Source organism: Heyndrickxia acidiproducens DSM 23148 (genome assembly GCF_000374345.1).
Classification (GTDB): domain Bacteria; phylum Bacillota; class Bacilli; order Bacillales; family Bacillaceae_C; genus Weizmannia; species Weizmannia acidiproducens.
The window spans coordinates 57,672-115,342 of sequence record NZ_KB893976.1; the positions used below are offsets into that span (position 1 = coordinate 57,672).

A 57,671-nucleotide genomic window follows, 5' to 3' on the forward strand; every position below is an offset into this window, starting at 1 on the left:
TGCAACAATGAAGCCGTTCTTAAGCCGTGACCAGTATAAATTGTATAAGCTGATATGGGAAAGGTTTACAGCCAGCCAAATGGCCCAGGCACTATTGGATACGATGAGTGTTAATCTATCGAACGGGCCGGTACTTTTCCGTGCAACCGGATCAAAAATCCGTTTCCCCGGCTTCATGAAGGTATATGTCGAAGGTTCGGATGACCAGCAGGAGGAAAGCGAACGTTTTTTGCCTGATTTAAAAGAAGGGGATGCAGTTTTATCGGAAACAATAGAACCAAAACAGCACTTCACACAGCCGCCGCCGCGGTATACCGAAGCAAGACTTGTTAAAACACTGGAAGAGCTCGGGATCGGCAGGCCGTCGACATATGCCCCGACGCTTGATACGATTCAAAAACGCGGTTATGTGGCCCTTGAAAACAAACGCTTTGTCCCAACAGAACTTGGGGAAATCGTAATGGAACTGATTGTCGAATTTTTCCCGGAAATCATTGATGTCGAATTTACCGCTGAAATGGAAAAGGACCTGGATAATATTGAGGAGGGTAAAGTTGCCTGGGTAAATATAATCGACCAATTTTATCAAGATTTTGAGGAAAATTTAAAGAAAGCAGAAACCGAAATGGAAAAAGTAGAAATAAAAGATGAGCCTGCCGGCGAGGATTGCGAGTTGTGCGGGAGCCCGATGGTTTATAAAATGGGCCGTTACGGAAAATTCATGGCTTGCAGCAACTTCCCGGAATGCCGGAATACAAAACCGATCATCAAAAAAATCGGCGTCAAATGCCCGAAATGCGAAAAAGGCGAAATTATTGAAAGACGGACAAAGAAAAAACGCATCTTTTTCGGCTGCGACCGCTATCCGGAATGCGACTTCCTTTCCTGGGATAAGCCAATTGAGAGAAAATGCCCGAAATGCGATCATATGCTGGTAGAGAAAAAGCTGAAAAAAGGAACGCAAATCCAATGCGTAAACTGCGATTACACAGAAAAATCGGTTGAGTAACCGGGGAACCTTTTCCTGCGCATTCTATATCTATCCTTCAGGGGGGCGGATGCAGTCAGTTCGCCCCCTTTATGCGGCATTAAAATAAACAGCTGAAAGCAAATCACACAAAACATTTAAAATTAAAACTTTTGCGAAGAAAAATAAACAAATGCTTTTACTTCTTTTGACAACTAGTGTAAAATGCTAGAGGATAGATCTGACAAAAAACGACAAGATCTTCGAAAGCTTTTGGGAAAGCAAAAGCAGTGAATGCTGGTGCAGGTTTTTCAAAAGCGGCGGTTAAGCAGGCGGACGAAATGCAAGGAGAAGGGCTTTTTTTGCAGTCAAGTTAAGATTTTTAAACAATTGTAAAAAACTATTCGAAAATTTATGAAAAATATATAATATTCATTGCAATCGGGATATCAATTGTGGTATGATTTAATAGCCCTTGTGAGGTGTTAAACAGATGAATGTTGAGCTGTCCGGCAGGCTGAGGTCTTTTCTGGAATACATGCAGATAGAAAAGAACTATTCTGAGTACACGATCCAATTTTACCGCCAGGATCTTGAAGATTTCTTTGCGTTTATGTCTGAACAGGGAATATCCTCGCTGGCACAAGTTGAATACTTGGATGGAAGGCTTTTTTTAACGAAACTTTATGAGCAACACTACAGCAGGGCGAGCGCAGCAAGAAAAATTTCAAGCATCCGCAGTTTTTTTAAATTCTTAATGCGGGAAAAACTTGTAGGCGAGAATCCATTTGCACTTTTGTCACAACCGAAAAAACATAAGCGATTACCCAAATTTTTCTACGAAGAAGAAATGGAGCAGCTGTTTTCGGCATGCGAAGGGGAGGACGATTTATCCATCCGCAATAAAGCACTGCTGGAAACGCTGTATGCGACCGGAATCCGCGTGAGTGAATGTGTTCAAATCAAAATGAAAGATATTGATTTTGATTTTGAAACCATTCATGTGACTGGAAAAGGCAGAAAAGAGCGGATTGTTTTATTCGGCCATTTTGCAGGCGATGCGATCAACAAATATATGGAAAAGTCCCGCCCGGCTTTAACCGGGAATGCGAAAGCACATCCTTATTTATTTGTGAATGCCCGCGGAGGCCCGCTTACGAGCCGCGGTGTCCGGTACATTCTCAATGAAATCATCAAAAAGGCATCTTTGACGGGAAAAATACACCCGCATATGCTCAGGCATACCTTCGCCACCCATTTACTAAATCACGGGGCAGACTTGCGTACAGTCCAGGAACTATTGGGGCATGAAAACTTGTCTTCCACGCAGGTTTATATGCATGTCACAAAAGAGCATTTACGCAAGACATACATGTCGTTTCATCCACGAGCCTAGCAAATGCCTTTTCAGCTTTATGATTACATAGGAGGTGCTTCAAATGGGTGATTTTCACGCGACTACAATTTTTGCAATCCGGCATAATGGAAAAAGTGCGATGGCAGGTGATGGGCAGGTGACGCTCGGCAATTCTGTAGTCATGAAAAATACAGCCAAAAAAGTCCGCAGGCTTTTTAATGGAAAAGTATTGGCTGGCTTTGCCGGCTCTGTTGCGGATGCCTTCACTTTATTCGAAATGTTTGAGGGAAAGCTTCAGGAATATAACGGGAATTTAACGCGGGCCGCAGTTGAACTGGCCAAAATGTGGAGGAGCGATAAAGTTCTCCGTAAGCTGGAAGCCATGTTGATTGTCATGGATGAACAAAATCTGCTGCTTGTGTCAGGAACCGGAGAAGTCATTGAACCCGATGACGGCATTCTCGCAATCGGTTCCGGCGGCAACTATGCGTTATCCGCAGGCCGCGCATTAAAGCGCTTTGCTGCAGAGGACCTCACCGCAAAAGAAATCGCAAAAGCTTCTCTTGAAATCGCATCGGAAATCTGCGTGTTTACCAACTCGAATATCATTGTCGAAGAGCTTTAATTTAGGAAAACCTATGCAAGGAAAGGCAAAAAACCGGCATAATTTCCATAAAGGAGTGAGCGGCTTGGCGTATTCGTTAAAAAATGCAAAAAGTTTAACACCAAGGCAAATTGTTGAGCGTTTGGACCAATATATTGTGGGCCAGAAAGAGGCAAAAAGGGCAGTTGCGGTGGCATTGCGGAACCGTTACCGCAGAAGTTTGCTCTCTGAGAAAATGCGGGAAGAAATTATCCCTAAAAATATTTTAATGATCGGCCCGACCGGCGTCGGCAAGACGGAAATCGCAAGAAGAATGGCGAAACTGGTTGGTGCCCCGTTTGTTAAAATTGAGGCAACTAAATTTACGGAAGTCGGATATGTCGGCCGCGATGTCGAATCAATGGTGCGCGATTTAGTGGAGACTTCAGTACGGCTTGTCAAAGAAAGCAAAATGATTGAGGTCAAAGAGCAGGCTGAAAAAAATGCAAATGCCCGCCTCGTGGATTTGCTTGTCCCATCCAAAAAAAAGCAAACCAATTTTAAAAATCCTTTTGAAATGATTTTCGGCGGAAATGTGGAAGAGCAAAATCCACAAAGCGATGAAGCCGAAGAAGAATTTTCAAAAAAAGAACAGAAGCAGCGCATTAAAACCAGGCTTTTAAACGGGGAGCTTGAAGACGAACTTGTCACCGTCGAAGTGGAAGAACAGGCGCCATCCATGTTCGACATGCTCCAGGGTTCCGGCATGGAACAAATGGGCGTCAATGTCCAGGATGCGCTTGGCAGCCTGATTCCGAAAAAGACAAAAAAACGCAAGCTTCCGGTTAAAGAAGCCAGAAAAGTACTGACCCAGGATGAAGCCCAAAAACTAATTGATATGGATGAAGTGACGCAAGAAGCAATTTATCGGGCGGAACAGACGGGCATCATTTTCATTGATGAGATTGACAAAATTGCCTCTAAAGGCGGCAATGCTTCTTCCCAGGATGTATCCAGGGAAGGCGTCCAGCGCGATATTCTGCCGATTGTGGAAGGATCAACGGTTGTAACGAAATATGGTTCAATTAAGACTGATTATATTTTGTTTATCGCAGCAGGCGCCTTCCATACGGCAAAACCGTCGGATCTCATTCCGGAGCTGCAGGGGCGTTTCCCGATCCGCGTTGAACTCGGCAAACTGACGGTAGAAGACTTTGTTAAGATTTTAGTGGAACCTGATAATGCTTTAATCAAACAATATATTGCATTGTTGGAAACAGAAGGTATAGAAATAGAATTTTCTGACGAGGCTATTACCAGAATTGCTGAAATTGCTTATGATGTGAACCAGAACACGGATAATATCGGTGCAAGGAGACTGCATACGATTATGGAGAAACTGCTTGAAGACTTGTCGTTTGAAGCGCCGGATATTCATTTGGGAAAAGTGTCCATTACCCCTCAATATGTGGATGAAAAGCTGCAGGTCATCTCCCAGAATAAAGACCTGAGCCAGTTTATTTTATAACCGTTTTGAAGAGCTCATGAAGGGTAGTGTAAATTAAGGTTCCGGCCGTTTACCGGTGTCATCTCCATTATTGCAAAAGAAGTAATTCAATTATGATAATGAATCGATCTAGGAGGAATTAAAATGAGTTTATTAGATAAAACAAGGAAAATTAATTCAATGCTGCAAAATGCTGCCGGACGCCCGGTTAATTTTAAGGAAATGGCAGAAACATTAAGCGATGTCATTGAAGCAAATGTATATGTTGTCAGCCGCCGCGGAAAATTGCTGGGCGTTGCAACCAACCAGCAAATTGAGAATGAGCGCACAAAGAAAATATTTGAAGACCGCCAATTCCCGGAAGAATATACAAAAAGCTTATTCAATATTAATGAAACATCTTCAAACCTGACCATCGAAAGCGAATATACCGCTTTTCCGGTTGAAAACAAAGATTTATTTGAAAATGGCTTAACAACCATTGTTCCGATTGTCGGAGGAGGAGAAAGAATCGGCACGTTAATTCTTGCCCGCCTCGAAGAACAATTTAACGACGAAGATTTGGTATTGGCTGAATACGGTGCAACGGTTGTCGGCATGGAAATTCTTCGCGAAAAAACAGACGAAATTGAAGAAGAAGCAAGAAGCAAAGCAGTTGTCCAAATGGCAATCAGTTCACTGTCTTACAGCGAATTGGAAGCAATCGAACACATTTTTGAAGAATTGAACGGAAAAGAAGGCCTGCTCGTCGCATCTAAAATTGCAGACCGCGTCGGGATTACACGTTCCGTAATCGTCAATGCCCTCCGTAAATTGGAAAGCGCCGGCGTCATTGAATCCCGCTCTCTCGGCATGAAGGGTACTTATATTAAAGTGCTTAACAATAAATTCCTGGTTGAGCTGGAAAAAGTCAGGTCAAACTAATATGTTTCAATAAACAAGGGATACACTTCCAAGGTGTATCCCTTTCCATTACTTCGATGATTGTACCACTATTGTACCACCCCGGCATTTCCCCTCAATTGATGTTGTTTTCTGTTGTGATCTGTCGAAAATATAAGGTCCGGCCCTGTTTCACCTTGATATTTTATTTATTGATGTGAATGTATGATTATACAAAACGGCTAATGGAGAATAAGCCGTTTGTCATATGCCATAAGGCTGAAGATAATCAATTATCGGACAAAGTTCCATTATATCCCATGGTATATTATGCTTTTAAACCAAAAGTCCTATTTTGGGGTATTGTATATCATTTTTCATTAAATTTATAAATATGTTCATTTACAGCCAGAAAGGAAACCATTAAAATATTACTTAGTTAACATTTTTGTCGTAAAAAAGAAAAAAACGTCATATTTTTGTTAGAAGGTGTCATTTATGCAATTATATTCCAGTACATTTTCTTCACTGGAAAACGCGCTGCAGTATGCTTCGCTGAGGCAGAAAACCATTTCCAATAACATCGCCAATGCCGATACACCCAACTATAAGGCGCGGGATGTGCGTTTCAAAAATCTCCTCCAGGATTCGGTTCAAACCGAAAAAACCGATCCGCGGCATTTTGATTTAAGCGGAACGGATGGCAGTGGCTCAAGCATTGTTACGAAGCCGGGCGTTACCTACAATAATAACGGCAACAGCGTAGATATAGACACGGAAATGTCGAATCTTGCCAGCAACCAAATTTATTACGAATCACTCATACAGCTCGAAAGCGGCAAACTTTCATCGCTGCTGAATGTCGTGAAAGGGGGCAACTAAGATGTCCATGTTCTCCGGCATGAATATATCTTCATCGGCACTATCTGCCCAGCGTTTAAGGATGGACGTTATTTCATCCAATATCGCCAACGCCGATACAACCAGAGATACACTGGTGAACGGCAAATGGCAGCCGTATCGGAGAAAAGAAGTCGTATTATCAGCCGGCAACGGTTCTTTTTCTTCCATGCTCAGCTCCCGGCTGGGGTCAATCTCGGCCGGTAATGGTGTACAAGCGGCAGGGATTGTCGAAGATCAAGCAAATTTTAAAAAGGAATACAGCCCGGACGATCCTGACGCGGACGCGGCTGGTTATGTCACAAAGCCAAACGTTGATATTTTAACTGAAATGACGGATATGATCAGTGCCACCCGTTCCTATGAAGCAAATGTAACGGCATTAAATGCTTCAAAGGCCATGCTGATGAAAACACTTGAAATCGGCCAATCATAATAACCGGCCGTTATTCATTAGAAGGGGAGTGACTTAACATGGCAGTTCAAAATATCGCTTCAGCTGCTTCCAATATTTTTAGCAGCCCGTCTCAAAAAAAAGCGGGCGGATCAAATTCTGGTGCGGCTTCTGCCACATTTTCGGATCTGTTAAAGCAGTCAATTGACAGTGTTAACCAACAGCAAAATCATGCTGATATGCTGATTACAAAATTGGCGAATGGTGAAAATGTGGACCTTCATCAAGTAATGATTGCGGCGCAAAAAGCCAAAATTTCGATGCAGGCTGCACTTGAAGTGAGAAACAAAGCGGTCGAAGGCTACCAGGAAATGATGAGAATGCAAGTTTAACAGGAAACTGATCTGCAAAAAATGGGCTTTAAAGCTCCAATCGGCAGCAGGAAAGCAGGCCTGGCGAAATCATTTTGAACCTGTACTGAAATCCACCATCCATTTTCGGAACAAGGAGAGCAGATTTTGTACGCGGTATTGTTCTATGTATAAAACAAAGTGAAACCTTTTATCCCGGGGGATAATGATGAATGAAAAGTTGAAACGATCTCTCCAAAGTTTAAAAGACTTTTGGAACAGAAAAAGCAAAAAGCAAAAAACGCTGGGGATATCCTCTGTTATTCTGATTGTTTTAGTGGCAGCTGCCGGAACATATTTTGCGACGAGAACAAAATATGTTCCGCTGTACAGCGGTTTGGATGTAACTGAAACGGGCTCCATAAAAGAAGAACTGGATAACGAAGGGGTTGACTCCAAAGTAACCGATGGCGGTAAGACCATCGAAGTGCCGGAAGACCAGGTAGATAACTTAAAAGTAACTTTAGCTGCAAAAGGGCTGCCGAAAACCGGAAGCATTGATTATTCCTTTTTCAGCAAAAATGCCAGTTTCGGCATGACAGACAATGAATTTAATGTTGTCAAACTGGATGCAATGCAAACCGAGCTGGAAAATCTCATCGAGCAGATGGATGGCGTGGAGAAAGCCAAGGTGATGATCAACCTGCCAAACCAGGGCGTATTTGTCACTGACAGCAAGGCCGAAGCCTCTGCATCTGTGGTATTAACATTAAAATCCGGCTATGATCTCGATCAAAGCCAGATTAAGGCTGTTTACAATCTCATCTCAAAAAGTGTGCCAAATCTTCCTACTAATAATATCGTCATCATGAACCAGAATTTTGAGTATTACGACTTAAATTCTGCAAGTTCTTCATCAAATGCTTATACACAGCAGCAGTCAATTAAAAAACAAATTGAACGCGATATCCAGCAGCAGGTTCAGACGATGCTTTCGACATTGATGGGCACCGGAAAAGCGGTTGTAACGGTTACGGCAGATATCGATTTTACCCGGGAAACACGGGAAGAAAAATTGGTTGAGCCAGTTGACAAAACCAATATGAAAGGCATCGAAATCAGCGCCAAAAAAATTCAGGAAACGTATAAGGGAACCGGAGCAGCAAGCGGGACAACATCTTCTTCAAGCAGCTCTGATTCACTTGGTTCATCCTATATTTCCGGCACCAATGGAGATGGCACATATTCGAAAACATCCAACACCATTAATTATGAGGTCAACCGGATAAAACGGAAGATTGTCGAAAGCCCTTATAAAATCAGGGATCTTGGCGTTGAAGTCATGGTAGAGCCGCCGGACAGGACCAAACGTTCATCGCTGCCACCATCCCGGCTGAAAGATATCAGGACGATGCTTGCGACGATTGTGCGCACGTCGATCGACAAAAGCAGCGGTACAAGCCTGACGAACCGTTCCATCGCAAATAAAATTGCTGTGTCAGTTCAGCCGTTTGCTGCCAATGCACCGCAAAAATCAGAAAAGGATACGTCCATTCCGTGGTGGGCTTACGCAATGGGAGCCGCTCTCCTGCTCATCATTGGAACACTTTCATTCTTTATGATCCGGAACAGAAGAAGAGCCAAAAGAGACGCGGAAGCCTTTGAAGAAGAAATGGCTGCTGGACCGGAACAACCGGTCTATATCCCGGAAGTGCCGGATGTAAATGCTGAAAAAGAAACAGAAGCGGTTAAAAGACAACGGCAGCTTGAAAAACTAGCAAAAGAGAAACCGGATGAATTTGCCAAATTGTTGCGGTCATGGCTTTCTGAAGAATAGGGGGTGTTTTAATGGCGAACAGGGAAAAAACTTTAACCGGAAAAGAAAAAGCGGCCATTCTCTTAATTTCGCTCGGCCCGGATGTATCGGCCTCTGTTTATAAGCATTTAACAGAAGAAGAGATTGAAAAACTGACGCTTGAAATTTCCGGCGTGCGGAAAGTGGATAGTGAAACAAAAGAAGAGATTCTTAATGAGTTTCATCATATCGCCCTTGCCCAGGACTATATCTCCCAGGGCGGCATCGGCTATGCGAAAACAATTCTTGAAAAGGCGCTTGGGCCGGAAGAGGCAGCTTCCATTATTAACCGTTTAACATCATCCTTGCAGGTGCGCCCGTTTGATTTTGCCCGTAAAGCTGACCCGGCACAAATCTTAAATTTTATTCAGGATGAACATCCGCAAACGATCGCATTAATTTTATCGTATCTTGATCCGCAAAAGGCCGGCCAGATTTTGTCCGAGCTCCCGGCCGAGGTACAGGGGGATATTGCACGGAGAATTGCATTAATGGAAGGAACATCTCCTGAAATGATCAGCGAAGTTGAGGCGATCCTTGAAAGAAAGCTTTCAGCCACTGTTACCCAGGACTACACGCAAACGGGCGGCATCGAATCTGTAGTCGAGGTGCTAAACGGCGTTGACCGTTCTACAGAAAAAACAATTTTGGATTCATTAGAACTAAAAGATCCTGAACTTGCTGAAGAAATTAAAAAGAGAATGTTTGTTTTTGAAGATATTGTTACATTGGACAACCGTTCCATTCAGCGCGTGATCCGGGAATGTGAAAATGAAGACTTGCTGCTTTCTATGAAAGTCTCAAGCGAAGAAGTCAAAGAAGTCATTTTCCGCAATATGTCGAGCCGGATGGCCGAAACCATCAAGGAAGAAATGGAATACAAGGGCCCTGTCCGTTTGCGGGAAGTGGAAGATGCGCAGTCCCGAATTGTATCGATTATCCGCAGGCTGGAAGATTCTGGTGAGATCATCATTGCCAGAAACGGGGGGGACGATATCATTGTCTAATATCATTAAAACCCGGTGGAACGAAAATCCGGCTCCCGGGCGGAAAGTCATCGGCATTCGCACCCTGCCCGCCTTTCACAGCCGGGAAGAGGGGCTTAGTGAAGAAGAACAGGCAGCCAGGCAGCAGCTCCTATCCAAGTACAGCCGGGAAGCAGCACGTTTGATCACGAACAGCAAAAATGAAGCGGAAGCGATCCGCAAACAAATCGATGAAGAAAGAAGGAACTGGTCAACCGAGAAAGACCGCCTCAGTGCTGAAGCCAGCCGGCAGGGATTCGAGGCGGGCTATGCGGACGGCCGCGAGCAGGGGTTAAAAGAGTTCCGGGAAAAACTGCAGCAGGCCGCAGCCATTATTGACCGTTCCAAACAAGAATTCAAAGCGCATCTTGAACGGTCTGAAAAAGATATTCTCAATCTTGCCATGAAAGCGGCGGAAAAAATTTTGCATGAAGCCCTGGCACTGGCTCCTGAGAAACTGCTGCCGGTTGTAAAATCAGTTTTAAAAGAAGCGCTTGAAAGCAAAGAAGTCAATCTGCATATCCATCCGGACCAGTATCTCCTTGTGATGGAAAATAAAGAAGAACTGGATGCGATTTTTCCTAATGATACAAAGTGCTATATATACCCGGATGAGTCGCTTCATCCTCTCCAAGTGTATATTGAGACAGACAGCGGCCGGATTGATGCGAGCATTGACAGCCAACTTTCCGAACTCAAAGCCAAACTGCTTGAATATATGGAGAGTGATGAAAATTGAAGGCGGCACAGCTATTATCCTGTATACCCGAAATCGATACCTTTAAACATTACGGAAAAGTAAAAAGGGTAATTGGGTTATTAATAGAATCCCAGGGCCCGGATAGTTCAGTCGGCGATGTTTGTTTTATCCATGTGGACAACAAGAAAACAAATAAAACCATTCTGGCGGAAGTAGCCGGCTTCCGGGATGGCAATGTCATTTTAATGCCCTACACCAATATCCAGGATATTTCACCTGGTAGTTTAGTAGAAGCAACAGGCAGGCCGATGCAAATAAAAGCAGGTCTGGCGCTGCTTGGCAAGGCCATTGATTCTTTAGGGAACCCGCTTGATTTAACGCCGCTTCCGTCTGGTTTAAAATCCATTCCGATCGACCGTACGCCCCCGAACCCGCTTAAACGCCCGCCAATCAGGGAACCGATTGAACTCGGTGTCCGTGCGATTGACAGTTTGCTGACAGTGGGCATGGGGCAGCGGATCGGGATTTTTGCTGGCAGCGGTGTCGGCAAAAGTACCCTGCTGGGCATGATCGCCCGGAATACCAATGCGGATTTAAACGTTATTGCGCTAATTGGGGAACGCGGCAGGGAGGTAAAAGAATTCATTGAACACAATCTTGGGCCTGAGGGTTTAAAAAAATCAATTGTCGTGGTGGCTACCTCCGACCAGCCCGCATTGATGCGCATTAAAGGTGCCTATACAGCAACGGCAATCGCAGAATATTTCCGCGACCGCGGTTTAAATGTCATGTTTATGATGGACTCGGTTACCCGGGTTGCCATGGCCCAGCGTGAAGTCGGTCTGGCAACGGGCGAGCCGCCGGCCACTAAAGGGTATACGCCATCCGTTTTTGCGATGCTGCCAAAATTGCTGGAAAGAACCGGAACAAACGAATTTGGCACGATTACAGGAATTTATACGGTGCTGGTCGACGGTGATGATATGAACGAACCGATCGCCGATACCGTCCGCGGAATATTGGACGGGCACTTTGTATTGGACCGGGATCTTGCCAATAAAGGCCAGTATCCGGCGATCAACATCCTAAAAAGCGTCAGCCGCCTGATGGGCCAGCTGGCAGATGAAGCGCACAAAAAAGCGGCCGGGAAAATCCGCGACCAGTTGAGCACCTATTTGAATTCAGAGGATTTGATTAATATCGGCGCTTATAAACCGGGTGCTTCAAAAGAAATTGACGAGGCAATAGAACGCTATCCAAAAATCATTTCATTTATAAAACAAAGCACAGAACAGAAATGGAGCATTGAGGAAAGCATTCAGGCTTTGATTAAATTGGCGGAAACGGGTGATTGGGTATGAATTATCATTATAAATTTGAAAAAATTTTAGATGTCAAAGAAAGAGAGAAAGATGCAGCCCTCTCAACCTATCAACATGCTTTGCAGGCGTTTGAAGACACGGCCCGGGAACTCTATGCATTACTGAAAAAGAAAGAAGACTTGGAAGCCTATCAGGCCGCTAAAATTTCAACAGGGCTGTCCGTCCGGGAAATTCGGCATTATCAGCGGTTTATCGCAGATATAGAGAAATCTATCCATTACTACCAACAGCTTGTTATGAAAGCCCGTAACAGAATGAACTGGCAACAGCAAAAATTACAGGAGAAAAATATTGAAGTGAAAAAGTTTGAAAAAATAAAGGATAAAGATTACAGCCGCTTTCTCGAAAAATTAAAATTAGATGAAGAAAAACAAACGGATGAAATCTCCACACAAACATTCTTTCGGCACATTCGAAATTAGGTGATCACATGGCAAAAAAAGCAGATGAACAAGAAGAAACGGAAATGGAAGAAGAAACCGGCCGGGGCGGCAAACTGCAGTGGTTTTGCTATGTTGTTCTGATTCCATTGCTTTTTGCAATTGCGATGGCACTGATTGTGGCAACTTTTTCCGGCATTAATGTCATCGGCAAAGCCGCCTCCGTTGAACACAAAATCACGAATTTATTTGCAGGAGATGACAAAGAGCCGCAAAAACAATCGGATCCGGCCTACTCATCCAAGCAATATTCCGGACAGATTACGAAATTGGAAAAGCAACTTGATGAAAGAGACAAGGAAATCGATAAGCTTCAATCCCAGCTGGACAGCAGCCGGCAGAAAAATTTAAAAACCGAGCAGCAGGTAAAGGATTTGCAGGCCCAGTTAAAAAAGGCGCAGCAATCACAGGCGGCGAACAAGAAAAAGATAAAGGAGATCGCCAGTACATACGAAAATATGTCGCCGGATAACGCAGCATCGATACTTGTCAAAATGAGCGATACAGAGGCCACCCAAATCCTCTCGCAATTAAGTTCTGATACGCTTGCAAGTGTTTTAGAAAAGATGAGTGCGGAAAATGCAGCAAAATACACTAAACTGCTTACCAATAAAGGCACATGACCCATTTTGCCTGACTTGAAAGGAGGTGAAAAATGTGAATGTCAGTATGATCCCGGCAACTGTACCATTGCAGGGTGCCGGACGGGTGCCGGAAACAGTAAGCGGGCAAAGCACTTCCGATTTTTCAAATGTGCTTCGTGTCCTCTCCATGCAAAAAAGTACCGGTAAAGAAGAAATTGCCGGAAAGGAACAGGTGGATCTCGCAGTTTTCCAACAGATATTGCAGTGGCTGTCTGTGCCTGGTGCCGGGCAGGTGGAGGATGCAGGATCCTGCGAATTTTCGGGCTGCACAGATACAGACGGAGCGGGAGAAGCTGCAGCCGGCTTACTGGATGAAATATCGGCGATCATCAGCCCGTATGATGCAAGCAGCAGAAAATTGGTACTGGAAACGAAGAAAGCAATAGAAAACCATGATGATACCGGTACAGCTGCCATGAATGTAATCATGTTGTTGGGGATGGTGCCGGTTGAATCGCTGCCCAAGCTGAATCAGTCCGGTTTAGACAGCTTGCTGAAAGAGGCGAACGCTATTTGGGACAATGTGAATGCAGCGGACGGAACAGGTTTGAAATGGATGAAGATGGCAGAGCAAATGAACAAGTTGTCCACGAAAATTGAAAAATTTCTAAAAAACATGCCAAATCAAAACAGCACTTCAAGCGTCCAAAATCAGCCGAACAGTCAAAACGGCCTCACGATACAAGAAAAGGCTGAGGTTCTGCAAAAATCTTATTTGAACGCACTTGGGGATGAGGTGCTGCCAAAGGCTGTTCCAAACAAAAGCATGAAGCACCCCGCAAATTCCAACTTTGGCATGAATCGATTCATGGTTACTATGAGAGAATCTGATCCGCCTGCCGGAAGATTGCAAACCGGCTTACCATCATCTGAAAGCCAGGCAGCAGGGATGAATCCTGGGGAAAGTCCGGACAATGTGACCAGCGTAAAAGATGCCCGATTCCTTGTTGCCGGGAGCGAAAATGAAGTTTCTGTAAAATCAGCCGGGGAAGCGGCGGCAAAGCCGCCTGACCACGACCTAAAACAGATCGGCAATCATAAGGCAGCAGCGGAACGCTCAGAAGCCCCGGTAAAAATAACCGGGAAAACGACGGCAAATTCGTCCCGTGGCCAGGATCCAACGGGCAACAGGGCAGCAGGGACAGATGCGCTGGAAACTCCAGCCAAAACGCCCGGAGCAACTCCAGCCATGCTCCCGGAGCAACTGCCAAATCAAATTGAAAAAACGCCAGCCCGAACCAATACAGGCGAAACTTCCGGTATGGCATCAGAAGAAAAAGCAACGCCGGCGGATGAAAATAGCTGCAAACCAGCGGGGAATTCCGAAACCGGGATGGGTGCCGATAAAGCTTCCAGTCCGGCAGCCAGTAGCCATAATGGCCCTTTAGTGCGGGCAGCCAAAACCAGAAGCGGTTATCCGATCATTGGAGACACCAGCGGGCAAGTTTCTCATGATCCTTCCGAAAAAAATCAGGATCCTTCGATAAAGGAAAATGGCGGAAGCGGGAAGCCGGGTCAAGATCAGAGCTCAGTTCAACTGAAAGGCTTTGCATTAGATAAACATGATACAAATCAAAAAGTAAATCGCAGTTATGATCTTAATGAGAAGCCGTCAATTGACCCGAATGTCCAGGTATCACATCATCAAATGGCAAAAACAGAACAGTTTACGCTCTATACCGGCGCAGATGAAAACCCGGTTTCATACCGGCAGTTCATTTCGGACTTTGCAGCCATTCTGCATAGGGCCAGTTATTCGAACCGGCTGGGATCAAGCAGGCTGATGATACGCCTGCGCCCTGAAAACATGGGGTCGCTGCAGGTCGAATTAACTGAGCAAAACGGGCAGCTGACGGCAAAGATCATCACCAACACGAGTGCGGCAAAAGATTTGCTGGACTCGCACTTGCAGCAGTTAAAGCAGGCATTTGCGGGCCAGCATATTGATTTGGGCCAAATGAATGTGATTTATAAAGATATGCCGCAACAGACAAGTGATATGCAGCAGCCGCAGAACCAGGAAAAACGGCAGCAGCAGGAAAATAAAAAGAAAGAACAAAACGGTACAGATCATTTTTCATCCTTTCTAAAAGATCAATTATTTGAAACGGAAGCGTAGGTGGAAAATTTGACTTCTATAGATCCCAGTGATCCCAATCTGCTATTCAGCAGCGCCACCGGCAGTTCGGCAAACAGCAGGCCAACAACGGGAAGCAAAACATTGGATGAAGACGCGTTTTTAAAGATATTAATCGCCCAGCTTGAAAATCAGGATCCGACAAACCCGATGGATGATTCCCAATTTATCGCGCAAATGGCCCAGTTTTCATCGCTGGAACAGATGACAAACATGGGGAATGAGATAAAAAGCCTCGTAAAAGCACAGCAGCAGAACCGGCAAATCTCTTTAACGCAGTATATCGGCAAAGAAGTGTCCTGGAATCAGACAACAGCGGCAGATGATGGAACAAAAACTACCACTTCCGGAACGGGCGTTATTACTGGCGTTATCTTTGGCGATGACAATTCAGTTACTTTTACATTAACTGACGGAACTCAAGTGGGCGCAACTGATATTACTGCCATCAAAAGCGGCATAGATTCCAGTTCGGCCCTTATTCAGGCCAGTTATTTAATCGGGAAAAATGTCACTTATACAAACGGTGGCGGTGTTGAAGGATCGGCTGCAGTAAGCGCGGCTTCTATGCATGGCGGTTCTGCAGTGTTGACGCTGGACAATGGAGAGAAAATCTCAACCGATCAAATATTGAAAATTGCTGGCTAGGGGAGTGTAATGGAGTGAACAATATCCGGCATCCGTTTCCCATGCAGCAGCTCACACCCGTTCGTTCACTCAATCGGACAAAGCAAAACAGTAAGGAAACGCTCCAGCCTGATGGGTTCTCTGCCTATTTGCAAAATGCGCTGACAGACACAGCAGACGCTAAGGCTTTGAAAATCAGCAAGCATGCCGGCGAGAGGCTGCAGGAGCGCGGAATTCAACTGGATTCTTCCACGTGGGAGGAAATAGGAGAGAAGGTGAGCGAAGCCAGGCAAAAAGGCTTAAATGAAATGCTTGTATTAGTAAAAGATGCTGCATTGATCGTCAGTGCTAAAAATTCGACCGTCATTACAGCAATGGACCGCCATGAAGCGGGCGCCCGGATTTTCAGCAATATTAACGGCGCCATCATCATGGAATCTTAGGCAGGACCCAATACGGAAGCCCGGGCTGCGGAATGACAGAAACAGCCCAATACAATAGAGAGGGGAAATAAAATGTTACGTTCATTATATTCAGGTGTCAGCGGCATGAAAAACTTCCAAACCAAACTCGATACAATCGGCAACAATATTGCAAATGTGAATACATACGGTTTCAAAAAAAGCCGTGTCACTTTTAAGGATACCATCAGCCAGACACTCGCAGGGGCGACGGCAGGTTCGAATCCCGGTATGGGCGGTACGAATGCAAAACAGATCGGGCTTGGGTCAACAACTGGTTCGATTGATATCATTGACACCCAAGGCAGCCCCGAATCAACAGGGCGTATGCTTGATTTGGAGATTAATGGAGACGGATATTTTGCTCTCCAAGGGAAGGATACCCAAACAACATATTATACGCGTGCCGGCAATTTTTATTTAGACGATGACGGCTACATTGTAAACTCGGATGGTTACAAGTTACTGAATTCCGATGGAGAAACCATGAACATTAATTCTTCAGAGGTTACCGGCTTTAGCATTGCTTCAGACGGAACCATTAATTTAACCGATGCAGAAGGAGCTAATCCTGAAAATCCGGGAAGAGTTGGCGTTGTCACTTTTCCAAACCCGGCAGGCTTAACCAAAGCGGGTGGGAACTTATACTTGGATAGTGTTAGTTCAGGAGCCCCAAACAATAATAATAGAATTCCCGGAACAGGAAGTAATGGTTCAATTGAATCCGGCTTTTTGGAAATGTCCAACGTTGACTTATCCGAAGAACTTACCAACATGATTGTGGCTGAACGCGGATTCCAGGCGAACACCCGGATTATTACGACATCAGATGAAATACTCCAGGAACTGGTTAATCTAAAACGATAGGAGGCAAGGGCCTGAGTTTTTAAAAAGGCCCTAAAATCACTTGATCCTTGTAACGAGACTGAACGGCAAGACATTTATGCTGAACGCCCTCTATATTGAAACGGTAGAAAGTGTGCCTGACACAAGGATTACATTAACAAACGGGCACAGTTATATCGTAAAAGAAACGAGTAAAGAGATTGAACAAAAAATAACGGCGTTTTACCGTTCAGTTTCTTTATTTGGCAGGAACCTGGAAGCGGGGGGCAAACATGAAAAATAAAATGGTACAAACCATGCTGATTATGATTTCGGTCATTTTACTCGCAGGTGTGATTACGTTAATTGTCATTTACAAAACGGACCAATCGTCAGCAGCAAAGCCGCCAAGCATTGATGACGTCGTGGATTCGTCGGTAGATATCGACCAGATGACGACCAACCTGAAAGATAACCATATCGTTCAGATTGCAATAAAAATAGAAGGCAGCGACAAAAAGGCAAAAGAAGAACTGACCAAACGGGATTTTCAAATCAAAGATATGATGATTGACGAACTATCAAATATGACAATGGCAGATTTGCAGGGTGACGAAGGCAAGACAAAATTTAAAACAGATTTGAAAGAACGCTTAAATAAAATCATGCAGGACGGAACAGTCGTAAATGTGTATATCACCTCTTATGTTATCCAATAAGAATCACAGTTCTGTTTATTCATCTAAAAAGGGGGTGATTCCGTTTGCCGGAAGAGATTTTATCGCAGTCTGAGATTGATGCCTTGTTGTCTGCATTGTCGACAGGTGAAATGAATGCGGAAGAAATCAAAAAAGAAGAAGATACGCAAAAAATTAAAGTGTATGATTTCAAGCGGGCATTGCGCTTTTCAAAAGACCAGATTCGAAGCCTGACAAGAATACACGAAAACTTCGCGCGTATCCTGACCACATTTTTTTCCGCACAATTGCGGACCTATGTTCAGATTACGGTGGCATCGGCGGATCAGATTCCCTATGAAGAATTTATCCGCTCCATTCCTAAATTAACGATTCTAACGGTTTATGAAGTCCCTCCGCTTGAGGGGAATATCATCATGGAGATTAATCCGAATATCGCTTATTCGATGATGGACCGTGTACTTGGCGGGTACGGGGACAGCATGAATAAAATTGATAAATTGACAGAAATTGAAAAGAAAATCATGACAAGAATTTTTGAACAAATGATTGACCAGTTGAGGGAAGCATGGAGCGAAATTACAGATATCAACCCCTGCTTAACGGAATTGGAAGTCAATCCGCAATTTCTGCAGATGATCTCTCCAAACGAAACCGTTGTAGTGATATCGCTCAACATGACAATCGGCGAGACAAGCGGCATGATTAATTTATGCCTGCCCCAGGTTGTACTGGATCCAATCATTCCGAAATTATCCGGCCATTACTGGATGCAGCAGACAAATAAGCAGGCCGATCCGGAAAACGTAAAATTGCTGGAAGAGGGCATAAAAGATGCGAAAGTTCCGCTTGCTGTCGAATTGGGATCAACCAGCATCAAAATTGAAGAATTCCTTCATCTGGAACTTGGCGATGTCATCCGGTTGAATCAGACGATTGCAGAACCCATGGTCGTGAAGATCGATAAAATACCGAAATTTCTCGGGCAGCCCGGGAAATCCGGTACAAAGATGGCTGTCCAGATCATGGACATGATTGTGGAAGGGGATGAAGAAAAGTATGAGTGATGATATGCTATCGCAAGAGGAAATTGATGCCCTTCTAAATGGCACCGCCAACGAGGGAGAAAAGCCGGATTCAAGTACGCTGAATGTGGAAGATTATTTGGACTCGATGGAAAAGGATGCACTGGGTGAAATCGGGAACATTTCATTTGGGAGTTCGGCAACGGCTTTATCTACATTGCTGTCCCATAAAGTGGAGATAACGACACCCGAAGTCGGGATTGTGCGGCATGATAAATTGGCGGATGAGTTTCCGCATCCGTATGTAGCGATTCAAGTAAAATACACGGAAGGCTTTTCAGGCATCAATGTGCTCGTGATCAAACAGTCGGATGCCGCAATTATTGCCGATTTAATGCTCGGGGGAACAGGCGAAAACCCAAGTTCAGATCTCGATGAAATTCATTTAAGTGCGGTTCAGGAGGCGATGAACCAAATGATGGGTTCTGCGGCCACATCAATGTCCGCCGTATTCAATAAACGGATTGACATTTCGCCGCCAACTGTATCATTATTGAATATTTTGGAAGGAGAAGGAACGGATTCCCTGCCAAATCAGGAGCTTCTTGTCAAAGTCTCGTTCCGGCTCATGATTCATAACTTAATAGATTCGCAAATTATGCAATTGCTGCCGCTGCAATTTGCCAAAAGTCTTGTGGCTGATTTGATCCACCAGGACGGAGACACACAAGGCGCGCATCATCCTGCTTCCGAAAGCGAAAGAACTGAAGCGGACACGCCCGCCCGGCAAACTGAGGAGAGCAGTACGGAAAACGAGCAGGGACAAGTTCCGCCCAAACAGGAAACTTACCAAAATGTGCAGCCGGCCGTCTTTACCAGCTTCGAGGATACACAACCGCATATTGGAACCAAGAATCTCGATATGCTGCTTGATATTCCGCTTCAAGTTACGGTTGAGTTGGGAAGGACATCCAAAACGGTAAGGGATATTCTTGAAATGGGGCCGGGTTCGATTATTGAATTGGACAAGCTCGCCGGGGAACCTGTGGATATTCTTGTAAACCATCAATTGATTGCGATCGGCGAAGTCGTTGTCATCGACGAAAACTTCGGCGTTCGTGTAACTGACATTGTCAGCCAAAAAGACAGGCTCAAAAAATTAAATTAATATTGGGGGAAGATGGTATGGCAAATACAATTTTGGTTGTGGACGATGCAGCATTTATGCGCATGATGATTAAAGATATTTTGACGAAAAACGGCTATGAGGTCGTTGCTGAAGCCTCAGACGGCGCCCAGGCAGTTGAAAAATACCGTGAACACCGCCCGGACCTGGTAACGATGGATATCACCATGCCGGAAGTGGATGGCATCAGTGCTTTAAAGCAAATTAAACAGATTGACAGCAGCGCAAGGGTGATCATGTGCTCGGCGATGGGGCAGCAGGCGATGGTGATTGACGCGATCCAGGCCGGCGCCAAGGATTTTATTGTCAAACCATTTCAGGCGGACCGCGTCATTGAAGCCATCAAGAAATCATTAAGTTAAACCTGCTAAGAAGGTGACAACAGTTTGCAAAGCCAATTCAAAAAGGGAATTTCAATTTTCAGCATCCTGATCTTTTTGATTTACGGGCATTATACTGTGGGTTATGCCCAGGCAGCTTCTTTTAACGGAAATGTAAAAGAATGCATGGAAAACCCGAAAAAATGCGAAAATCAGAAGCAGGGAGAAGATCGTTCCACAAAGCAAACAGAGGGTAAGTCTGTTGTGCAGGGCAGTTCGGTTGTAACGATAGGGGATATTGTGAAAATGATATTCGCACTTATCTTTGTGATCGCACTCTTATATTTTTTATTAAAATTTATCAATAAAAGAAGCCGTTCTTACCAAAACAACAGGCTGATCCAGAATTTCGGCGGTACGCCTTTGGGCGGAAACAAGTCGCTGCAGATTGTAAAAGCAGGAAAAAGAATTCTTATCCTGGGCGTGGGCGAAGACATCCATTTAGTCAAAGAAATAGCGGACGAGGAAGAGGTCCGGGATTTTGTCGACCAGTACAATCAAAAACTCGAACAAACAATGGAGCCAAGAGATTGGGTGTCAAAAGCAGTGAATGTATGGAAAAAACGGCATCAGAATCAACAAGCGGCTTCATCTTTCGGCAAATTGCTGAAAACGCAAATCAATACGATGAAAAAAGACAGAAGCATGGTGATGAAAGAACTGGAACAGAAGGGGAAGCAAAGAGATGAATGAATTTATGAATCTTTTAAGCAACGGATCGGCGGATACTGTATCAACCTCTGTAAAACTCCTTTTGTTCCTGACTGTGCTTTCGCTCGCGCCCAGCATCCTGATTCTTCTGACATCTTTTACACGGATCGTCATCGTGCTTTCATTTGTACGGACATCGCTCGGTACGCAGCAGGCGCCGCCCAACCAGGTGCTGGTCGGCCTTGCGCTGTTTTTAACTTTTTTCATTATGGCCCCGACTTTTCAACAGGTGAATAAAGAGGCGCTCACCCCTTTGTTCAACGATAAGATTACACTCGATGAAGCTTATGACAAAGCACAGGTGCCTTTTAAGGAATTCATGGCAAAACAGACGAGGCAAAAAGATTTGCAGCTTTTTTTGGATTATGCGAAGGAAAAGCAACCGAAATCGGTGCAGGATATACCGATTACAACACTGGTCCCGGCTTTTGCAATCAGTGAGCTGAAGACCGCTTTTGAAATCGGGTTTATGATTTTTATCCCGTTTTTGGTGATTGATATGGTGGTTTCCAGTGTACTCATGTCGATGGGAATGATGATGCTGCCGCCGGTGACCATCTCACTTCCTTTTAAAATCTTGTTATTTGTATTAGTAGACGGCTGGTATTTGGTCGTAAAATCATTGCTTGAAAGTTTTTAAAGAAGGTGAACAGAATGAGTCAGGAAATGGTGATTTCTTTGGCGGAAAAGGGCGTCATGGTGACATTGCTGGTATGCGGGCCGCTGCTGGCAATTGCACTGGTTGTCGGGTTGGTTGTCAGTATATTCCAGGCCGCGACGCAAATACAGGAGCAAACGCTCGCTTTTATCCCGAAAATTGTTGCGGTGCTGCTCGGGCTCATATTTTTCGGGCCGTGGATGCTTGGCCACATGCTTTCATATACGAAAGACATTTTAATGAATCTGACACAGTATATAGGTTAAAACATGGATCAGCTCATTCCTTCTTTCAGTATCTTTTTGTTGGTCTTAATCCGGGTCACCACTTTTTTCATTATGATGCCATTATTTTCGCACCGGTCAGTGCCGGCCGTGTTCCGGATCGGGCTTGGTTTTTTCCTGGCGCTGATGATTACTTATACGCTTCGTGTCCAGCCTTTTCCCATTGGCGGCGCCTATTTTTTGCTGTTAATCAAAGAGGCGCTGATCGGTTTGGTCATTGGATTTGCCGCTGCTTTTCTCATGTCTGCGATCCAGATCGCCGGCTCATTCATTGATTTTCAGATGGGCTTTTCAATGGCAAATGTGCTTGACCCGCAGACGGGGGTACAAAGCCCGCTGACCGGCCAGTATTTATACAGCTTTGCGCTTTTATTGCTGCTAACGTTAAACGGCCATCACATTATGTTAGACGGCATTTATTACAGCTATAAATTTATTCCGCTGGATCAGGCATGGATTCCGCTTGGTTCAAGCAATCTTGCAAAATATCTTGCAACGCTGACCGGCCGGGTTTTTCTTGTAGCATTTCAGATGTCCGTCCCGGTTGTTGGGGTTCTTTTTCTTGTCGATGTGGCACTTGGGCTAATTGCCAGAACGGTGCCGCAGCTGAATATTTTTGTCATTGGATTCCCGGTAAAAACGGCTGTTGGCTTTATTGTAATGGCCATCACAATGGGCGCCATCTTCATTGTTGCCCGGCATTTATTTGAAGCCATGTTTTATACCATGCGCAGTATGATGGAATTACTGGGGGGATCCGGATGACCTATCTCTCATTGAATCTGCAGTATTTTGCCGGGGAAAAAACGGAAAAAGCAACACCGAAGAAACGACGGGATACCCGCAAAAAAGGGCAGACGGCAAAAAGCCAGGATATCAATACAGCCATCGTTTTACTGGCCGTGTTTCTGTTTTTATATTTTGGTGCCGGTACGATCGGCAAACCGATGTCGCAGCTGGTGCATACGTCATTAACGGAATATATGCTTCAGGATGTAACCGAACAAAGCATTCATAAAATTTTTATAGAAATTGTCAAACAAATGGCTTCCATGCTGGTTCCGGTTATGGCGGTAGCGTTCATTGCCGGTATTGTGGCAAATCTGGCCCAGACCGGTTTCATTTTTACCGGGGAAGGACTAAAGCCAAGCCTTGGAAAATTAAACCCGCTTACAGGAATAAAAAGAATTCTTTCGATCAGGGCGCTTGTAGAATTGTTAAAGTCCGAATTGAAAATGATGCTGATCGGTGTTGTGGCTTTCTCGGTGCTGTGGACCAATATTTCGGATATTTTAAATCTGCCATTTAAAAGTGCTGCGGCTTCACTGCAGGTGGTCGGGCATTTGACACTGTCCATCGGCCTTGCTTCATCCATCGCCCTGTTTGCGCTTGCGATCCTAGATTATTTATACCAGCGCTTTGATTTTGAAAAAAATATCCGGATGTCAAAACAGGATATTAAGGATGAATTCAAAAACACGGAGGGCGATCCCTTCATTAAATCTAAAATCCGGCAGAAGCAAAAGGAAATGGCAATGAAACGCATGATGCAGGAAGTGCCGGATGCCGACGTTGTCATCACCAACCCGACCCATTATGCGATCTGTTTAAAATATGATGAGACAAAAAGTGATGCGCCGCTTGTGATTGCAAAGGGTGCGGACTATCTCGCCCAAAAAATCAAAGAGATTGCGAGGGAAAACGATATCGTCATGATGGAAAACCGTCCGCTGGCAAGAGCGCTTTATGCCCAGGTTGAAGTCGGGGATGTGATACCCGAGCAGTTTTTCAAAGCGGTTGCCGAAATTTTAGCTTATGTATATAAAATGAAACACAAAATTTAACTTTTTAAAGCAAGTTAGGAGAGAAAAACGTATGGCTGCAAGAGAACTCCCCGTTATCGCCGGGGTCATATTGATCATCGCGATGTTAATTATTCCGTTTCCGACATGGCTGTTAAGCTTTCTTATCATCTGCAATATTTCTCTTGCCTTGCTTGTGCTGTTGATCTCCATGAATATGAAAGAGCCGCTGCAATTTTCAGTGTTCCCATCTTTGCTGCTGCTGCTCACTTTATTCCGGCTCGGACTGAACATCTCTACGACGCGTTCGATTCTTTCGAAAGGAAATGCCGGTGGGGTCATCGAAACATTTGGCTCATTCGTTGTTGGCGGCAATATCGTTGTCGGACTGGTTGTCTTTTTGATATTAATCATTATTCAATTCATTGTCATAACAAAAGGCGCTGAGCGGGTTGCAGAAGTGGCAGCGCGTTTTACGCTGGATGCGATGCCCGGAAAACAAATGAGTATTGATGCAGACTTGAATGCCGGTATGATATCCGACCAGGAAGCCCGCATAAGGAGGGAAAAAGTAAGCAGGGAAGCGGACTTTTACGGGGCGATGGATGGTGCCAGCAAATTTGTAAAAGGGGACGCGATTGCGAGTATTGTCATCGTGATCATCAACTTAATTTTCGGGATTATTATCGGCATGACGCAAATGGGCCTGGCCATAAGTGATGCGGCGAGCCAATTTTCCCTGATGACAGTCGGCGACGGGATCGTCAGCCAGGTTCCTGCCCTGTTAATTTCAACGGCAACCGGTATTATGGTGACAAGAGCGGCTTCAGATGGCAATCTCGGCCAGGATGTCATGGCCCAGCTGCTTTCTTACCCCATGATGCTCTATATGGCCGGCGGGACCATATTTTTACTCGGGCTGTTTACACCGATTCATGATCTTCTTACGATTCCTGTTTCAGCAGCGCTGGCGATCGGCGGTTACCAGCTTCAACAAGTGCCGAAGAAAGCGGACAAGGCAGGGGATGTGGCAGAGGAAGAAATCCAGCCTGAAGAAATGAAAAGCCCGGAAAGTGTGATGAGCCTGCTTGATATCGACCCGATTGAGTTTGAGTTTGGCTATGGGCTTATTCCGCTGGTGGAAACGAGCCAGGGCGGCGATTTACTCGACCGGATTGTGATGATTCGCAGGCAGCTGGCAATAGAACTGGGGATTGTCATTCCGGTCGTACGGATTCGGGATAATATTCAGCTGCAGCCAAATGAATACCGGTTAAAAATAAAAGGAAATGAGCTGGCAAGAGGGGAACTTCTTTTAGACCATTTTCTGGCGATGACACCCGGTGAAGATGACGGCGCCATTAACGGGATAGCTACGGTTGAACCGGCATTCGGGCTGCCTGCGAAATGGATAACAGAAGAGCAAAAGGAGCAGGCGGAAATGATGGGGTATACCGTCGTTGATCCGCCAACCGTTGTTTCGACACATATAACGGAAACAATACGCTCCAATGCGTACGAACTTCTGGGCAGACAGGAAACAAAAGGCTTGATCGACCATTTAAAAGAATCCAATCCGGTACTGGTCGAAGAAGTCACGCCGAACCCGTTATCTGTCGGGGAAATTCAAAAGGTTCTTTCAAACCTGTTAAAAGAACATGTTTCCATACGCAACTTGCCGGCCATTTTTGAAACCCTGGCCGACTATGGTAAATTATCAACAGATACTGATTTACTGACAGAATATGTCAGGCAGAGTCTGGCACGGCAAATTACGGAACAATATACCACTGCCGGCGACAATTTAAAAGTGATTACGGTCTCGGGAAAAGTGGAAAAGCTGATTGCCGACAGCATCCAGCAAACTGAACATGGCAACTATTTATCACTGGATCCCGCTATCTCGCAAAAAATCATCGAGTCCGTTACAGAACAGGTGGACAAGGTTTCCATGACCGGAAGCGCTCCGGTGCTTTTATGTTCGCCTGCTGTCCGGATGTATTTGCGGCAAATGACAGAACGATACTTCCCGCAAGTGCCGGTGCTTTCCTATAACGAGCTGGAAGCAAATGTTGAGGTACAAAGTATAGGGTTGGTGAACATTGAATGAAGATCAAAAAATTTTTAGCGCCCAATATGCCGGAAGCAATGAAACAGATCCGCCTTGAACTGGGGGACCAGGCTGTCATTTTGAATTCAAAAGTCATCCAGCGCAAAGGCTTTCTCGGGTTTATGAAAAAAAGGAATATTGAAGTCATTGCTGCAGTTGATCCTGAACCTGGAAAACCGCGACAAAGAGAGATCACGCCGGCAAAAATCGAATATGAAAAAGCAAAAGAGATCCGTACTGATTCCCGGGTTGAACCGGCTGAAGCAAACAAAAAACAAGCAGCTCGGGAAACGGAAAGCCTGCACAGGGAACTGGCAGAGTTAAAAAGAGCAGTACTGGAAATTTCCGGGTTTTCGAGTGCTGCTTTCCAAAAGTACCCGCTTAAGATCCAGAAGTTTCTGAGCCGTTGTACGGAACAGGAATTGGATAAAGCGTTCGTTTTATCGATTGGCGAGTGCCTGTTGGAGCAATGGAAAGCCCATGGCAAAGAGCCGTCAGAAGGCGATGTCCTGGATTGGGGCAAAGCGGTGATCAGAAAGAAACTGAGCCGCTTTGCCTGCGGAGAAATCCAAAGTAAATATGTCAATTTAATCGGCCCGACCGGAGTGGGGAAAACAACGACACTTGCGAAAATGGCGGCGGGCGCCGTATTGGATAAAAAAGAAAAAATTGCATTTATTACGACGGATACATACCGGATTGCGGCGGTCGAACAGCTCAAAACCTATGCCAATTTGTTAAATGTCCCGTTTGAAGTCATTTACAAATTATCGGATTTCCATAAAGCAATTGAAAAGTTTGCCGGTTTTGACCGCATTTATATTGATACCGCAGGACGGAATTACCGTGAAATCCAGTATATCCGGGAACTAAAAGGATTGATTGATTTCAATGAAAATATGGAAACATTCCTGGCTTTATCCATGACCATGAAAGAAAAAGATATGGCGGCCGTTATGGAAAGCTTTCAGGGCATCCGGATTGACCGTTTTATTTTTACGAAGCTGGATGAAACGGGAACTTATGGGGCCGGTGTGAATCTCATGGAAAAATACGGAACAGGCTGCGCTTATGTGACAAACGGACAGGACGTCCCGGATGATATTATTGAGGCATCACCGGATACATTTATTCAATATTTATTTGGGGAAAATGGCAATGAAAGACCAAGCTGAATCATTACGCGCGCAATTAAAGAAACAGCACGGGCGGCCTGCCAAAACGTTTGCTGTTGTAAGCGGAAAGGGTGGTGTCGGGAAATCAAATATTTCGGTCAATATGGCTGCGGCACTTGCAAAACAGGGTTCCAAAGTACTGTTATTCGATATGGATATCGGTATGGGAAATATTCATGTGCTGCTCGGGCTTGATGCTCCGTACACCATTTCGGATTTTATTCACCGCGGGATGGGGCTCTCGCAAATATTATGCAAGGGGCCGGATAATATTTCCTATATTTCGGCGGGGAATGGTTTTAATGAAGTAATCCGGATGGAAGATGCGGCAGTCGGAAAGCTCATAAACGAAATAGAATGGCTTCAATATGACTATGATTATATGATTTTCGACATGGGGGCAGGTGCGGCGGCGTCCAGCCTGCAAATTATGCTTTCGGTTGATGACATCTTTGTTGTGACAACACCGGAGCCGACAGCCATAACGGACGCCTATTCGATGATAAAATATATATGCATGCAACAATTTGATTCGCCGCTCTATTTAATTTGCAACCGGGCAGAAAAAGAGAAAGAAGGGCTGGTGACTTTAAGCCGCCTGCGGTTTACCATTAAAAAATTTCTTGGTAAAGAAGCCGAAATCCTTGGCGTTGTCCCGGAAGATTCCAATGTAAAAAAAGCTGTCTTAAGGCAAATGCCGTTTTATCTTGAATATCCGCATACATCTGCCGCAAAAAAGATAGATGCCCTGTTGCAAAGCTACATCACCGGCTATGATTCAAAACGCACCGGTGGCGTACCGCTGTTTGTGCGTAAACTGCGGGGGCTTTGGCAAAAAAACAGCTGAACAGCCTTGGCTGAAAGAAAGCTTTCTGCTATCAAACGGAACCCGGGGAAGCTTTGAATCGGAGCCAGGATCTTAAAAAGGTGTGAGGCGTTTGTTGTTAAAAATGGGGAGGCAAGCTTTGTGAATACGCATCGTAATCAAAAACGACATGTTTCACCTGAAACCCCGGTATATCACCCGGCCGGGGAAGGCCCGGACCAGCAGCCGGCATCCAAAAGGCGGTCAGCAAGAAAAAAACTTGTATGCATCGGGACGTCAACAGGCGGGCCGCGTGCACTGCAAACCGTACTGGCATCCTTACCGGAGGGTTTGCCGGCGCCTGTTCTGGTCGTCCAGCATATGCCGCCGGGCTTTACAAGGCAACTTGCAAACCGTCTGAATTCAATTTGCCGGATTACGGTAAAAGAGGCGGAAGACGGAGAAATTGTGCAAAAAGGCACCGCCTATATCGCACCTGGAGACTTTCACATGAAGGTAAGGGAACAGGCCGGGCAAATGGTGATACAGCTGGAACAATCCCCTACAGTAAGCGGGCACAGGCCGGCAGTCGATCAAACATTTGAATCGATCAGCCGTCTGAAACATTACGATAAAGTGGCGGTTGTGATGACCGGGATGGGTTCTGATGGAACAAAAGGTCTGATTCATTTAAAAAATGAAGGAAATGTCAAGGTCATTGCCGAATCAAAAGAAAGCTGCATTGTTTACGGGATGCCGAGAAGTGCAATTGCTGCGAATCTCGTGGATGAGATCAAGCATCTCAATGACATTGCAGATGCAATTATAGACTATATCAGTGATTAGGATGTGGTATTGATGGAGATGAGCCAGTACTTAGAAATATTTATTGAAGAAAGCAAGGAACATATCCAATCCTTAAATGAAAATTTACTGTTGTTGGAACAAAATCCCCATGATCTCGCCATTGTCAATGAAATTTTCCGGTCCGCCCATACTTTGAAGGGCATGTCCGCGACCATGGGCTATGAGGATTTGGCAAATTTAACGCACAAAATGGAAAATGTCCTTGATGCCATCCGCAATGAAAAGCTCCTCGTTACGCCTGACACGATAGATATTATTTTTACTGCGGTTGACCAGCTGGAGTCCATGGTGGATTCAATTTCGGACGGCGGAGATGGAAAATTGGACGTACGTGACACCATCGCACAATTACATACACTTGAAAACGGCGGAAAGACGCCCCCGGCACACCGGGAGGTATCTGCCGCTGCTGCTGTTACGGATCAACAGGAAGCGGAAAACACCGGTGCCGGCCAATATGATGAGTATGAACAGACCGTTATCATTCAATCCGCCGAACAAGGCTACCATTGTTATGCGATTACGATCCGGCTCCGTCCGGATTGCCTGCTGAAGGCAGCACGTGTTTTTATGGTGTTCGAGATTCTTGAAAAAAGCGGTGAAGTCATCCATTCCAATCCACCGGTTGACCAGCTTGAAGATGAACAATTTGAGTTTGAATTTACAGTCACCCTGGTGTCAAAAGAGACTAGCGAAGAGATTAAACAAAAGATTTTAAAAGTTTCCGAGATAGAAGAGGTTGAAGCGAAAACGGTTGTCATAGAGCCGCATCATAACAATGACTCTGCCGTGCAGACTGCGCCTGCCGAACAAGCCCAAACTGCCCGGCATACGGAACAAAATCAGAAACAGATTCAAAATCCGAAAACAAAAGACAGCAAAACCGCTATTCACCATCATAAAAATGCTTCGAAAACGATTCGTGTCAATATTGAAAGGCTTGACAACCTGATGAATCTATTCGAAGAACTTGTCATTGACCGCGGGCGCCTGGAACAAATCGCAAAGGAAGTGAACCATCCGGAACTCAATGAAACGGTGGAAAGAATGTCACGGATATCAGGAGATTTGCAAACGATTATTCTGAACATGCGCATGGTGCCGGTTGAAACCGTATTTAACCGGTTCCCAAGGCTTGTCCGGCAGCTGTCAAGAGATCTGAATAAGAAAATGAATCTCCGGATTATTGGCGCAGAAACCGAATTGGACCGCACCGTTATTGATGAAATCGGTGATCCGCTTGTGCATCTGATCAGAAACTCATGCGACCATGGCATTGAAACACCGGAAGAGAGAAGAGCCGCTAATAAATCTGAAACCGGCACGATTAAATTAAAGGCATACCACAGCGGCAACCATGTTTTCATTGAAATTGAGGATGACGGCGCCGGCATCAATCGTGAAAAAGTACTGGAAAAAGCTGTTTCAAAAGGAATCGTGAAAGCGGATGAAGCCGGAAACTTAAGCGACAGTGAAATCTTCAACCTGATTTTTGAATCAGGCTTCTCCACTGCTGATAAAATTTCGGATATTTCCGGGCGGGGCGTCGGGCTTGATGTCGTGAAGTCGACGATCCAATCACTGAGCGGCACAATTTCCGTGCACTCTGCAGAAGGGCAGGGTTCGGTTTTTACCATTCAGCTGCCGCTTACTTTATCTATCATTTCTGTTATGCTTGTTGAAATTGGCGCGGAGAAATACGCTGTGCCGCTTTCTTCCATTATTGAGACGGCTATCATTAAAAAGAGCCGGATTTTAAATGCACATCATCAGAAAGTGATCGACTTCAGAGGCAAAGTCGTTCCGCTTGTATTTTTAAATGATGTGTTTGATATTCCAAATGCAAATGTGGAAGATGAATTTGTTTCCGTGCTGATTGTGCGAAAAGGGGATAAATTGGCTGCTTTTGTGGTCGATGCCTTTATCGGCCAGCAGGAAATAGTCCTCAAATCATTAGGAAACTATTTAACAAACGTTTTTGCCATCTCCGGTGCCACCATTCTCGGAGACGGGCAAGTTGCACTCATCATCGATTGCAACGCATTGATTAAATAGAACAGCCCCGGGAACTTGAACAAGAAAAGAGGATGATATTGATGGAGAAAGTGATCGTGTTTCAGTTAAATGATAAAGAATATGCCGTTCCTGTACAGCAGGTGCTGTCGATCGAAAAACTGCAGCATATTACAAGGGTACCGCATACGCCTCCATATGTATCGGGGGTCATAAACCTGCGCGGCGTCATCATACCTGTTATTGATTTAAAACGACGATTTGCCATGGAAAGCGCACAGGAAAACGCACAGGAAAGCGCTGAAAAACGGAGCTGCAAATTCATCATTGTAAATATTGCTGATATTGAAGTCGGGCTGCTTGTTGATGAAGCGACAGACGTGCTTGATTTAGACGATGGCGCCATCGAACCCGAACCGGAAGTGGTCAACAGCAGCAAGGAAGAATATATTTCCGGTGTAGCCAATTTAAACCAAAGGCTGCTGATGCTTTTGAATCTGGATAAAGTCTTAACTCCTTTACATTAGAGGTCTTCTATATGGATATTAAAAATAAAATTACGCCACTTCATTTGGATGTTTTAAAAGAGATCGGAAATATCGGGGCCGGCCATGCGGCGACCGCGCTTTCCAAGTTGCTGCATAAAAAAATTGATATGAAAGTGCCCAGGGTTCATATTGCCTCATTTAAAGAAATTATGGAGTTGATCGGCGGGGCCGAAATCGTTGTTGTCAGTGTCTTTTTAAGGATCGAAGGCGATGTGCCGGGAAATATCTTTTTCATTGTACCGGTTTCGCAAGGCGAACGGTTTATTAAAGAAATGATTGATGATCCGGACTTTTCTTTGCAACAACCGCCCTATTCCGAATTGGGGCTGTCTGCGATGCTGGAATTAGGAAATATTTTATCCGGGTCCTATTTAACCGCACTCTCCGATTTTACACAGTTGGATATGCTGCCTTCCGTCCCGGCGCTCAGCATTGATATGTTCGGCTCAATCATCAGCTACGGTTTGATTGAACTTTCGCAAGTCAGTGATTACGCCATAGTAATTGATACAATTTTAAATGATGATCAGCCACTCAATACAGATGTAAAGGGGCATTTCTTCCTTTTTCCCGATCCTGCTGCATATGAAATCCTGTTCCGTTCGTTAAGGATTGAACTCGATGGATAGCGAACTGAATATTGTCAAGGTAGGGATAGCGGAAATGAAAATCGTTTCCCCGCCGCGCATCATCAGGACAACCGGGCTGGGATCATGTGTTGGCGTGATCCTCTATGATTCGATGGCCAAGATAGCCGGCCTCGCCCACATCATGCTGCCCTCGTCACACATAGCCCGGGATCCTGAGCAGATGAATAAAGCAAAATTTGCAAATACTGCAATCAAAGAGTTGATAGCACAATTGTGCCTTGCCGGGTGTCATCCGGGACGTCTGAAGGCAAAAATGGCGGGCGGTGCCGAAATGTTTTCGTTTTCTTCCATGAATGATGCGATGCGGATCGGGCCGCGTAATATTGATGCCGTCATCAAAGAATTAAAGGACAACAAAATTGAACTGGTGGCAAAAGATACGGGTGGCAAAAGCGGACGCACCATTGAATTTAATCCGCTGACCGGCATACTCACTGTTAAAACGGTGAACCGGGGCTGTAAAGAGATATGAAGCGGCAAGAAATACAACAGTGCCCATCGTCACGGCCCTGTTTAAAAACATTTCTATACTTGTGGAATACGGGCAATAAGGAGGGAAGGCTAAATGGCAGAACCGGTACAAGAGGAAGAGCAAAAATATTGGGATTTATGGGTGCGCTGCCGCGATCCTGAAGCAGGGGACATCCTGGTAAAAAAATATTTGCCGCTTGTTTCCTATCATGTCCAGAGAATTGCTGTCGGGCTTCCCCGCAATGTCTCAAAAGATGATTTAGAAAGCCTGGGGATGTTCGGGCTTTTGGATTCATTAAACAAGTTCGACCCCTCCCGTGAGCTGAAGTTTGACACATATGCTTCTTTCCGCATTCGCGGCGCGATCCTGGATGGCCTGAGAAAAGAGGACTGGTTATCAAGAGGGACGAGGGAAAAAGCCAAAAAAATTGAAAATACGATTGAAAGACTTGAACAGAAATTTTTGCGCCCCGTTCAGCCGAAGGAAGTGGCAGCCGAATTGGGAATCAAAGAAGAAGAAGTTTATACCACCATGAATGAACAGTTTTATGCGAACGTATTGTCCATAGAAGAATCCGGCACGGAACATGACGAAAGCGGGTCACCGTTCCCATACGGAATCAGGGAGCAAACAACGAAACAGCCGGAAGCGGAACTGATCAAAAAAGAATCAGTCCGGGAACTGGCCGAGGTGGTCGCCACCCTTAATGAAAAAGAACAGCTTGTCTTAAGCCTCTTTTATCATGAGGAATGTACGTTAACGGAGATCGGGGAGATTATGGGCCTGTCAACATCCCGCATTTCCCAAATTCATACGAAAGCCCTGTATAAATTAAGGGGGATCTTAGAAAAGAAGATGTTTGCGTAATCCAGCCTTCTGCGGCATCACCATGATCCCAATGATAAGGATTGATCAAAGTGACCTTTTTTTTAATCGTTCTGTCCTTTCTTTTAAATGCCATCACGATTTTTGCGGTCATTTTACTTTATTTAAGGCAGAACCGCACCGTACAAGCAGAACAAAACTACGATAATATGGTGAAAGAAATCGAAAATATATTGGCCGGCTATCTAATTGAAATGAAAGAAGAAAATGAAACATTTATTAAAAAAATCCAATCCGCGCCGGTGCAGCCGCAAACAAACAGTGCCGCTTCCCATGAAGAAACTGCACAAAGCCCCGGGAATCCGGTTCCGGACGTGCCCGGGGCAAAATCGGCTGCCCTCTTGAAAATAAACGCGGCAGAAGCGTACCAAAGAGCACAGGCGTCCACGGAAAAAAATGACCCCAACACCGGCGTGGCGGCGGATCCGGGGAAAATAGTTACAGATGCAACAAGGCCGAAACAAGAAAAAAGCCTTATCCAGCAGGTGAATGATTTGCAAAAAAGCGGGTATACTATAGAAGAAATTGCCCAAAAATTGCACAGGGGCAAAACGGAAATGGAACTGTTGTTGAAATTTCACGCGCGCTAAGATAATGCTTGATTGAAGCTTTTATTTGTGTTATATTAGTTGCTGGTGTTATCACACACGCTTGATGATTTAAATGGACGGTGCTGCCAGGCGGCAGTTTCCATTTAAAGAGGATTGAAGCGGAGGAAAACAAAACCAAGGAGGAAATAAAATGTCAGTTATTTCAATGAAACAATTACTTGAAGCTGGTGTACACTTTGGACACCAAACACGCCGTTGGAACCCTAAGATGAAAAAATATATTTTCACAGAGCGTAACGGTATTTATATCATCGATCTTCAAAAAACGGTGAAAAAAGTAGAGGAAGCCTATAACTTCGTAAAAGATCTTGCTGCAAACGGCGGCAGTGTTCTTTTTGTTGGCACGAAAAAACAGGCGCAGGAATCTGTGAAAGTTGAAGCAGAACGTTCCGGCATGTACTATGTGAATCATCGCTGGCTGGGCGGTACATTAACAAACTTTGAAACCATCCAAAAACGGATTGACCGCTTAAAACAAATCGAAAAAATGGAAGAAGACGGCACATTCGAAGTTCTTCCTAAAAAAGAAGTTGTCCAGTTGAAAAAAGAACATGACCGTTTAGTGAAATTCCTGGGCGGGATTAAAGATATGAAGGGCCTTCCTGATGCATTGTTCATCATCGACCCGCGCAAAGAACGCATTGCGGTGGCAGAAGCAAGGAAATTGAACATTCCGATTATCGGTATTGTCGATACAAACTGTGACCCTGATGAAATTGACTATGTGATTCCGGCAAACGATGACGCAATCCGTGCGGTTAAACTTTTAACGGGCAAAATGGCTGATGCCATTATGGAAGCGCGCCAAGGTGAAGAAGAAGTTGTTACCGCTGATGAAACCACAACAGAAACAACAGAAACAGTTGAAGCTTAAGTTGCGTTAAGACCTGCGCGCCCATAAAAGCCGCATCTTATCTATACAACCAACATCAAAAGGTGATAAGAAGGTTTTTTTGCTTATCACCTTTTTTTAAAGTAATGAATTTACATAATACTGAAGGAGGAATTTCCCCAATGGCAATTACTGCAAAAATGGTTAAAGAACTGCGTGAAAAAACAGGCGCCGGCATGATGGACTGCAAAAAAGCGCTGACAGAAACAAATGGCGATATGGAAAAAGCAGTCGACTTCCTTCGCGAAAAAGGAATTGCAAAGGCTGCAAAAAAAGCGGATCGCATTGCAGCGGAAGGAACCACATATGTACTAAGCAAAGGCAATACCGCGGTCATTTTGGAAGTGAATGCAGAAACAGACTTCGTTGCCAAAAACGAAAACTTCCAAAACCTTGTAAAAGAAATTGCAGAGCATTTGCTGGCCAGCAAACCGGCTGATTTGGATGCAGCGTTAAATTCAAAAATGGCAAACGGTTCAACTGTCAATGAATTGATTACGGAAGCCATTTCCAAAATTGGTGAAAAAATTACGCTTCGCCGCTTTGCGCTTAAAACAAAAACGGATAATGGCGTATTTGGCGAATATCTGCACATGGGCGGCCGCATTGGTGTACTGACTGTATTGGAAGGTACGACGGATGCATCGGTTGCTAAAGACGTTGCCCTTCATGTTGCCGCATTAAATCCAAAATACGTATCCCATGACCAAGTATCCCAGGAAGAAGTGGAACATGAGCGTGAAGTATTGAAACAGCAGGCTTTAAACGAAGGCAAACCGGAAAAAATCGTTGAAAAAATGGTGGAAGGCCGCCTGAAAAAGTACTTCGAAGAAATCTGCATTAGTGATCAAGCATTTGTGAAAAACCCGGATCAGACGGTCAGCCAATTTGTTGGATCCCACAATGCGAAAATCATTGATTTTGTCCGCTATGAAGTCGGCGAAGGCATTGAAAAACGCGAGGAAAACTTTGCGGAAGAAGTCATGAGCCAAATTAAGAAAAACTAATTTTTGATAAAAGGGGGACACGCGGTGTTCCTCTTTTTAGAAGACAAAAGCTTTATACATAATACACTATTGGAGGATTAAAATGGCCACCCCTAAATATAAACGTGTTGTTCTTAAATTAAGTGGAGAAGCATTGGCAGGAGAGGAAGGCTTTGGCATCCATCCGACTGTGATCCAGTCTGTTGCCCAGCAGGTTAAAGAAATTGCGCAATTGGGCGTAGAGGTTGCGGTTGTTGTCGGCGGCGGCAATATTTGGCGCGGCAAAATCGGCAGTGAAATGGGCATGGACCGTGCAACAGCCGATTATATGGGCATGCTGGCAACGGTCATGAACTCAATGGCGCTCCAGGACAGCCTTGAGCAAAGCGGCATTGAGACACGTGTACAGACTTCTATTGACATGCGGCAAATAGCTGAGCCATACATCAGGAGGCGTGCGATCCGCCATCTGGAAAAAGGGCGTGTCGTAATTTTTGCTGCCGGTACAGGCAACCCGTATTTTTCAACGGATACAACGGCCGCATTGCGTGCAGCTGAAATTGAAGCCGATGTGATTTTAATGGCAAAAAATAATGTGGATGGTGTATATTCTGCGGATCCGAAACTGGATAAAGCAGCGGTCAAATTTGATGAATTGTCCTATCTTGACGTGATCAAAGACGGTCTGGCTGTGATGGATTCAACCGCATCCTCTTTATGTATGGACAATGACATTCCGCTTATAGTATTCTCGATAATGGAAGAAGGAAATATAAAACGGGCCGTAATGGGTGAAACCATCGGGACAATCGTGAGGGGGGAAGCAAAATGACAAAGCAAGTGATCGATACTGCCAATGATAAAATGTCAAAAGCCATTCACGCTTTTCAACGTGAACTTGGCTCCATTCGCGCAGGACGTGCGAACGCATCTTTGCTTGACAAAATTTCCATTAATTACTATGGTGCACCAACGCCTGTAAACCAACTGGCATCCGTTTCTGTTCCGGAAGCGCGCCTTTTAGTGATTCAGCCGTATGATAAAACGGCACTCGGTGAAATTGAAAAAGCAATTTTAAAATCGGATTTGGGCCTGACACCGAATAATGACGGCTCTATCATCCGCCTTGCCATTCCACCATTGACAGAGGAAAGAAGAAAAGAACTCGTAAAGCTTGTAAAAAAAGAAGCGGAAGAAGCGAAAGTTGCTGTCCGCAATATTCGCCGCGATGCCAATGATGAGTTGAAAAAGCTTGAAAAAAATGGAGAAATTACGGAGGATGAGCACCGTAATTTTGCAGATGATGTCCAAAAAATTACCGATCAGCATATCCAAAAAATTGATAAAATCTCAAAAACAAAAGAACAGGAAATCTTAGAAGTCTAATGGGACTTCCCAACCGTTAAAGCGAACCTTCCATCAGCACTGCAACAGGCTGGCGGAAGGTTTTTTGCTTCTCTAAGGTGAATCACGGCTACACAAATACATATAATTTCTCTATAATAGGGGATGGCAAACTTAACGTATGAATGCCATGCTTTTTTTGGTATGATAGAATAGCATATACATAATGGCTTTTTGAGTCATTAAAACGCTTGACGGAATCCATTTGGAGGGCAGATAATGCTTAAAAACATAAAAATATGGAAATCTTTCAATAAAGAAAGGTTAAACGAAATCAGCGGACCGGGGGGGAGCGCGGAAGAATTCGATGTGCCTGCCCACGTTGCAATTATTATGGACGGCAACGGAAGATGGGCGAAAAAGAGAAACCTGCCCCGGATCGCCGGCCATCATGAAGGAATGAAAGTGGTCCGGAAAATTACCCGCCTGGCCAATCAGCTTGGTATCAAAGTATTAACATTGTATGCTTTTTCCACGGAAAACTGGAAGAGGCCGAAACCTGAAGTCGATTATTTAATGAAACTGCCGGAAAAATTTTTATCCACTTATCTCCCTGAATTAAAAGAAGAAAATGTAAAAGTCCAAATGATGGGGTACAAAGAGCAAATTCCCTCGCATACACAAAGGGCAATCGACAAGGCGATAAAAGAAACGGAAGGCAACAACGGGCTTATTCTGAACTTTGCGCTGAATTACGGGAGCAGGGATGAAATCATGCAGGCCGTGAAAAGCATTTTAAGAGATGTAAAAAATGGTATAATGGACGAAAAAGAACTTACAGAAGAAGTATTTAACCGCTATTTGATGACAAACGAACTGCAGGATCCCGACCTTTTGATCCGTACCAGCGGTGAAATCCGCCTCAGCAATTTTATGCTGTGGCAGCTGGCTTATACTGAATTTGTTTTTACAGATGTATTGTGGCCTGATTTCAACGAAGAACATTTTATGGACGCAATTGAGGAGTATCAAAAACGTTCGAGAAGATTTGGCGGTTTACAAAGTGAGGAGCAAAATCAATGAAGCAGAGAATTATAACTGCTGTCATCGCAGCAGCTCTTTTTATCCCATTTGTGATTTACGGGAATATGCCGTTTATCATATTGACATACACAATGGCAACCATTGCCCTGTTTGAACTGCTGAGAATGGGCAAACAGGCCTTTTTTTCATTTGAAGGAATACTTTCCGCATTATTATTGTGGGTGATTCTGATTCCATCCCAATACGGGCATGCCATTGAACATTTCGGCTTTTCGAAGCTTGAATATACGTACATGATCGTCCTGTTGCTTTTGGCTTATACGGTGCTGACAAAAAACCGGCTTACGTTTGAAAAAACAGGATTTTTAATCTTATCGGCTATTTATGTCGGCATCGGTTTTTATTATTTTATTGAAACAAGAAATACGGCAAACGCAGGCATCACCTATATTCTTTATGCCCTGTGCCTGATCTGGGCGACTGATTCCGGGGCTTATTTTATCGGGCGTGCGTTAGGAAAACATAAGCTGTGGCCGGAAATCAGCCCGAACAAAACGGTGGAAGGGGCCCTGGGCGGGGTGCTGTGTGCGGTCATTGTCGCAGTGATCTTCGCTTTTTTTTCGGATATCAGCATCGGGGTCGTGCGGCTGACGATCTCCACAGTCATTTTGTCCGTTTCCGGCCAGATTGGCGATTTAGTTGAATCTGCATATAAGCGGCATTACGGGGTGAAGGATGCCGGGAATATTCTGCCGGGCCACGGCGGGATATTGGACAGGTTTGACAGCTTGTTATTTGTACTTCCGCTCATCCATTTCTTAAAATTAATGTAGATGGGTAAACAAAAGAGGTGTATATAAATGAAATGGATCAGCTTATTAGGGGCAACCGGATCAATCGGCACCCAAACTTTGGATGTGATCAGAAACCACCCCGATGATTTTAAACTGGCCGCTTTTTCGGCAGGGCGAAATATCGATGGTGCAAAGAAAATCATCCGTGAGTTTCAGCCGGAATTTGTATCGGTTGCCGAAAAAGCCGGCTGTGACAGGCTGAGAACTGAATTTGGCAGTGCGGTAACTTTTGGGCACGGGGAGGAAGGCCTGGTTGAAGCGGCTGTATATCCAAAGGCGGACATGCTGGTGAATGCCGTCCTTGGCAGTGTCGGACTTCTGCCTACGCTGCAGGCGATCGAAGCCGGGAAAACAATCGCAATTGCCAATAAAGAAACATTGGTGACAGCAGGGCATCTTGTCATGGAGGAGGCCCGGCGCCATCAAGTGGATATCCTGCCGATCGACAGCGAGCATGCCGCAATTTTTCAGTGTTTGCAAGGGGAAAACAAGGATGAAGTCAAGCGCCTGATCATTACGGCATCCGGCGGCAGTTTCCGGGATCTATCAAGAGAAGAGCTGGCGCATGTCATGGTGAAAGATGCGCTAAACCATCCGAATTGGTCGATGGGTGCAAAAATCACAATCGATTCGGCAACAATGATGAATAAAGGGCTCGAAGTCATTGAAGCACACTGGCTTTTTGATCTGCCTTTTGAACAGATTGATACGATCCTGCACCGTGAAAGCATTGTACATTCTTTGGTGGAATTCCGTGACAACAGCGTAAAAGCCCAGCTCGGGACGCCGGATATGCGGATACCGATTCAATACGCCCTCTCTTATCCGAACAGAATGGCGCTGCCTGGTTCAAACCGCCTGGACCTGGCAGAAATCGGGCAGCTGCATTTTCAGAAAATGGACAAAGCACGTTTTTATTGTTTGAAACTCGCTTATGAGGCCGGAAAAATCGGCGGCTCGATGCCAACGGTTTTAAATGCGGCAAACGAAGCGGCAGTTACTGCTTTCCTGGAGGAAAAAATTCCGTTTTTGCGGATTGAACAGTTGATTGAAAAGGCACTGGCAAGGCATAATGGTATTAAACACCCCGATTTGGAAACCATCCAATCGATAGATGCCGAAACCCGTTCTTTTGTACGTTCGCTCATATCATTTTAGGAAAACAGGCCAAACCGGTTGCATGGAAAGTTAAACACCGGCTAAATAGCAGGAAACTATTCTTAAAGTAAAAAAGGTGGTATTTCATTTGACAACAGTGATAGCCTTTATCTTAATTTTTGGTTCACTCGTCATTTTTCATGAAGCAGGGCATTTCATCGTTGCGAAAAAAGCAGGGATTCTGTGCCGGGAATTTGCGATTGGCTTCGGGCCGAAGATCTTATCCTTCAAGAAAAATGAAACACAGTACACGGTCCGCCTGCTGCCGATCGGCGGTTATGTGAGGATGGCCGGAGAGGATCCGGAAATGGCTGAGTTAAAGTCGGGGCAGCGGGTCGGTTTGGTGCTTGGCCAAAATGAAGAGGTTAAAAAGATCGTTGTGAACGGAAAGGACCGCTATTCCGACCTGCGCATTATTGAAGTAGAAGCGGCGGATTTAGAGCATCAACTGTATATTAAAGGCTATGAAGATGGGGATGATGAGGTTCCACGCACATTTAAAGTGAAACGGGATGCTGTCCTTGTAGATGACCGCATGGAAACACAGATTGCGCCCTGGGACCGGCAGTTTGCTTCTAAGTCACTCGGCAAACGCGCATTGACGATTTTTGCCGGACCGCTGATGAACTTTGTGCTGGCTGCAATTGTATTTACACTGATGGCCATTGTCCAGGGGGTGCCGGTTACAGATCCGGTTCTTGGCACTCTGGCAAAAGGCGGTGCTGCTGCCCAGGCAGGCCTGCAAAAAGGTGACACGGTCATCAGCGTTGATGGCGCGGAGATTTCAAACTGGAATGATATCGTGGAGGTCATCCAAAAACACCCGGATGAAGAAATTACCTTTACCATCGAACGCGGCGGGAAAACAATGGATATCCCTGTGACGCCGAAAAGCGTGAACATAGATAATACTGAAATTGGCCGGATCGGCGTGAACGGCCCGGTTGACCATTCCCCGCTGAAAATTGCCACATACGGGATCACGCAGACATATGTGTGGACGGTTGAAATTTTGAAATTGCTGGGCCAATTGATTACAGGCGGATTTTCCATTGACATGCTTTCCGGGCCGGTCGGAATTTATAAATCAACGGAGACGGTTGCCAAAACCGGCCTCATCTATTTGTTTAAGTGGGCCGGGCTGTTAAGCATCAATATTGGGATCATGAACCTGCTCCCATTGCCGGCACTTGACGGCGGCAGACTGTTGTTCTTTGGAGTTGAGGCATTAAGAGGGAAACCGATCGACCGCCAAAAAGAAGGCATTGTCCATTTTATCGGTTTTGCATTATTGATGCTCTTAATGATCATTGTGACGTGGAATGACATTCAAAGGTTTTTCCTTTAACAAATGCATCAGGCAGTCAGCAACATCGATTGCCTGATTCTCATTTAAAATTGAATATAGGAGTGCTAAAAATATGAAACAAAGTAAGTTGTTTATTCCGACATTGCGGGATGTTCCGGCTGACGCTGACATTAAAAGCCACCAGCTGCTTTTGCGCGCCGGTTTCATACGCCAAAATGCAAGCGGTGTGTATACATACTTGCCGCTGGCGCGAAAAGTTTTACATAATATTGAAACGATTATCCGTGAAGAAATGGATGCCATCGGTTCAAACGAGGTGCTGATGCCGGCACTCCAGCCTGCGGAACTATGGCAGGAGTCCGGCCGCTGGTATTCTTACGGGCCCGAACTAATGCGCCTGAAGGACCGCCACGACCGCGACTTTGCATTGGGGCCGACACATGAAGAAGTCACAACCAGCTTAATCCGTGATGAAATCAAATCTTATAAGCGGCTCCCGGTTTCGTTGTACCAGATTCAGACGAAGTTCCGCGATGAAAAAAGGCCGCGCTTCGGTTTATTAAGAGGACGCGAATTCGTCATGAAGGATGCGTATTCTTTCCATGCTGATAAAGAAAGCCTGGATGAAACTTATCAGGATATGTACAAAGCGTATTCCAATATTTTCTCGAGATGCGGCCTGGATTACCGTGCAGTTTTAGCCGACTCAGGCGCAATCGGAGGTAAGGATACGCAGGAGTTTATGGTATTGTCCGAAATCGGGGAAGACACGATTGCGTATTCCGATTCATCCGGGTATGCAGCCAATATTGAAATGGCAGAAGTGAAAGTGGAGGGAAAGAAACCCGATGAAGCCGAGAAACCGCTTGAAAAAGTTTCGACGCCCGGGCAAAAAACGATAGACCAAATTGCAGCATTTTTGCACGCGGATCCTGCCCAATGCCTGAAAACACTCGTATTTAAGGCGGACGAGGCGTACGTCATTGTACTTGTGCGCGGCGATCATGAAGTAAACGAAATTAAAGTGAAACACCTTTTAGAGGCCGAAACGATTGAAATGGCCGACCCGGATGTCATCAAAACAATGATGGGGGCTGAAACCGGTTCACTTGGGCCGGTTGGAGCGCCTGAAGAGATAAAAATTCTCGCCGACAATGCCGTAAAATATGTCGTTAACGGAATCTGCGGTGCCAATGAAACGGATTACCACTTTATCAATGCCAACCCGGGCCGTGATTACCGTGTTGACGTGTACGGAGATTTGCGGAATATTCAGGAGGGAGACCCTTCTCCGGACGGAAAGGGAAAGATCCGCTTTGCGCGCGGCATTGAAGTCGGCCATATTTTTAAATTGGGCACAAAATACAGTGAAGCGATGCATGCCGCCTTCTTAGATGAAAACGGCAGGGAACAAGTGATGCTGATGGGCTGTTACGGCATTGGGGTTTCCCGTACATTAACCGCGATTTGTGAACAGAATAATGATGAAAAAGGCTTGACCTGGCCTGTAAATATTGCGCCATTTCATATCCACCTGGTGCCGGTGAATATGAAAGACAAGACGCAATCCGCATTGGCCGGGGAGCTGAATGAAGAACTGCAAAAAAATTATACTGTTTTATTGGATGACAGGAAAGAACGGCCGGGCGTTAAGTTTGCTGATGCAGATTTAATCGGGCTGCCTGTCCGGATTACTGTCGGCAAGAAAGCTTCTGAGGGGATTGTAGAAGTAAAAATCAGAAAAACCGGTGAAGTTCTGGAAGTCAGCCGTGCAGATTTAGCAGATACGCTCGCTCGTATTTTTGCACAGCTGGCTTAATACAAGCGGATGAAAAGGGGCACCGGCTTCATGGCCGGTGCTTCTGGTGTTTTGTGCGCACATGAATATGCAGCAAGCGGGATGATTTTTTCGCTGGTAAGATTTTTACGGAATGGAATCATTGAATTATCGCCGCTTATTTTTTATGATGAAGTATAGACATTCATTTATTCAGGATGGGAGAGGGAAATATGATTGAAAATCCCGCCGAAAAGAAAGAACGGTTTCAAATTTTAATGCAACAGCTGAAACTGACAGATAACAATATTTACGGCTGGTTTGAAAACGGGGAAATTGAAAAGCTTGTTGTTGAAAGGCAGTCGAAACACTGGCATTTTTACTTTTTGTTGGAGAAAATCCTCCCGCATCAGGCCTATCTGATATTTTCAACCCAATTACACCATGCTTTTCAGCAGATCGCAAATGTTGATTTTTCGATTAAAACGAAGGACCCGTCCTTTCAGCCTGCGCTTGTTGCAGATTATTGGACATCATGCCTGAAGGAACTTGAAGGCATGTCACCAATGCTGGTTTCGCTTCTTGCCGGCCAGGTTCCGAAAATAAACGGAAACAAGCTGATGGTTACCGGCCGCAATGATACAGAAGTCAGGATGCTGAAACAAAAATACGGGGCCATGATCACCGGTTTTTATGAACGTGCAGGTTTTCCTCCATTCATCTTTGAAACGGAAACGGCAGAAACGGATACTTCTGAAGAATTTTCCAAATTTATGGAAGCAAAACAAAAAGAAGATGAGGAACGGGCAAAACAGGCAGTGATCGAAATGCAAAAGAGCCAGTCCGAAGTACATGCAGACGATGCGCCTGAAGCCCGGGGGCCGCTTTTGATCGGGCTGAGAATTCCTCCTGATGAACAAATCCGAAGCCTTTCAGAGATTATCGATGAAGAAAGGCGCATTACAGTGGAAGGCTGCGTTTTTGACGCCGAAACAAGGGAATTGCGCAGCGGCCGTACACTGTTGACCTTGAAAATCACCGATTATACAAGTTCGATTCAAGTCAAGATGTTTTCGCGTGACAAAGAAGATGCCGCACAGTTCGCCCGCTTTAAAAAAGGGATGTGGCTGCGGGCACGCGGCAGCATCCAAAATGACACCTTTGTACGCGATTTGGTGATGATTGCCAATGATATTTGCGAAGTCAGGCCACATGTCCGCAAAGATACAGCACCGGAAAATGAAAAACGGGTTGAGCTCCATCTCCATACGCCGATGAGCCAGATGGATGCTGTTTCGTCTGTGGGCGATCTGGTCGCACAGGCGAAAAAATGGGGGCATCCGGCGATTGCGGTAACCGACCATGCTGTGGCCCAAAGTTTCCCGGAAGCATACAGTGCCGGCAAAAAAAACGGCATAAAGGTAATTTTCGGCCTCGAAGTCAATCTGGTCGATGATGGCGTACCCATTGCATATAATGATGCCCATATTTTTCTCGACGATGCGACCTATGTCGTCTTTGACGTGGAAACGACAGGTTTGTCGGCCGTCTATAACACGATTATCGAACTCGCTGCTGTGAAAATAAAAAACGGCGAAGTAATTGACACCTTTGAACGCTTTGCCAACCCGCATCATCCATTATCCAATACGACGATTGAGCTGACTGGCATTACAGATGAAATGGTAAGGGACGCACCGGATATCTCGGAAGTATTGAAAGAATACAATACGTGGATTGAAGATGCGATTTTGGTTGCCCACAATGCTTCGTTTGATGTCAGCTTTTTAAATGTTGGGCTTCAGAAGGCCGGGCTGCCGAAATCCAAAAATCCGGTTATTGATACACTGGAATTGGGGAGATTTTTGTACCCCCACTTCAAAAACTACCGGCTGAACACGCTGGCGAAAAAATTCAACGTGGAATTAACGCAGCACCACCGTGCGATTTATGATACGGAAGCCACCGGCCATATCTTTTTGAAGATGCTGGATGATGCCGGAAAGAAAAACATTGAGTACCATGACCAGCTTAACCGGTATATGGGCGAAGGGGGCGCATTTAAACGGGCGCGGCCGTCCCACTGCACATTGCTTGTGCAAACACAGGAAGGCCTGAAGAATCTGTTTAAGCTCATTTCTGTCTCCCATATCGAGTATTATTACCGGGTGCCGCGCATTCCGCGGTCGCAGCTGCAAAAATATCGTGAAGGCATATTGGTTGGCTCCGGCTGCGACCAGGGCGAAGTGTTTGAAGGCATGATGCAGAAAGATCCTGCTGAAGTCGAGGAAATGGCCCGTTTTTATGATTATCTTGAAGTACATCCAAAAGAAGTTTATGCACCGCTGATTGAGAAGGAACTGATCCGCGATGAAAAAGCACTTGAAGAAATCATTACGAAAATTGTTAAACTGGGTGAAAAATTGCATTTGCCGGTTGTGGCAACAGGCAATGTCCATTATTTAAACCCGGAAGATAAAATTTACCGGAAAATCCTGGTTGGTTCACAGGGCGGCGCCAATCCGCTCAATCGTTATGAACTGCCTGATGTTCATTTCCGCACGACCAACGAAATGCTGGATTGTTTTTCTTTCCTCGGGGAAGAAAAGGCGAAGGAAATTGTGGTTGAAAACACCAACAAAATTGCGGATTTAATCGACGATGTCAAGCCGGTCAAGGATGATTTGTATACGCCAAAAATTGAAGGCGCAGAAGAAGAAATCCGTGAAAAAAGTTATCTGATGGCAAAGAGCATATACGGGGACCCGCTTCCTGAAATTGTCGAAGCCCGGCTTGAAAAAGAATTGAAAAGCATCATCGGCCACGGATTTGCGGTGATTTATTTAATTGCCCATAAGCTGGTTAAAAAATCTTTGAATGACGGCTATCTGGTCGGTTCACGGGGGTCTGTCGGTTCATCACTCGTTGCGACCATGACGGAAATTACCGAGGTGAACCCGCTGCCGCCGCATTATGTGTGCCCGAATTGCAAGCACTCCGAGTTTTTCCACGATGGCTCAGTCGGTTCAGGGTTTGACCTGCCTGATAAAAAATGCCCGAATTGCGGCACGGCATACAAAAAAGACGGCCACGATATTCCGTTTGAAACGTTTCTTGGATTTAAAGGGGATAAAGTTCCGGATATTGACTTGAACTTCTCCGGGGACTACCAGCCGCGGGCCCATGCCTATACAAAGGTCCTGTTCGGCGAAGATTTCGTCTATCGCGCCGGCACAATCGGCACGGTTGCGGAAAAGACGGCGTATGGTTACGTTAAAGGTTATGCCCAGGATCATAATTTAACGATCAGAAGCGCGGAAGTGGACCGCCTTGTGCAGGGATGCACGGGTGTAAAACGGACAACCGGCCAGCACCCGGGCGGCATCATTGTTGTGCCGGATTATATGGATATATATGATTTTACGCCGATCCAGTTTCCGGCTGATGATAACAGTTCAGAATGGCGGACGACGCATTTTGACTTCCACTCCATCCATGATAATATTTTGAAGCTGGATATTCTTGGCCATGATGATCCGACCGTGATCCGGATGCTGCAGGATTTGAGCGGGATTGATCCGAAAACGATTCCGACTGATGATCCTGAAGTCATGAAAATATTCAGCGGACCGGAATCGCTCGGGGTGACGGAAGAACAGATTATGTGCAAAACCGGTACGCTCGGCATTCCGGAATTCGGCACGAAATTTGTGCGGCAAATGCTTGAAGATACAAAACCGACGACTTTCTCTGAACTTGTCCAGATTTCGGGACTGTCGCACGGGACGGATGTATGGCTCGGCAATGCACAGGAATTGATCCAAACCGGCACCTGCACACTGCCGGAAGTGATCGGCTGCCGTGACGATATTATGGTTTATCTGATTTATCAGGGGCTTGAACCTTCCCTTGCTTTTAAAATTATGGAATCGGTCCGGAAAGGGAAAGGGCTCCAGCCGGAAATGGAAGAGGAAATGATCAAGCAGAATGTGCCGGACTGGTACATCGCGTCATGCAAAAAAATCAAGTATATGTTCCCAAAGGCCCACGCAACGGCCTATGTTTTGATGGCAATCAGAATCGCATACTTCAAGGTGTACCACCCGCTTTTGTACTATGCAACCTATTTTACGGTCAGGGCGGAAGACTTTGATTTGGATGCGATGATTCATGGCTCCTTATCCATCAAAGCGAAAATCGGCGAGATCAATGCCAAAGGAATGGATGCCTCGACAAAAGAGAAAAGTTTGCTGACGGTTCTCGAACTGGCGCTTGAAATGTGCGAGCGCGGCTACCATTTCCAAAAAATTGATCTGTATCGTTCAGAAGCGGACAGGTTTGTGATTGATGGCGATACGCTTATCCCGCCGTTTAATTCGATTCCGGGACTGGGTACAAACGCTGCGTTGAATATCGTAAAAGCGCGCAAGGACGGTGAATTTCTGTCCAAGGAAGACTTGCAAAAGCGCGGCAAGGTCTCAAAAACGATTATGGAATATCTCGACAATCACGGCTGTCTCGAGTCGCTGCCGGAACAAAACCAGTTGTCGCTGTTTTAAGCTGCAGCTGTCCGGATGAAAGCAGGCCGTTGTAAGCGGCACAGCCTTGTTCGTTTGCTTTTTTAAGGATGTTATGGTATATTCTTTTATGGAAATACTACTGATAAACTCTCGTGTAAAAGAGTGGGGCAAAACCCCGCTCTTTCGTATTTTTAAATCGGATTTTTTCAGGAGGTACGCATGAGTAAAGTCATTGAAGTGGTGGAAGAACTTGTATCCCCAATCGTTCAAGACATGGGCCTTGAGCTTGTTGATATTGAATACGTAAAGGAAGGAAAAAGTTGGTTTCTCCGTATTTATATTGATAAAGAAGGCGGGATTGACATTGAGGAATGCGGCATTGTCAGCGAACGGCTGGGCGAACGCCTGGATGAAGTTGACCCGATTCCGCACAATTATTTTCTTGAAGTTTCTTCTCCCGGAGCAGAACGCCCCTTAAAAAAGGAACAGGATTTTGAACGCGCTGTCGGGGAAACGGTATTCGTTAAAACATATGAAGCCGTTGACGGAGAAAAAACTTTTCAAGGGAAGCTCCTTGCTTTTAATAAAGAAACATTAACACTAGAATTAAAAGTAAAGACAAGAAAAGTTGAAAAAGAAATACCGTTTGACAAAGTGGCACAAGCACGCCTGGCCATCGAATTTTAAAAAGGATGCCGAAAAAGAAGCAAAGCGGCTGCAATAGGAAAGCTTCAAATATTAAAGGGGGATCAAATTTCCATGAGCTCAGAATTAGTAGATGCTCTTACCGTGTTGGAGAAAGAAAAAGGCATTTCGCGCGATGTGTTAGTTGAAGCGATTGAAGCTGCGCTTGTCTCAGCATATCGCCGTAATTTTAACCAAGCGCAAAATGTAAGGACAGATTTAAATCTCGCTAACGGCACAATCCGGGTTTTTGCCCGTAAAGATGTAGTCGAAGAAGTGTTCGACTCAAGGCTTGAAATTTCACTTGAGGATGCCCACAAAATAAATCCTTCCTATGAAGTGGGTGACGTCGTTGAAATCGAGGTCACTCCGAAAGACTTCGGCCGGATCGCTGCGCAAACAGCCAAACAAGTTGTTACACAGCGTGTCAGGGAAGCAGAGCGGGGGATTATTTATAATGAATTCATCGACCGCGAAGATGACATTATGACAGGCATTGTCCAGCGCAAAGATGCCCGTTTCACTTATGTCAGCCTCGGAAAAGTCGAGGCACTTCTGGCACCGGGTGAACAGGCGCCGAACGAAACATACCATCCGCATGACCGGATTAAAGTGTATATTACAAAAGTGGAAAAAACAACAAAGGGACCGCAAATTTTTGTATCCCGTACACATCCGGGGCTGTTGAAAAGATTATTTGAAATTGAAGTGCCGGAAATCTATGACGGCACTGTTGAAATCCGTTCTGTGGCGCGTGAGGCAGGAGACCGCTCAAAAATTTCCGTCTATACCGACAACCCTGATGTTGATGCGGTCGGGGCATGTGTCGGCCCTAAAGGTGTCCGCGTCCAGGCGATCGTCAATGAACTCCATGGTGAAAAAATTGATATTGTCAAATGGTCTGACGATCCTGTCGAATTTGTTGCCAATGCATTAAGCCCGTCAAAAGTCCTTGATGTGATTGTCGACGAAAAAGCGAAAGCAACGACAGTGATTGTGCCGGATTACCAGTTATCGCTTGCAATCGGCAAACGCGGCCAAAACGCAAGGCTGGCCGCTAAGCTTACCGGCTGGAAAATTGATATCAAGAGCGAAACCGATGCCAGAGAAGCCGGGATATACCCGCATGCCGAAACTGCGCCTTTACAAGACGAAACAGCGTCTGCTGAAGGCAGCGGCCCATTCGATGGAACGAACGAAGAAATCGAATAAGGAGTGGACATAATGGCGACACGAAAGAAAATTCCGATGAGAAAATGCGTTGCAACGGGAGAAATGAAACCAAAGAAAGAAATGCTGCGGATCGTGCGTTCCAAAGAAGGAGAAGTTTCAATCGATCCAACAGGAAAGAAATCCGGGAGAGGCGCGTACCTTTCGAAAGACGAGGCAGCCATCCTTTTGGCAAAGAAAAAAAACATACTTGCAAGCCATCTTGAAACTGCTATAAATGATTCTTTTTATGACGAAATCCTTGCGTTTATTCAAAACGAAAAAAAGGAGAATAAACAAAAATGATGATGGCTAACAGGGCATTTTCTTTACTCGGACTGGCATACCGGGCAGGAAAGGTGATTTCAGGCGAAGAGCAAGTCATGAAGGAAATCCGCGCAGAGCGTGCAAAACTGGTAATCCTGTCAAAAGATGCCTCGGCCAATACGTCAAAGAGAATAACAGATAAATGCCGTTTCTACCATGTCCCTGTACATTTGGCAGAAACACGGGAAATACTTGGGAAAGCCATCGGGAAAGAGGCAAGAGTTGTTGCCGCAGTCACGGATCATGGCTTTGCGCATAAGCTTGCCCAGTTACTCGATGAATCATAGGTGGGGGTGACGATATGAGCAAATTACGTATTTATGAATATGCGAAAGCTCATCATACATCAAGTAAAGAAATTATCACGAAATTAAAACAAATGAATATAGAGGTATCCAATCATATGTCAATGATTGATGGGGAAACTGTAAACAGGCTGGATGCTTTATACGGTGCAAAGAAACAAAACCCGAATCAAAATACGGGTAAACAAAATGCACAGAAAAATCCGGCACAACAGGTGAAATCTGCAAAAACGCAGCCCGCAAACCGCGACCGCAATGCAAATGACGGGAAGCAAAAACAAAAGGGCAATCAGAATCAAAACCAAAGCCCGAACAAAAATCAAAACCAAAACCGGAATCAAAGCCAAAATCAAAACCAGGGCCGGAGTCAAAGCCAAGGACAAAATCAAAATCAAAACCAAGGCCGGAATCAAAGCCAAGGACAAAATCAAAACCAAAACCGGAATCAAAACCAGAATCGCAACCAGGGAAACGGCCCGGCAAGAAAGCAAACACGGAATAACACAAAACCTTATAACCAGCAAAAGAGAAACAAAAAAAATAGAAACGCCAAACCGCAAACAACACCGCCTGTCCAAAAGAAAAAAGAACTGCCGGAAAAAATTACGTTTACAGAATCTTTGACTGTGGCAGAACTTGCAAAGAAACTAAACCGCGAGCCTTCCGAAATTATCAAAAAACTATTCCTGCTTGGCGTTGCTGCAACCATCAACCAGCAGCTGGATAAAGATGCCATTGAATTGATTGCTTCCGAATATGGGGTAGAAGTGGAAGAAGAAGTCGTAGTCGACCAAACCGATTTGGAAACTTACTTTACGGAAGACCGTGAAGAAGACCTTACCGCCCGGCCGCCGGTTGTAACCATTATGGGCCACGTTGACCATGGGAAAACAACGACGCTCGATTCAATCCGCCATACGAAAGTGACCGCGGGTGAGGCAGGCGGCATTACACAGCATATCGGTGCTTATCAAGTGCGTGTCAATGGCAAGAAAATTACATTCCTTGACACACCGGGGCATGCTGCTTTCACTACAATGCGTGCACGCGGCGCCCAGGTAACCGACATCACAATCCTGGTTGTCGCTGCTGATGATGGCGTGAAGCCGCAGACGGTAGAAGCGATTAACCATGCGAAAGCGGCAAATGTGCCCATCATTGTGGCCGTCAATAAAATTGACAAACCGACTGCAAGCCCTGAAAGAGTCATGCAGGAATTGACCGAATACGGGCTGGTTCCGGAAGACTGGGGCGGCGACACGATTTTTGTCCCGATTTCAGCTTTAACCGGTGAAGGGATCGATAACCTGCTGGAAATGATTCTGCTTGTCAGCGAAGTAGAGGAATTAAAAGCAAATCCAAATCGGCGGGCTGTTGGATCGGTCATTGAAGCACGCCTTGACAAAGGCCGCGGCCCGGTTGCCACACTGCTTGTTCAAAACGGAACTTTGCATGTCGGTGATCCGATCGTAGTCGGGCATACATTTGGCCGTGTGCGCGCAATGGTCAATGATCTTGGCCGCCGCGTCAAAGAAGCAGGCCCGTCCACCCCGGTGGAAATAACCGGCCTCAATGATGTGCCGGAAGCCGGCGACCATTTTGTTGTCTTTGCGGATGAGAAAACTGCCCGCCAGATCGGGGAAGCAAGGAACCAGCAGGCTGTTCAGGCCCACCGTAAAGAAACAGCACACATCAGCCTTGACACTTTGTTTGAACAAATGAAGCAAGGGGAAATGAAAGAACTGAATGTGATCGTAAAAGCGGATGTTCAGGGTTCAGTAGAAGCTTTAGCCAGCGCTTTGCAAAAAATTGATGTGGAAGGCGTTAATATTAAAGTGATCCACACGGGTGTTGGCGCGATTAATGAATCCGACGTGACATTGGCCTCCGCTTCCAACGCGATTATTATCGGCTTTAACGTCCGCCCGGATGTCAATGCAAAACGGGCTGCGGAAGCAGAAAAGGTGGATATCCGCCTGCACCGCATTATTTATAAAGCGATTGAAGAAATTGAAGCGGCGATGAAAGGGATGCTTGATCCTGAATTTGAAGAAAAAATCATCGGCCAGATTGAAGTCCGGCAAACGTTCAAAGTATCCAAGATCGGTACGATTGCCGGCGGCTATGTTACAGATGGGAAAGTGACCCGTGACAGCGGCGTGCGCATCATTCGTGACGGTGTTGTCATTTTTGAAGGCGAAATTGATACATTGAAACGTTTTAAAGATGATGTGAAGGAAGTCAGCCAGGGTTACGAATGCGGGATTACCATCAAGAATTATAACGATATTAAAGAGGGCGACGTCATTGAATCGTTCATCATGGAAGAAGTCGAAAGAAAATGATTGGAAGCGTCCAATGTGAATTTCACATTCACGGCGCCCATTCATTAAAGGAAAAGCGGGCCGTCCTGCAAAGGGTGCTGACACGGCTCAAGCAAAAATATAATGTGGCGGCCGGCGAGATGGCTTACCAGGACATCTGGCAGCGAACCGTGATCGAAGTGGTTACGGTCGCTTCGAGCCAGGCCGCTTGCGAAAAAGAATTGCAAAGAGCGATTAAGTTCCTTGACACATTTCCGGAATGGGAGCGTCTCGGGACAAACTATGAATGGCTATAAAATGAGGTGTGACAGATGAGTCTTCGTGCGAACAGGGTTGGCGAGCAAATGAAAAAAGAACTGAGCGATATCATCGGAAGAAAACTGAAAGATCCCCGCATCGGTTTTGTGACGGTCACAGATGTTGAGGTGACAGGGGATCTCCAGCAGGCAAAAGTGTACATCACCGTTCTTGGCGATGAAGAGCAAAGAAAAAATTCACTGGCCGCCCTTGAAAAAGCAAAAGGTTTTATCCGCTCCGAAGTCGGCCAGCGGATCCGTTTGCGGAAAACGCCTGAACTGTTATTTGAAATGGATGAATCGATTGATTATGGCAATCGCATTGATACATTATTGAAAAAGCTGCATGACGGCGAAAAGTAAGGAGTGAAGGAAACTGGATGCTGCATTCAGTTTCCTTTTTTTCAGGATAAGGATTCATGTTTTGATATTGGAAAGGAAGTGGCGCAGATGGACGGGATTCTTCCGTTATGGAAACCAGCAGGGATGACTTCGCATGATTGCGTCTTTAAAATCAGGAAAATCTTAAAGACTAAAAAAGCAGGGCACACCGGAACGCTCGACCCCGATGTCGAAGGTGTCCTCCCGATTTGCATCGGAAAAGCCACAAAAATTGCCGAATACATGACCAATGCCGGAAAAGAATACGTGGGGGAAGCCACGATCGGCCGGTCGACGGCAACCGAGGACAGCTCAGGGGAAACTGTTGCAATAAAAGAAGTGGTGCCTCCGATCCGCCGCGAAGAAATTTTGAAAGTATTGGCTTCACTTACAGGCCGGATCCGGCAAACGCCTCCCATGTTTTCTGCTGTAAAAGTGAAGGGGAAGCGATTGTATGAATATGCGCGGCAGGGAATAGAAGTAGAGCGGCCGACAAGGGAAGTGCAAATTTACAAGCTGGAATTGCTGGATAACCGTACGGTGTTTGAAGGGCCGGCCGTATCTTTTCGTTTCCGTGCAGCCTGCAGCAAGGGTACCTACATCCGTACACTTGCCGTCATGATCGGCGAAAGGCTTGGTTACCCTGCCCATATGTCGCAGCTGACAAGAACGGCCGCGGGCGGATTTACAAAAGCACAATGTGTTTCCTTTGAGGAAATTGAAAGGCGTCTGGAAGAACAGACAATAGACAAAATTCTCTTCCCTTTAGAGGCGGGGCTTGAGCATTTGCCGAAATGGGAAATAAGTGGTACATTAGCAGAGAAAGTGAGAAATGGCGCCGTATTAGAAAAAGATGGGCAATGGGAGAATGAAAACGGGGAAAAGGCAGTTTGCTTCCAACAACAGGTCATTGCAATTTATCAGGTCCATCCCGAAAAACCTCATCTTATCAAACCGGTAAAAGTGATCAGGAATGATTTCTAAACATGAGAAACAAAAGAAGGTGAGAGGCATTGAAAGTAATAACGGTTCATCATCCTCACGCTTTTTGTCCGGGGGATTTTCCTCCGTTCGCGATCGCATTGGGCTATTTTGACGGTATACACCTCGGCCATCAAAAGGTGATCCGGACTGCAAAAGAGATTGCCGGTCAAAACGGTTGGAAAAGTGCGGTTATGACGTTTGAACCCCATCCTTCTGTTGTATTGGGGAATAACAAAGAAGGCATTGAACTCATCACACCGCTTGAGGATAAAATCAAGCTAATCGAAGCACTTGGCATCGATTATTTGTTCATCGTCCGCTTCACATCCAGCTTCGCCAGCCTGCTGCCGCAGGACTTTGTTGAACAGTACTTAATTGGATTGGGCATCAAACATGCAGTAGCCGGCTTTGATTATACATATGGCAAGTTCGGCAAGGGAAATATGGAAAATTTGGCGGAATATGCAAAACAGCGGTTTGCAATTACGGCGATCGGGAAATATGCTGTTGAAAACACGGATGAAAAGATCAGTTCAACGCTGATCAGAGAGAAGATTAAACGGGGCGCAGTCAGTCACGTAAAGAATTTGCTCGGGCGATATTATGAAGTGAAAGGAACTGTAGTCCACGGTGAAAAAAGAGGGAGGCAGCTTGGATTTCCAACTGCCAATATCCAGCTTTCGGAACCGTATATCCTGCCTCCAAACGGTGTGTACATTGTACAAATGAAAGTCGGGAAACATTGGCATAACGGCCTTTGCAGCGTCGGGTACAATCCAACATTTAAGAATCCGAATGAGTATGAACGGACAACAGAAGTGTATCTGCTTCATTTCTCATCAGATATATACGGGGAAGAAGTTGTGGTACGCTGGCTGGACAGGATCAGGGATGAAAAGAAATTTAACCGGGTGGAAGACTTGATTGCCGAAATGAAGCATGATGAACAAGTGGCAGAATCATACTTTGAAAATAATTGAACTGCTACTTGTGTTTCACCCCAAAAAGTAGTATTCTTATACAGTACGAGAACCTATGCTTGGCAAAGCGATTCACCAACGTTTGCTCAGCAATAGGGGATTGGAATTTTTCAGGAGGTGAAAAGGATGGCGATTTCTCAAGAACGTAAAAACGAAATCATCAGCCAATTTAAAATTCATGAGAACGATACAGGTTCTCCGGAAGTGCAAGTTGCTGTATTGACTGAAGAAATCAACAAATTAAATGACCATTTACGTGTCCATAAAAAAGACCACCATTCCCGCCGCGGATTAATGAAAATGGTAGGGCGGCGCCGTAATTTGTTGACTTACCTGCGCAATAAAGATGTGCAACGTTATCGTGAACTCATCAATCGATTGGGCTTGCGCCGATAATCAAATACAAGGTAAAAAAGCGGGATATATCCCGCTTTTTTGCAATGTTCTGGCTTGCATTGCTCCTCTCTTTTTTTCTCATCCTTTCACAGATAAAGAGAACGCGCCGCACGGCTGGTTTTCCGATGTCTGCACTGGCTATGTACATACCGGCATGATGATGTGGATTCCATGCTTTTTGTGGGACTTCTATCTGATGCTTATCTTTTTTGTAAATGTGAAACAATATTAGAAATATGAAAGGAGATTTTTTTATATATGGCACAAGACAAACATATATATACATTAGACTGGTCAGGGCGCCCTTTGACAGTTGAAATCGGGCAGCTGGCGAAACAGGCGAACGGCGCTGTGCTTGTCCGCTATGGCGAAACCGTCGTTTTAAGCACAGCAACTGCTTCAAAAGAACCAAAAAATGTAGATTTTTTTCCGTTGACAGTGAATTATGAAGAACGTTTATACGCAGTCGGTAAAATTCCCGGCGGCTTTATTAAACGGGAGGGGCGCCCGAGTGAAAAAGCCATTTTATCGAGCCGGTTAATTGACCGCCCGATCCGCCCGCTGTTTGCTGACGGGTTCCGCAATGAAGTGCAGGTCATCAGCATCGTCATGAGCGTAGACCAGGACTGCACGCCGGAAATGGCTGCTATGCTTGGATCTTCATTGGCCCTGTCTACTTCCGATATTCCGTTCGAGGGGCCGATTGCAGGTGTCATTGTCGGCAGAATTGATGGCAAATTCCTGATTAACCCGACTGTTGAGCAAATGGAAAAAAGCGATATTAGCTTGACGGTTGCAGGCACAAAAGATGCAATCAATATGGTGGAAGCAGGGGCCAAAGAAGTGCCTGAAGAAGTAATGCTTGAAGCCATTATGTTTGGCCATCAGGAAATCAAACGCCTGATTGAATTCCAGGAAAACATTGTGGCTGAAGTTGGGAAAGAAAAGATGCCTGTCGAACTGTTTGAACTGGATGAGGAACTTGCCGGAAAAGTCAGCGGCATGTGCCGTGAAGATATGATCCAGGCCATCCAGGTGCATGAAAAACATGCCCGTGATACCGCGATTAAAGCGGTAAGTAACCGCGTGATCGAACAATTTGAAGCAGAAGAAGCCGATGAAGATACGATCAAGCAGGTCAAGCAGATCCTGCACAATATTGAAAAAACGGAAGTCCGTAAACTGATCACTGTGGACAAAATCCGCCCGGACGGCCGTAAAATTGACGAAATCCGTCCGCTGTCCTCAGAAGTAGGGGTCCTGCCGCGCACGCACGGTTCCGGTTTGTTTACACGCGGCCAGACACAGGCGCTAAGCATTTGTACACTGGGGGCTTTAGGCGATGTGCAAATTTTAGACGGACTGGGCATTGAAGAATCCAAACGGTTTATGCACCATTATAATTTTCCACAGTTCAGCGTCGGGGAAACAGGGCCGATGCGGGGGCCGGGCCGCCGCGAAATCGGCCATGGCGCGCTCGGTGAACGTGCATTGGAACCGGTGGTACCGGATGAAAAAGAATTCCCGTATACCATCCGTTTGGTTTCGGAGGTGCTTGAGTCAAACGGTTCAACATCACAGGCAAGCATCTGCGCTTCAACGCTAGCAATGATGGATGCCGGGATTCCAATTAAAGCCCCTGTAGCCGGGATTGCAATGGGCCTCGTTAAATCAGGCGAACATTATACGATTTTGACGGATATTCAAGGCATGGAAGACCATTTGGGCGACATGGACTTCAAAGTTGCAGGTACGTCCCAGGGTGTTACCGCGCTGCAAATGGATATCAAGATTGACGGCCTCTCAAGGGAAATTTTGGAAGAGGCTTTGCAGCAGGCCAGAAAAGGCAGAATGCAGATTTTGCACCATATGATGGGGACGATTTCCAAGACCCGCAGCCATTTGTCCAGATATGCACCAAAAATTTTAACGATGAAGATTAATCCTGATAAGATTCGGGATGTGATCGGGCCAAGCGGCAAACA

The 57,671-nt window shown here is 45.4% G+C and carries 59 protein-coding genes (2 of these 59 cut by a window edge); all 59 read left to right on the plus strand.

What is annotated here, in order from left to right; genetic code table 11:
- On the plus strand, window positions 1-1,009 hold the 3' portion of the coding sequence (gene topA / locus C232_RS0100290; RefSeq protein WP_018660050.1) for a type I DNA topoisomerase. It extends 1,067 nt beyond the left edge of the window; 1,009 of the gene's 2,076 nt are visible here — the last part of the coding sequence; the start codon falls outside the window, past its left edge; it ends in the stop codon at window positions 1,007-1,009.
- 451 nt (window positions 1,010-1,460) lie between these two features.
- Window positions 1,461-2,363, plus strand: coding sequence for a tyrosine recombinase XerC (gene xerC / locus C232_RS0100300; protein ID WP_018660051.1), 903 nt, complete (start codon window positions 1,461-1,463; stop codon window positions 2,361-2,363).
- A gap of 43 nt (window positions 2,364-2,406) precedes the next feature.
- A complete protein-coding gene (gene hslV / locus C232_RS0100305) occupies window positions 2,407-2,949 on the plus strand; it encodes an ATP-dependent protease subunit HslV (protein ID WP_018660052.1) in 543 nt (180 codons plus the stop codon).
- 13 nt (window positions 2,950-2,962) lie between these two features.
- Window positions 2,963-4,435 carry an HslU--HslV peptidase ATPase subunit gene (hslU, locus tag C232_RS0100310; RefSeq protein ID WP_018660053.1) on the plus strand — a complete coding sequence of 491 codons (1,473 nt, stop codon included), beginning with the start codon at window positions 2,963-2,965 and terminating at the stop codon, window positions 4,433-4,435.
- Window positions 4,436-4,558: 123 nt separating this feature from the next.
- The gene (gene codY / locus C232_RS0100315; RefSeq protein WP_018660054.1) at window positions 4,559-5,338 is read left to right on the plus strand and encodes a GTP-sensing pleiotropic transcriptional regulator CodY; all 780 of its coding nucleotides are present in this window, start codon (window positions 4,559-4,561) and stop codon (window positions 5,336-5,338) included.
- Window positions 5,339-5,794: 456 nt separating this feature from the next.
- Window positions 5,795-6,178 (plus strand): flagellar basal body rod protein FlgB, encoded by a 384-nt coding sequence (gene flgB, locus C232_RS0100320; protein ID WP_018660055.1) that lies wholly within the window; start codon window positions 5,795-5,797, stop codon window positions 6,176-6,178.
- A gap of 1 nt (window position 6,179) precedes the next feature.
- Window positions 6,180-6,632, plus strand: coding sequence for a flagellar basal body rod protein FlgC (flgC, locus tag C232_RS0100325; RefSeq protein WP_018660056.1), 453 nt, complete (start codon window positions 6,180-6,182; stop codon window positions 6,630-6,632).
- 38 nt (window positions 6,633-6,670) lie between these two features.
- Window positions 6,671-6,982 carry a flagellar hook-basal body complex protein FliE gene (gene fliE, locus C232_RS0100330; protein ID WP_018660057.1) on the plus strand — a complete coding sequence of 104 codons (312 nt, stop codon included), beginning with the start codon at window positions 6,671-6,673 and terminating at the stop codon, window positions 6,980-6,982.
- A 187-nt stretch (window positions 6,983-7,169) separates the two neighbouring features.
- Entirely contained in the window at window positions 7,170-8,777 is a 1,608-nt protein-coding gene (fliF, locus tag C232_RS0100335) for a flagellar basal-body MS-ring/collar protein FliF (RefSeq protein ID WP_018660058.1), read from the plus strand.
- A gap of 11 nt (window positions 8,778-8,788) precedes the next feature.
- Window positions 8,789-9,802, plus strand: coding sequence for a flagellar motor switch protein FliG (gene fliG / locus C232_RS0100340; RefSeq protein WP_018660059.1), 1,014 nt, complete (start codon window positions 8,789-8,791; stop codon window positions 9,800-9,802).
- Window positions 9,795-10,559 (plus strand): flagellar assembly protein FliH, encoded by a 765-nt coding sequence (gene fliH, locus C232_RS0100345; RefSeq protein ID WP_018660060.1) that lies wholly within the window; start codon window positions 9,795-9,797, stop codon window positions 10,557-10,559. Before fliG ends, fliH begins: the two co-directional genes overlap by 8 nt.
- Entirely contained in the window at window positions 10,556-11,881 is a 1,326-nt protein-coding gene (gene fliI, locus C232_RS0100350; RefSeq protein ID WP_018660061.1) for a flagellar protein export ATPase FliI, read from the plus strand. Before fliH ends, fliI begins: the two co-directional genes overlap by 4 nt.
- Complete coding sequence (gene fliJ / locus C232_RS0100355) at window positions 11,878-12,324, plus strand: flagellar export protein FliJ (RefSeq protein WP_018660062.1); 447 nt, start codon at window positions 11,878-11,880, stop codon at window positions 12,322-12,324. Before fliI ends, fliJ begins: the two co-directional genes overlap by 4 nt.
- Before the next feature lie 8 nt (window positions 12,325-12,332).
- The gene (locus tag C232_RS0100360; protein WP_018660063.1) at window positions 12,333-12,965 is read left to right on the plus strand and encodes a MotE family protein; all 633 of its coding nucleotides are present in this window, start codon (window positions 12,333-12,335) and stop codon (window positions 12,963-12,965) included.
- 34 nt (window positions 12,966-12,999) lie between these two features.
- Window positions 13,000-15,105 carry a flagellar hook-length control protein FliK gene (locus C232_RS0100365; protein WP_018660064.1) on the plus strand — a complete coding sequence of 702 codons (2,106 nt, stop codon included), beginning with the start codon at window positions 13,000-13,002 and terminating at the stop codon, window positions 15,103-15,105.
- Complete coding sequence (flgD, locus tag C232_RS0100370) at window positions 15,106-15,771, plus strand: flagellar hook assembly protein FlgD (RefSeq protein ID WP_018660065.1); 666 nt, start codon at window positions 15,106-15,108, stop codon at window positions 15,769-15,771.
- 14 nt (window positions 15,772-15,785) lie between these two features.
- Entirely contained in the window at window positions 15,786-16,193 is a 408-nt protein-coding gene (locus C232_RS0100375; RefSeq protein ID WP_018660066.1) for a TIGR02530 family flagellar biosynthesis protein, read from the plus strand.
- Window positions 16,194-16,265: 72 nt separating this feature from the next.
- The gene (flgG, locus tag C232_RS0100380; RefSeq protein ID WP_018660067.1) at window positions 16,266-17,078 is read left to right on the plus strand and encodes a flagellar basal body rod protein FlgG; all 813 of its coding nucleotides are present in this window, start codon (window positions 16,266-16,268) and stop codon (window positions 17,076-17,078) included.
- A gap of 40 nt (window positions 17,079-17,118) precedes the next feature.
- Window positions 17,119-17,340, plus strand: coding sequence for a flagellar FlbD family protein (locus C232_RS0100385; RefSeq protein ID WP_018660068.1), 222 nt, complete (start codon window positions 17,119-17,121; stop codon window positions 17,338-17,340).
- Complete coding sequence (gene fliL / locus C232_RS0100390) at window positions 17,330-17,755, plus strand: flagellar basal body-associated protein FliL (RefSeq protein WP_018660069.1); 426 nt, start codon at window positions 17,330-17,332, stop codon at window positions 17,753-17,755. The genes C232_RS0100385 and fliL overlap by 11 nt, the downstream gene beginning before the upstream one ends.
- A gap of 44 nt (window positions 17,756-17,799) precedes the next feature.
- On the plus strand, window positions 17,800-18,801 hold the full coding sequence (fliM, locus tag C232_RS0100395; protein ID WP_018660070.1) for a flagellar motor switch protein FliM: 1,002 nt from the start codon (window positions 17,800-17,802) through the stop codon (window positions 18,799-18,801).
- Window positions 18,794-19,927 (plus strand): flagellar motor switch phosphatase FliY, encoded by a 1,134-nt coding sequence (gene fliY, locus C232_RS0100400; RefSeq protein ID WP_018660071.1) that lies wholly within the window; start codon window positions 18,794-18,796, stop codon window positions 19,925-19,927. Before fliM ends, fliY begins: the two co-directional genes overlap by 8 nt.
- Before the next feature lie 17 nt (window positions 19,928-19,944).
- Window positions 19,945-20,307: a response regulator gene (locus C232_RS0100405; protein WP_018660072.1), complete on the plus strand. Its 363-nt coding sequence runs from the start codon at window positions 19,945-19,947 to the stop codon at window positions 20,305-20,307.
- Between the two features lie 24 nt (window positions 20,308-20,331).
- Complete coding sequence (locus tag C232_RS0100410) at window positions 20,332-21,018, plus strand: flagellar biosynthetic protein FliO (protein WP_018660073.1); 687 nt, start codon at window positions 20,332-20,334, stop codon at window positions 21,016-21,018.
- Window positions 21,011-21,676 carry a flagellar type III secretion system pore protein FliP gene (gene fliP / locus C232_RS0100415; protein ID WP_018660074.1) on the plus strand — a complete coding sequence of 222 codons (666 nt, stop codon included), beginning with the start codon at window positions 21,011-21,013 and terminating at the stop codon, window positions 21,674-21,676. Before C232_RS0100410 ends, fliP begins: the two co-directional genes overlap by 8 nt.
- 14 nt (window positions 21,677-21,690) lie before the next feature.
- The gene (gene fliQ, locus C232_RS0100420) at window positions 21,691-21,960 is read left to right on the plus strand and encodes a flagellar biosynthesis protein FliQ (protein ID WP_018660075.1); all 270 of its coding nucleotides are present in this window, start codon (window positions 21,691-21,693) and stop codon (window positions 21,958-21,960) included.
- A gap of 3 nt (window positions 21,961-21,963) precedes the next feature.
- Window positions 21,964-22,743, plus strand: a complete 780-nt coding sequence (gene fliR, locus C232_RS0100425) for a flagellar biosynthetic protein FliR (protein ID WP_018660076.1) — start codon at window positions 21,964-21,966, stop codon at window positions 22,741-22,743.
- Window positions 22,740-23,822 carry a flagellar biosynthesis protein FlhB gene (gene flhB, locus C232_RS0100430; protein WP_018660077.1) on the plus strand — a complete coding sequence of 361 codons (1,083 nt, stop codon included), beginning with the start codon at window positions 22,740-22,742 and terminating at the stop codon, window positions 23,820-23,822. Before fliR ends, flhB begins: the two co-directional genes overlap by 4 nt.
- Window positions 23,823-23,853: 31 nt before the next feature.
- The gene (gene flhA, locus C232_RS0100435; protein ID WP_018660078.1) at window positions 23,854-25,890 is read left to right on the plus strand and encodes a flagellar biosynthesis protein FlhA; all 2,037 of its coding nucleotides are present in this window, start codon (window positions 23,854-23,856) and stop codon (window positions 25,888-25,890) included.
- Entirely contained in the window at window positions 25,887-27,065 is a 1,179-nt protein-coding gene (gene flhF, locus C232_RS0100440; RefSeq protein ID WP_018660079.1) for a flagellar biosynthesis GTPase FlhF, read from the plus strand. The genes flhA and flhF overlap by 4 nt, the downstream gene beginning before the upstream one ends.
- A complete protein-coding gene (locus C232_RS0100445) occupies window positions 27,049-27,912 on the plus strand; it encodes a MinD/ParA family protein (protein WP_018660080.1) in 864 nt (287 codons plus the stop codon). Before flhF ends, C232_RS0100445 begins: the two co-directional genes overlap by 17 nt.
- A gap of 120 nt (window positions 27,913-28,032) precedes the next feature.
- Window positions 28,033-28,716 carry a chemotaxis protein CheB gene (locus tag C232_RS18275; protein WP_018660081.1) on the plus strand — a complete coding sequence of 228 codons (684 nt, stop codon included), beginning with the start codon at window positions 28,033-28,035 and terminating at the stop codon, window positions 28,714-28,716.
- Window positions 28,717-28,728: 12 nt separating this feature from the next.
- Window positions 28,729-30,792 (plus strand): chemotaxis protein CheA, encoded by a 2,064-nt coding sequence (locus C232_RS0100455; RefSeq protein ID WP_018660082.1) that lies wholly within the window; start codon window positions 28,729-28,731, stop codon window positions 30,790-30,792.
- A 41-nt stretch (window positions 30,793-30,833) separates the two neighbouring features.
- The gene (locus C232_RS0100460; RefSeq protein WP_018660083.1) at window positions 30,834-31,277 is read left to right on the plus strand and encodes a chemotaxis protein CheW; all 444 of its coding nucleotides are present in this window, start codon (window positions 30,834-30,836) and stop codon (window positions 31,275-31,277) included.
- 11 nt (window positions 31,278-31,288) lie between these two features.
- A complete protein-coding gene (locus C232_RS0100465; RefSeq protein ID WP_018660084.1) occupies window positions 31,289-31,927 on the plus strand; it encodes a chemotaxis protein CheC in 639 nt (212 codons plus the stop codon).
- Window positions 31,920-32,420, plus strand: a complete 501-nt coding sequence (locus C232_RS0100470) for a chemotaxis protein CheD (protein ID WP_018660085.1) — start codon at window positions 31,920-31,922, stop codon at window positions 32,418-32,420. The genes C232_RS0100465 and C232_RS0100470 overlap by 8 nt, the downstream gene beginning before the upstream one ends.
- A gap of 93 nt (window positions 32,421-32,513) precedes the next feature.
- A complete protein-coding gene (locus C232_RS0100475; protein WP_018660086.1) occupies window positions 32,514-33,287 on the plus strand; it encodes a FliA/WhiG family RNA polymerase sigma factor in 774 nt (257 codons plus the stop codon).
- 50 nt (window positions 33,288-33,337) lie between these two features.
- Window positions 33,338-33,895, plus strand: coding sequence for a hypothetical protein (locus C232_RS0100480; RefSeq protein WP_018660087.1), 558 nt, complete (start codon window positions 33,338-33,340; stop codon window positions 33,893-33,895).
- 151 nt (window positions 33,896-34,046) lie between these two features.
- Window positions 34,047-34,790 (plus strand): 30S ribosomal protein S2, encoded by a 744-nt coding sequence (rpsB, locus tag C232_RS0100485; RefSeq protein ID WP_018660089.1) that lies wholly within the window; start codon window positions 34,047-34,049, stop codon window positions 34,788-34,790.
- Window positions 34,791-34,930: 140 nt separating this feature from the next.
- Window positions 34,931-35,815: a translation elongation factor Ts gene (tsf, locus tag C232_RS0100490; RefSeq protein WP_018660092.1), complete on the plus strand. Its 885-nt coding sequence runs from the start codon at window positions 34,931-34,933 to the stop codon at window positions 35,813-35,815.
- Between the two features lie 82 nt (window positions 35,816-35,897).
- Window positions 35,898-36,626, plus strand: a complete 729-nt coding sequence (pyrH, locus tag C232_RS0100495) for a UMP kinase (RefSeq protein WP_018660093.1) — start codon at window positions 35,898-35,900, stop codon at window positions 36,624-36,626.
- Entirely contained in the window at window positions 36,623-37,180 is a 558-nt protein-coding gene (frr, locus tag C232_RS0100500) for a ribosome recycling factor (RefSeq protein WP_018660095.1), read from the plus strand. Before pyrH ends, frr begins: the two co-directional genes overlap by 4 nt.
- Window positions 37,181-37,417: 237 nt before the next feature.
- Complete coding sequence (locus C232_RS0100505; RefSeq protein ID WP_018660097.1) at window positions 37,418-38,221, plus strand: isoprenyl transferase; 804 nt, start codon at window positions 37,418-37,420, stop codon at window positions 38,219-38,221.
- Window positions 38,218-39,015, plus strand: coding sequence for a phosphatidate cytidylyltransferase (locus C232_RS0100510; protein ID WP_018660099.1), 798 nt, complete (start codon window positions 38,218-38,220; stop codon window positions 39,013-39,015). Before C232_RS0100505 ends, C232_RS0100510 begins: the two co-directional genes overlap by 4 nt.
- Before the next feature lie 27 nt (window positions 39,016-39,042).
- Window positions 39,043-40,194, plus strand: a complete 1,152-nt coding sequence (gene dxr / locus C232_RS0100515; RefSeq protein WP_018660101.1) for a 1-deoxy-D-xylulose-5-phosphate reductoisomerase — start codon at window positions 39,043-39,045, stop codon at window positions 40,192-40,194.
- Between the two features lie 88 nt (window positions 40,195-40,282).
- Entirely contained in the window at window positions 40,283-41,542 is a 1,260-nt protein-coding gene (rseP, locus tag C232_RS0100520) for an RIP metalloprotease RseP (protein ID WP_018660103.1), read from the plus strand.
- A 73-nt stretch (window positions 41,543-41,615) separates the two neighbouring features.
- Window positions 41,616-43,322 (plus strand): proline--tRNA ligase, encoded by a 1,707-nt coding sequence (locus C232_RS0100525; RefSeq protein ID WP_018660110.1) that lies wholly within the window; start codon window positions 41,616-41,618, stop codon window positions 43,320-43,322.
- 191 nt (window positions 43,323-43,513) lie between these two features.
- Window positions 43,514-47,839 (plus strand): PolC-type DNA polymerase III, encoded by a 4,326-nt coding sequence (locus tag C232_RS0100535; protein ID WP_018660114.1) that lies wholly within the window; start codon window positions 43,514-43,516, stop codon window positions 47,837-47,839.
- 180 nt (window positions 47,840-48,019) lie between these two features.
- Window positions 48,020-48,487 carry a ribosome maturation factor RimP gene (gene rimP, locus C232_RS0100540; RefSeq protein WP_018660116.1) on the plus strand — a complete coding sequence of 156 codons (468 nt, stop codon included), beginning with the start codon at window positions 48,020-48,022 and terminating at the stop codon, window positions 48,485-48,487.
- Between the two features lie 72 nt (window positions 48,488-48,559).
- Window positions 48,560-49,696, plus strand: a complete 1,137-nt coding sequence (gene nusA, locus C232_RS0100545) for a transcription termination factor NusA (RefSeq protein WP_018660118.1) — start codon at window positions 48,560-48,562, stop codon at window positions 49,694-49,696.
- 12 nt (window positions 49,697-49,708) lie between these two features.
- Window positions 49,709-49,999, plus strand: a complete 291-nt coding sequence (gene rnpM, locus C232_RS0100550; protein WP_018660120.1) for an RNase P modulator RnpM — start codon at window positions 49,709-49,711, stop codon at window positions 49,997-49,999.
- Window positions 49,996-50,307 carry a YlxQ family RNA-binding protein gene (locus tag C232_RS0100555; protein WP_018660122.1) on the plus strand — a complete coding sequence of 104 codons (312 nt, stop codon included), beginning with the start codon at window positions 49,996-49,998 and terminating at the stop codon, window positions 50,305-50,307. Before rnpM ends, C232_RS0100555 begins: the two co-directional genes overlap by 4 nt.
- Before the next feature lie 14 nt (window positions 50,308-50,321).
- Window positions 50,322-52,670, plus strand: coding sequence for a translation initiation factor IF-2 (gene infB, locus C232_RS0100560; RefSeq protein ID WP_018660124.1), 2,349 nt, complete (start codon window positions 50,322-50,324; stop codon window positions 52,668-52,670).
- Window positions 52,667-52,945, plus strand: coding sequence for a DUF503 domain-containing protein (locus tag C232_RS0100565; RefSeq protein ID WP_018660126.1), 279 nt, complete (start codon window positions 52,667-52,669; stop codon window positions 52,943-52,945). The genes infB and C232_RS0100565 overlap by 4 nt, the downstream gene beginning before the upstream one ends.
- 15 nt (window positions 52,946-52,960) lie before the next feature.
- A complete protein-coding gene (gene rbfA / locus C232_RS0100570) occupies window positions 52,961-53,308 on the plus strand; it encodes a 30S ribosome-binding factor RbfA (protein ID WP_018660128.1) in 348 nt (115 codons plus the stop codon).
- A gap of 87 nt (window positions 53,309-53,395) precedes the next feature.
- Entirely contained in the window at window positions 53,396-54,310 is a 915-nt protein-coding gene (truB, locus tag C232_RS0100575) for a tRNA pseudouridine(55) synthase TruB (RefSeq protein ID WP_018660130.1), read from the plus strand.
- A gap of 29 nt (window positions 54,311-54,339) precedes the next feature.
- Window positions 54,340-55,290 carry a riboflavin biosynthesis protein RibF gene (gene ribF, locus C232_RS0100580; RefSeq protein ID WP_018660132.1) on the plus strand — a complete coding sequence of 317 codons (951 nt, stop codon included), beginning with the start codon at window positions 54,340-54,342 and terminating at the stop codon, window positions 55,288-55,290.
- A gap of 126 nt (window positions 55,291-55,416) precedes the next feature.
- The gene (gene rpsO / locus C232_RS0100585) at window positions 55,417-55,686 is read left to right on the plus strand and encodes a 30S ribosomal protein S15 (protein ID WP_018660133.1); all 270 of its coding nucleotides are present in this window, start codon (window positions 55,417-55,419) and stop codon (window positions 55,684-55,686) included.
- Window positions 55,687-55,944: 258 nt separating this feature from the next.
- Window positions 55,945-57,671: the 5' portion of a polyribonucleotide nucleotidyltransferase gene (pnp, locus tag C232_RS0100590; RefSeq protein WP_018660134.1), read on the plus strand. Its footprint extends 388 nt past the window's final position; only the first 1,727 of its 2,115 coding nucleotides appear in the window; the start codon lies at window positions 55,945-55,947; the stop codon falls past the right edge of the window.

Excerpts from the sequence above, each read along its gene's own strand:
- xerC (WP_018660051.1), top strand. The coding sequence starts at position 1,461 with ATGAATGTTGAGCTGTCCGGCAGGCTGAGGTCTTTTCTGGAATACATG.
- hslV (WP_018660052.1), top strand. The coding sequence starts at position 2,407 with ATGGGTGATTTTCACGCGACTACAATTTTTGCAATCCGGCATAATGGA.
- hslU (WP_018660053.1), top strand. The coding sequence starts at position 2,963 with ATGCAAGGAAAGGCAAAAAACCGGCATAATTTCCATAAAGGAGTGAGC.
- codY (WP_018660054.1), top strand. The coding sequence starts at position 4,559 with ATGAGTTTATTAGATAAAACAAGGAAAATTAATTCAATGCTGCAAAAT.
- flgB (WP_018660055.1), top strand. The coding sequence starts at position 5,795 with ATGCAATTATATTCCAGTACATTTTCTTCACTGGAAAACGCGCTGCAG.
- flgC (WP_018660056.1), top strand. The coding sequence starts at position 6,180 with ATGTCCATGTTCTCCGGCATGAATATATCTTCATCGGCACTATCTGCC.
- fliE (WP_018660057.1), top strand. The coding sequence starts at position 6,671 with ATGGCAGTTCAAAATATCGCTTCAGCTGCTTCCAATATTTTTAGCAGC.
- fliF (WP_018660058.1), top strand. The coding sequence starts at position 7,170 with ATGAATGAAAAGTTGAAACGATCTCTCCAAAGTTTAAAAGACTTTTGG.
- fliG (WP_018660059.1), top strand. The coding sequence starts at position 8,789 with ATGGCGAACAGGGAAAAAACTTTAACCGGAAAAGAAAAAGCGGCCATT.
- fliJ (WP_018660062.1), top strand. The coding sequence starts at position 11,878 with ATGAATTATCATTATAAATTTGAAAAAATTTTAGATGTCAAAGAAAGA.
- C232_RS0100360 (WP_018660063.1), top strand. The coding sequence starts at position 12,333 with ATGGCAAAAAAAGCAGATGAACAAGAAGAAACGGAAATGGAAGAAGAA.
- flgG (WP_018660067.1), top strand. The coding sequence starts at position 16,266 with ATGTTACGTTCATTATATTCAGGTGTCAGCGGCATGAAAAACTTCCAA.
- fliL (WP_018660069.1), top strand. The coding sequence starts at position 17,330 with ATGAAAAATAAAATGGTACAAACCATGCTGATTATGATTTCGGTCATT.
- fliY (WP_018660071.1), top strand. The coding sequence starts at position 18,794 with ATGAGTGATGATATGCTATCGCAAGAGGAAATTGATGCCCTTCTAAAT.
- C232_RS0100405 (WP_018660072.1), top strand. The coding sequence starts at position 19,945 with ATGGCAAATACAATTTTGGTTGTGGACGATGCAGCATTTATGCGCATG.
- fliP (WP_018660074.1), top strand. The coding sequence starts at position 21,011 with ATGAATGAATTTATGAATCTTTTAAGCAACGGATCGGCGGATACTGTA.
- fliQ (WP_018660075.1), top strand. The coding sequence starts at position 21,691 with ATGAGTCAGGAAATGGTGATTTCTTTGGCGGAAAAGGGCGTCATGGTG.
- fliR (WP_018660076.1), top strand. The coding sequence starts at position 21,964 with ATGGATCAGCTCATTCCTTCTTTCAGTATCTTTTTGTTGGTCTTAATC.
- flhB (WP_018660077.1), top strand. The coding sequence starts at position 22,740 with ATGACCTATCTCTCATTGAATCTGCAGTATTTTGCCGGGGAAAAAACG.
- flhA (WP_018660078.1), top strand. The coding sequence starts at position 23,854 with ATGGCTGCAAGAGAACTCCCCGTTATCGCCGGGGTCATATTGATCATC.
- flhF (WP_018660079.1), top strand. The coding sequence starts at position 25,887 with ATGAAGATCAAAAAATTTTTAGCGCCCAATATGCCGGAAGCAATGAAA.
- C232_RS0100445 (WP_018660080.1), top strand. The coding sequence starts at position 27,049 with ATGAAAGACCAAGCTGAATCATTACGCGCGCAATTAAAGAAACAGCAC.
- C232_RS0100455 (WP_018660082.1), top strand. The coding sequence starts at position 28,729 with ATGGAGATGAGCCAGTACTTAGAAATATTTATTGAAGAAAGCAAGGAA.
- C232_RS0100460 (WP_018660083.1), top strand. The coding sequence starts at position 30,834 with ATGGAGAAAGTGATCGTGTTTCAGTTAAATGATAAAGAATATGCCGTT.
- C232_RS0100465 (WP_018660084.1), top strand. The coding sequence starts at position 31,289 with ATGGATATTAAAAATAAAATTACGCCACTTCATTTGGATGTTTTAAAA.
- C232_RS0100470 (WP_018660085.1), top strand. The coding sequence starts at position 31,920 with ATGGATAGCGAACTGAATATTGTCAAGGTAGGGATAGCGGAAATGAAA.
- C232_RS0100475 (WP_018660086.1), top strand. The coding sequence starts at position 32,514 with ATGGCAGAACCGGTACAAGAGGAAGAGCAAAAATATTGGGATTTATGG.
- rpsB (WP_018660089.1), top strand. The coding sequence starts at position 34,047 with ATGTCAGTTATTTCAATGAAACAATTACTTGAAGCTGGTGTACACTTT.
- tsf (WP_018660092.1), top strand. The coding sequence starts at position 34,931 with ATGGCAATTACTGCAAAAATGGTTAAAGAACTGCGTGAAAAAACAGGC.
- pyrH (WP_018660093.1), top strand. The coding sequence starts at position 35,898 with ATGGCCACCCCTAAATATAAACGTGTTGTTCTTAAATTAAGTGGAGAA.
- frr (WP_018660095.1), top strand. The coding sequence starts at position 36,623 with ATGACAAAGCAAGTGATCGATACTGCCAATGATAAAATGTCAAAAGCC.
- C232_RS0100505 (WP_018660097.1), top strand. The coding sequence starts at position 37,418 with ATGCTTAAAAACATAAAAATATGGAAATCTTTCAATAAAGAAAGGTTA.
- C232_RS0100510 (WP_018660099.1), top strand. The coding sequence starts at position 38,218 with ATGAAGCAGAGAATTATAACTGCTGTCATCGCAGCAGCTCTTTTTATC.
- dxr (WP_018660101.1), top strand. The coding sequence starts at position 39,043 with ATGAAATGGATCAGCTTATTAGGGGCAACCGGATCAATCGGCACCCAA.
- C232_RS0100525 (WP_018660110.1), top strand. The coding sequence starts at position 41,616 with ATGAAACAAAGTAAGTTGTTTATTCCGACATTGCGGGATGTTCCGGCT.
- C232_RS0100535 (WP_018660114.1), top strand. The coding sequence starts at position 43,514 with ATGATTGAAAATCCCGCCGAAAAGAAAGAACGGTTTCAAATTTTAATG.
- rimP (WP_018660116.1), top strand. The coding sequence starts at position 48,020 with ATGAGTAAAGTCATTGAAGTGGTGGAAGAACTTGTATCCCCAATCGTT.
- nusA (WP_018660118.1), top strand. The coding sequence starts at position 48,560 with ATGAGCTCAGAATTAGTAGATGCTCTTACCGTGTTGGAGAAAGAAAAA.
- rnpM (WP_018660120.1), top strand. The coding sequence starts at position 49,709 with ATGGCGACACGAAAGAAAATTCCGATGAGAAAATGCGTTGCAACGGGA.
- C232_RS0100555 (WP_018660122.1), top strand. The coding sequence starts at position 49,996 with ATGATGATGGCTAACAGGGCATTTTCTTTACTCGGACTGGCATACCGG.
- infB (WP_018660124.1), top strand. The coding sequence starts at position 50,322 with ATGAGCAAATTACGTATTTATGAATATGCGAAAGCTCATCATACATCA.
- C232_RS0100565 (WP_018660126.1), top strand. The coding sequence starts at position 52,667 with ATGATTGGAAGCGTCCAATGTGAATTTCACATTCACGGCGCCCATTCA.
- rbfA (WP_018660128.1), top strand. The coding sequence starts at position 52,961 with ATGAGTCTTCGTGCGAACAGGGTTGGCGAGCAAATGAAAAAAGAACTG.
- truB (WP_018660130.1), top strand. The coding sequence starts at position 53,396 with ATGGACGGGATTCTTCCGTTATGGAAACCAGCAGGGATGACTTCGCAT.
- rpsO (WP_018660133.1), top strand. The coding sequence starts at position 55,417 with ATGGCGATTTCTCAAGAACGTAAAAACGAAATCATCAGCCAATTTAAA.